The sequence below is a fragment of the Burkholderia sp. Bp9140 genome, assembly GCF_003853425.1.
Taxonomy (GTDB): domain Bacteria; phylum Pseudomonadota; class Gammaproteobacteria; order Burkholderiales; family Burkholderiaceae; genus Burkholderia.
Window position 1 is genome coordinate 56,135 of record NZ_QTPQ01000030.1, and the last position, 52,481, is coordinate 108,615.

42 protein-coding genes and 1 tRNA gene (1 of these 43 cut by a window edge) are annotated in these 52,481 nt (G+C 67.5%); 21 read left to right on the plus strand and 22 right to left on the minus strand.

All coding sequences use genetic code 11. From position 1 onward, the window contains the following. Positions 1-322, plus strand: the end of a protein-coding gene (locus tag DIE21_RS24135) for an 8-oxoguanine deaminase (protein ID WP_124500074.1). 1,091 nt of this gene lie to the left of the window's left edge; 322 of the gene's 1,413 nt are visible here — the last part of the coding sequence; its start codon lies beyond the left edge, outside the window; it ends in the stop codon at positions 320-322. A 135-nt stretch (positions 323-457) separates the two neighbouring features. On the opposite strand, the gene DIE21_RS24140 is transcribed toward DIE21_RS24135, so the two are convergent. Continuing rightward, the gene (locus DIE21_RS24140) at positions 458-1,387 is read right to left on the minus strand and encodes a LysR substrate-binding domain-containing protein (protein ID WP_006402708.1); all 930 of its coding nucleotides are present in this window, start codon (positions 1,385-1,387) and stop codon (positions 458-460) included. Between the two features lie 222 nt (positions 1,388-1,609). Continuing rightward, complete coding sequence (locus tag DIE21_RS24145; RefSeq protein WP_059503232.1) at positions 1,610-1,819, minus strand: dodecin; 210 nt, start codon at positions 1,817-1,819, stop codon at positions 1,610-1,612. A gap of 134 nt (positions 1,820-1,953) precedes the next feature. Between DIE21_RS24145 and DIE21_RS24150 the strand changes: the two genes are divergently transcribed. Then, positions 1,954-2,847 carry an NAD(P)-dependent oxidoreductase gene (locus DIE21_RS24150; RefSeq protein ID WP_124500075.1) on the plus strand — a complete coding sequence of 298 codons (894 nt, stop codon included), beginning with the start codon at positions 1,954-1,956 and terminating at the stop codon, positions 2,845-2,847. Between the two features lie 77 nt (positions 2,848-2,924). On the opposite strand, the gene DIE21_RS24155 is transcribed toward DIE21_RS24150, so the two are convergent. The 4 genes from DIE21_RS24155 to DIE21_RS24170 all read right to left on the minus strand — a co-directional run bounded on the left by DIE21_RS24155 (position 2,925) and on the right by DIE21_RS24170 (position 6,336). Beyond that, on the minus strand, positions 2,925-3,371 hold the full coding sequence (locus DIE21_RS24155; RefSeq protein ID WP_027784713.1) for a hypothetical protein: 447 nt from the start codon (positions 3,369-3,371) through the stop codon (positions 2,925-2,927). Positions 3,372-3,714: 343 nt separating this feature from the next. After that, entirely contained in the window at positions 3,715-4,146 is a 432-nt protein-coding gene (gene mscL, locus DIE21_RS24160; RefSeq protein ID WP_034207569.1) for a large conductance mechanosensitive channel protein MscL, read from the minus strand. A gap of 234 nt (positions 4,147-4,380) precedes the next feature. Beyond that, positions 4,381-5,577 carry a tetratricopeptide repeat protein gene (locus DIE21_RS24165; RefSeq protein WP_124500076.1) on the minus strand — a complete coding sequence of 399 codons (1,197 nt, stop codon included), beginning with the start codon at positions 5,575-5,577 and terminating at the stop codon, positions 4,381-4,383. A 78-nt stretch (positions 5,578-5,655) separates the two neighbouring features. Beyond that, positions 5,656-6,336 (minus strand): PspA/IM30 family protein, encoded by a 681-nt coding sequence (locus tag DIE21_RS24170; RefSeq protein ID WP_124500077.1) that lies wholly within the window; start codon positions 6,334-6,336, stop codon positions 5,656-5,658. A 439-nt stretch (positions 6,337-6,775) separates the two neighbouring features. On the opposite strand from DIE21_RS24170, the gene DIE21_RS24175 reads away from it, so the two are divergent. Beyond that, on the plus strand, positions 6,776-9,295 hold the full coding sequence (locus DIE21_RS24175) for a penicillin-binding protein 1A (RefSeq protein ID WP_124500078.1): 2,520 nt from the start codon (positions 6,776-6,778) through the stop codon (positions 9,293-9,295). A gap of 87 nt (positions 9,296-9,382) precedes the next feature. Here DIE21_RS24175 and DIE21_RS24180 read toward each other — a convergent pair whose 3' ends face one another. The 4 genes from DIE21_RS24180 to mfd all read right to left on the minus strand — a co-directional run bounded on the left by DIE21_RS24180 (position 9,383) and on the right by mfd (position 15,855). After that, entirely contained in the window at positions 9,383-9,811 is a 429-nt protein-coding gene (locus tag DIE21_RS24180) for a DUF3574 domain-containing protein (protein ID WP_124500079.1), read from the minus strand. A gap of 175 nt (positions 9,812-9,986) precedes the next feature. Further along, complete coding sequence (locus DIE21_RS24185; RefSeq protein WP_124500080.1) at positions 9,987-11,006, minus strand: threonine/serine dehydratase; 1,020 nt, start codon at positions 11,004-11,006, stop codon at positions 9,987-9,989. Between the two features lie 61 nt (positions 11,007-11,067). Continuing rightward, positions 11,068-12,288 (minus strand): acetylornithine deacetylase, encoded by a 1,221-nt coding sequence (gene argE, locus DIE21_RS24190; RefSeq protein WP_124500081.1) that lies wholly within the window; start codon positions 12,286-12,288, stop codon positions 11,068-11,070. A 96-nt stretch (positions 12,289-12,384) separates the two neighbouring features. Further along, on the minus strand, positions 12,385-15,855 hold the full coding sequence (gene mfd / locus DIE21_RS24195; protein WP_124500082.1) for a transcription-repair coupling factor: 3,471 nt from the start codon (positions 15,853-15,855) through the stop codon (positions 12,385-12,387). A gap of 108 nt (positions 15,856-15,963) precedes the next feature. On the opposite strand from mfd, the gene ispD reads away from it, so the two are divergent. Both ispD and ispF read left to right on the plus strand, forming a co-directional pair. After that, on the plus strand, positions 15,964-16,674 hold the full coding sequence (ispD, locus tag DIE21_RS24200; RefSeq protein ID WP_124500083.1) for a 2-C-methyl-D-erythritol 4-phosphate cytidylyltransferase: 711 nt from the start codon (positions 15,964-15,966) through the stop codon (positions 16,672-16,674). 29 nt (positions 16,675-16,703) lie between these two features. Continuing rightward, positions 16,704-17,189 (plus strand): 2-C-methyl-D-erythritol 2,4-cyclodiphosphate synthase, encoded by a 486-nt coding sequence (gene ispF, locus DIE21_RS24205; RefSeq protein WP_124500084.1) that lies wholly within the window; start codon positions 16,704-16,706, stop codon positions 17,187-17,189. A 158-nt stretch (positions 17,190-17,347) separates the two neighbouring features. On the opposite strand, the gene DIE21_RS24210 is transcribed toward ispF, so the two are convergent. From DIE21_RS24210 to ompR, 4 genes are all read right to left on the minus strand, one after another. Further along, positions 17,348-17,875: a carboxymuconolactone decarboxylase family protein gene (locus DIE21_RS24210; protein ID WP_006752031.1), complete on the minus strand. Its 528-nt coding sequence runs from the start codon at positions 17,873-17,875 to the stop codon at positions 17,348-17,350. 76 nt (positions 17,876-17,951) lie between these two features. Then, positions 17,952-18,500, minus strand: coding sequence for a peroxiredoxin (locus DIE21_RS24215; RefSeq protein ID WP_124500085.1), 549 nt, complete (start codon positions 18,498-18,500; stop codon positions 17,952-17,954). Between the two features lie 189 nt (positions 18,501-18,689). Further along, the gene (locus tag DIE21_RS24220; protein WP_124500086.1) at positions 18,690-20,051 is read right to left on the minus strand and encodes an ATP-binding protein; all 1,362 of its coding nucleotides are present in this window, start codon (positions 20,049-20,051) and stop codon (positions 18,690-18,692) included. A 40-nt stretch (positions 20,052-20,091) separates the two neighbouring features. Then, complete coding sequence (gene ompR, locus DIE21_RS24225) at positions 20,092-20,826, minus strand: two-component system response regulator OmpR (RefSeq protein WP_006478565.1); 735 nt, start codon at positions 20,824-20,826, stop codon at positions 20,092-20,094. Positions 20,827-21,084: 258 nt separating this feature from the next. Between ompR and DIE21_RS24235 the strand changes: the two genes are divergently transcribed. The 3 genes from DIE21_RS24235 (at position 21,085) to DIE21_RS24245 (ending at position 24,298) form a co-directional block, all read left to right on the plus strand. Next, complete coding sequence (locus DIE21_RS24235; protein ID WP_124500088.1) at positions 21,085-21,363, plus strand: hypothetical protein; 279 nt, start codon at positions 21,085-21,087, stop codon at positions 21,361-21,363. A 141-nt stretch (positions 21,364-21,504) separates the two neighbouring features. Continuing rightward, positions 21,505-23,007, plus strand: a complete 1,503-nt coding sequence (locus tag DIE21_RS24240) for a DUF1800 family protein (protein WP_124500089.1) — start codon at positions 21,505-21,507, stop codon at positions 23,005-23,007. A 67-nt stretch (positions 23,008-23,074) separates the two neighbouring features. Continuing rightward, positions 23,075-24,298, plus strand: a complete 1,224-nt coding sequence (locus DIE21_RS24245) for a DUF1501 domain-containing protein (RefSeq protein WP_124500090.1) — start codon at positions 23,075-23,077, stop codon at positions 24,296-24,298. Between the two features lie 25 nt (positions 24,299-24,323). Here the strand turns inward: DIE21_RS24245 and hpnD are convergent, their stop codons facing one another. Then, positions 24,324-25,157: a presqualene diphosphate synthase HpnD gene (hpnD, locus tag DIE21_RS24250; protein ID WP_124500091.1), complete on the minus strand. Its 834-nt coding sequence runs from the start codon at positions 25,155-25,157 to the stop codon at positions 24,324-24,326. Positions 25,158-25,393: 236 nt separating this feature from the next. On the opposite strand from hpnD, the gene DIE21_RS24255 reads away from it, so the two are divergent. Further along, positions 25,394-25,480: transfer RNA gene (locus DIE21_RS24255), tRNA-Leu, on the plus strand. Positions 25,481-25,737: 257 nt separating this feature from the next. On the opposite strand, the gene DIE21_RS24260 is transcribed toward DIE21_RS24255, so the two are convergent. Further along, positions 25,738-26,070: a hypothetical protein gene (locus DIE21_RS24260; protein WP_124500092.1), complete on the minus strand. Its 333-nt coding sequence runs from the start codon at positions 26,068-26,070 to the stop codon at positions 25,738-25,740. A 239-nt stretch (positions 26,071-26,309) separates the two neighbouring features. Between DIE21_RS24260 and bcsD the strand changes: the two genes are divergently transcribed. From bcsD to DIE21_RS24290, 6 genes are read left to right on the plus strand one after another with little or no spacing between them, the layout of a single operon-like run. Continuing rightward, positions 26,310-26,765, plus strand: coding sequence for a cellulose biosynthesis protein BcsD (gene bcsD, locus DIE21_RS24265; protein ID WP_124500112.1), 456 nt, complete (start codon positions 26,310-26,312; stop codon positions 26,763-26,765). Positions 26,766-26,810: 45 nt separating this feature from the next. After that, positions 26,811-27,230: a cellulose biosynthesis protein BcsP gene (gene bcsP / locus DIE21_RS24270; protein WP_124500093.1), complete on the plus strand. Its 420-nt coding sequence runs from the start codon at positions 26,811-26,813 to the stop codon at positions 27,228-27,230. Then, positions 27,227-28,006 carry a cellulose biosynthesis protein BcsQ gene (gene bcsQ / locus DIE21_RS24275; protein WP_124500094.1) on the plus strand — a complete coding sequence of 260 codons (780 nt, stop codon included), beginning with the start codon at positions 27,227-27,229 and terminating at the stop codon, positions 28,004-28,006. Before bcsP ends, bcsQ begins: the two co-directional genes overlap by 4 nt. Then, positions 28,003-30,180, plus strand: a complete 2,178-nt coding sequence (gene bcsA / locus DIE21_RS24280) for a UDP-forming cellulose synthase catalytic subunit (RefSeq protein ID WP_124500095.1) — start codon at positions 28,003-28,005, stop codon at positions 30,178-30,180. The genes bcsQ and bcsA overlap by 4 nt, the downstream gene beginning before the upstream one ends. 16 nt (positions 30,181-30,196) lie before the next feature. Continuing rightward, on the plus strand, positions 30,197-32,680 hold the full coding sequence (gene bcsB / locus DIE21_RS24285; protein WP_409364648.1) for a cellulose biosynthesis cyclic di-GMP-binding regulatory protein BcsB: 2,484 nt from the start codon (positions 30,197-30,199) through the stop codon (positions 32,678-32,680). Position 32,681: 1 nt separating this feature from the next. Then, positions 32,682-37,139, plus strand: coding sequence for a cellulose synthase subunit BcsC-related outer membrane protein (locus DIE21_RS24290; protein WP_124500096.1), 4,458 nt, complete (start codon positions 32,682-32,684; stop codon positions 37,137-37,139). Positions 37,140-37,482: 343 nt separating this feature from the next. Here the strand turns inward: DIE21_RS24290 and DIE21_RS24295 are convergent, their stop codons facing one another. The 4 genes from DIE21_RS24295 to DIE21_RS24310 form a co-directional block, all read right to left on the minus strand. After that, a complete protein-coding gene (locus DIE21_RS24295; RefSeq protein WP_124500097.1) occupies positions 37,483-37,713 on the minus strand; it encodes a hypothetical protein in 231 nt (76 codons plus the stop codon). A 101-nt stretch (positions 37,714-37,814) separates the two neighbouring features. Continuing rightward, positions 37,815-38,924: a class II histone deacetylase gene (locus tag DIE21_RS24300; protein WP_124500098.1), complete on the minus strand. Its 1,110-nt coding sequence runs from the start codon at positions 38,922-38,924 to the stop codon at positions 37,815-37,817. Between the two features lie 16 nt (positions 38,925-38,940). Then, positions 38,941-40,158, minus strand: a complete 1,218-nt coding sequence (locus DIE21_RS24305; protein WP_124500099.1) for an MFS transporter — start codon at positions 40,156-40,158, stop codon at positions 38,941-38,943. A gap of 22 nt (positions 40,159-40,180) precedes the next feature. Continuing rightward, entirely contained in the window at positions 40,181-41,227 is a 1,047-nt protein-coding gene (locus tag DIE21_RS24310; RefSeq protein ID WP_124500100.1) for a porin, read from the minus strand. 302 nt (positions 41,228-41,529) lie between these two features. Here DIE21_RS24310 and DIE21_RS24315 point away from each other — a divergent pair, with 302 nt between their 5' ends. Continuing rightward, entirely contained in the window at positions 41,530-42,675 is a 1,146-nt protein-coding gene (locus DIE21_RS24315; protein WP_124500101.1) for a LuxR C-terminal-related transcriptional regulator, read from the plus strand. A 101-nt stretch (positions 42,676-42,776) separates the two neighbouring features. Continuing rightward, positions 42,777-43,775, plus strand: coding sequence for a 2-dehydropantoate 2-reductase (locus DIE21_RS24320; RefSeq protein ID WP_124500102.1), 999 nt, complete (start codon positions 42,777-42,779; stop codon positions 43,773-43,775). Between the two features lie 252 nt (positions 43,776-44,027). On the opposite strand, the gene DIE21_RS24325 is transcribed toward DIE21_RS24320, so the two are convergent. Further along, the gene (locus DIE21_RS24325) at positions 44,028-44,477 is read right to left on the minus strand and encodes a MarR family winged helix-turn-helix transcriptional regulator (RefSeq protein WP_124500103.1); all 450 of its coding nucleotides are present in this window, start codon (positions 44,475-44,477) and stop codon (positions 44,028-44,030) included. Between the two features lie 62 nt (positions 44,478-44,539). Then, positions 44,540-45,709 carry a glycerate kinase gene (locus DIE21_RS24330; RefSeq protein WP_124500104.1) on the minus strand — a complete coding sequence of 390 codons (1,170 nt, stop codon included), beginning with the start codon at positions 45,707-45,709 and terminating at the stop codon, positions 44,540-44,542. Between the two features lie 375 nt (positions 45,710-46,084). Here DIE21_RS24330 and tig point away from each other — a divergent pair, with 375 nt between their 5' ends. From tig to lon, 4 genes are all read left to right on the plus strand, one after another. Next, positions 46,085-47,431 carry a trigger factor gene (tig, locus tag DIE21_RS24335; protein WP_124500105.1) on the plus strand — a complete coding sequence of 449 codons (1,347 nt, stop codon included), beginning with the start codon at positions 46,085-46,087 and terminating at the stop codon, positions 47,429-47,431. A 140-nt stretch (positions 47,432-47,571) separates the two neighbouring features. Beyond that, positions 47,572-48,225, plus strand: a complete 654-nt coding sequence (gene clpP / locus DIE21_RS24340; RefSeq protein ID WP_124500106.1) for an ATP-dependent Clp endopeptidase proteolytic subunit ClpP — start codon at positions 47,572-47,574, stop codon at positions 48,223-48,225. Between the two features lie 164 nt (positions 48,226-48,389). Next, positions 48,390-49,661 (plus strand): ATP-dependent Clp protease ATP-binding subunit ClpX, encoded by a 1,272-nt coding sequence (clpX, locus tag DIE21_RS24345; RefSeq protein ID WP_006754177.1) that lies wholly within the window; start codon positions 48,390-48,392, stop codon positions 49,659-49,661. A gap of 197 nt (positions 49,662-49,858) precedes the next feature. Then, positions 49,859-52,282, plus strand: coding sequence for an endopeptidase La (gene lon / locus DIE21_RS24350; RefSeq protein ID WP_124500107.1), 2,424 nt, complete (start codon positions 49,859-49,861; stop codon positions 52,280-52,282). Positions 52,283-52,481 lie beyond the last annotated feature (199 nt).

A 52,481-nucleotide genomic window follows, 5' to 3' on the forward strand; every position in this document is an offset into this window, starting at 1 on the left:
GCCCGATGCAATGACCGCGCGCGAAGCGCTCGAGATCGCGACGCTCGGCGGCGCGAAGGTGCTGAACCGCGACGATATCGGCGCGCTGAAGCCCGGCATGGCCGCGGACTTCGCCGCGTTCGACCTGCGCCAGCCGCTGTTCGCGGGCGCGCTGCACGATCCGGTCGCGGCGCTCGTGTTCTGTGCGCCGTCGCAGACGGCGTACACGGTGGTGAACGGGAAGGTGGTGGTGCGGGAAGGGCGGCTCGCGACGCTCGACCTGCCGCCCGTCATCGAGCGCCATAACGCGCTTGCGCAGGCCCTCGTGGAGGCGTCGCGCTGACGCACGGGCCTGGCGGGTCGCGCCGCGCGCCGCGGATCGGGCGCGCGGCGGTGGCCGCACCCGCCATACACCACCCGCCATACGCCGCGCCAGGCCGCACCGCAACGGCATGGCCGGCGCGCGCGTCGTGCGCGATTACGGCTCGATCAGCGTGCGGGTCGCTTCGGCGACGAGGCCGCGCAGCCAGCGCACTTCGTCGGAGTAGTGGCAGCGCTCGTGCCACAGCTGGTAGTACTGCATCGGCGGGAAGTCGAGCGGTGCCGGCACGACCGACAGCGGCAGGAACTTCGCGTAATGATCGGCGAACAGGCGCGTCGTCGTGAAGATCAGGTCGGACTTCACCAGCACGTACGGTGCGAGGTTGAAGTATGGCAGCGTGACGACCACGTGGCGCTTGAGCCGCTCGCGCGCGAGGTGCACGTCGATCGCGCCGCGCTGGCCGACCGAGTACGGCGTCGGCGCGAGATGCGGCGCGTTCAGGTACTGATCGAGCGTGAGCCCGCCGCGCTTCGCGAACGGATGCGTGTTGCTCATCAGGCAGACGATTTCGTCGACGAACAGGTTCGACAGGTGCAGCTGCTCGGGCGGCTCGGGCCAGTTGCCGACGACGATGTCGAGCTTGCCGTCTTCCAGCGCGAGCTCGTAGTCGAACGCGGGGCCGAGCGAGTGGAATTCGAGCGTCGCATTCGGTGCGGCCTGACGGAAGCGTTCGACGACGGTCGGCACGAACAGCACGTTCAGGTAGTCGGGGCAGCCGATCCGGTAGCAGCGGATCGACGTGGCCGGGTCGAAATTGTGCTGCTGGAACTTGATGCGCTCGATTTCGCGCAGCGCGTTCTGCACCGGCTCGAGCAGGCGCAGCCCGTATTCGGTCGGGACCATGCCGGACTTGCCGCGCACGAGCAGCGGGTCGCCGGTGATGTCGCGCAGGCGCCGCAGCGCGGCGCTGATCGCCGGTTGCGACTGGTTCAGTTTGACGGCCGCGCGCGTGACGCTGCGCTCCATCAACAAGGTGTGCAAGACGCGCAAGAGGTACGTGTCGATCGCCTCGCGTTGCTGACTCATGATATCTCCGTTTATATGTCCAGGCTGATCGAGGGGCGGGTGGGGTATATGGTTTTTAATATGAACCAAAGTCAGCGTCAAGAGATGGATACCCGCAGACGTCCGCCGGCCGGGCCTCGACAAGGGTCCGAACGGAGCGGAATGCAGGTGTGCGCGGCGCCGCGCGGACGCGCATTGCACGCGTCCGGTGGCCGGGGCGCCGCGCGTGGCGCGCGCGGCGCGTCAGTCGTCGATGCGCATGCCGACTTTCAGCGTGACCTGCCAGTGGATGACCTGGTCGCCTTCGATGTGGCCGCGCGTTTCGGTCACCTGGAACCAGTGCAGGTTATGCAGCGTCTTGCCGGCTTTCGAGATCGCGTTGCGGATGGCGTCGTCGCACGATTGCTGCGACGAGCCGGTCAGTTCGATCAGCTTGTAGACGTGGTCGCTCATGATGCGCTCCCTGGGATGTCGGTGTGTGCGGCCGGGCAAGCGGCGGGCCCGAAGCGGCGCCGCGCGTGTCCGGCTTCTTGAGTGATAGGTATGATGGGCGGCAAGTGCAACCCCAACTGGAGACGAGGAACATCGTGGAAGTCGGATTTTGCGGACCGGGATTGATGGGCGCGCCGATGATTCGGCATTTGCTGGCGGCGGGCCATCGGGTCAGCGTATGGAACCGGACGCGCGGCAAGGCCGAGGCGCTTGAAAAAGACGGCGCGCAGGTGGTCGACACGCCGCGTGAGCTGGCCGAGCGCGTCGACACGGTGTTCGTGTGCGTGCTCGACGGCCGCGCGGTCGGCGACGTCGCGTTCGGCGAGCACGGGCTCCTTGCCGGCGATGCGCATGCGCGCCGCTTGAAGCGCATCGTCGATCATTCGAGCATTGCGCCTGCCGCGACGCGCGACTACGCGGCGCGCGCGGCCGCGCTCGGCGTGGGCTGGATCGACGCGCCGGTGTCGGGCGGCGTGCCTGGCGCGCAGGCCGGCACGCTCGCGGTGATGGCGGGCGGCGGCGCGGCCGACCTCGACACGGTGCGGCCGCTGATCGACACCTACGCGTCGCGCATCACGCACATGGGCGCCGCAGGCGCGGGCCAGACCGCGAAGCTGTGCAACCAGGCGATCGTCACCGCGACGGTGACCGCGATCGCGGAAGCCGTCGGCCTGGCACAGGCGAGCGGCATCGACGCCGCGCGTCTGGCCGACGCGCTGGCGGGCGGGTGGGCCGATTCGGTGCTGCTGCAGACCTTCGTGCCGCGCATGACGTCAGGCGGCCATCCGCCGATCGGTGCGCTGAGCACGTTCCAGAAGGACGTCGATGCGATCGCCGACGCAGCGCGCGACACGGGCGCCGTGATGCCCGTATCGGCCACGGTGCAGCAGGTGCTGCGGCTGGGCGCCGCGCAGGGGCTCGCCGGTGCCGATTTCGCCGCGTTCATCGACATCGTCCGGCCCGGCAACGGGCGCGGGGCGGCACGGTGATCGCGCAGCGGCGGTGAAGCGGGAAGCCTGAATGGCCGATGGGCCGCCCGGAGGCGGCCCATCGTGTCGGTGTCGGTTCAGCCGAGTGAGCGCGGTGTCGTGTCGCCGGCGTTCTGGCGCCCGAGCCCGCCGCGCAGGCTCGCCTTCGTGCCTGCACCAAATTCGGGCAGGATGCGCGCGCGGGCACGACTCGCGAACACGAGGAAGCCGAAGCCGTTCGCCTCGTACCAGTATCCGCCGTTCTCGAGGCCGTCGAGCGGTTGTTCGAGCGCGTTGGCGATCGATTCGATGCAGCGCTTGCGCAGTTCGGCGATGGCCGGATAGGGCGGCTGTGCGCCGCGCACGCTGCACAGGAGCACGTCGAGGCCGGGCAGCACATGCGCGTAGAGGACAGGTTCGTCCTGCGCACGGGCGCGGGCAATCTTGGTGTCGAGCTGCGCGAACGGTTTCGAATGGCGCAATACCGCGAGGAAGGACTCCTGGCCATCCTGTTGCGCACGTCGACGTTTTTTCGGGAAGGACATAAACACTCGCCTCAAAAACAATTGCAAGAAATGCGGCACTTTCATGCGACCCACTCCCGGCTATGTACGCCGCATGTCGATCCTTTATAGCACACGAAAATGCTGCACTCGTGCGGTACGACGATCAATGTCTCCCGTCGACCCGCTTGCCACGATGATCGACACAGCCAGCGTCTTGGCGCCCGTACTGTCGTTTAGTCTCCATCATAGACCTGCTTTTCCCGCGCGTGCATTCGCGCGTCACAAAAAAGTGAGATAGGCATCGCGCGATGCGTGCACGATGCGTGCCCATGAAAAAAAGCCCGCACTTGGCGGGCCCGGCAGACGCGGCGTGGCGCGGTGCTCAGCGCTGCTTGAGCGAATCGCGGATCTCGCGCAGCAGCACGGTGTCTTCCGGCGTCGCGGCCGGCGCGGCCTCTTCCGGCTTGCGCAGCTTGTTGATGAATTTCACCATCAGGAAAATGATGAACGCGAGGATCACGAAGTTGATCGCCACGGTGATGAACGAGCCGTAGCCGAATGCGGCGACGCCTGCAGCCTGCAGGTCCTTGAACGAATCGGGATTACCCTTGAACGACGGGGGGATGGTGCCGAGCAGAACGAACTTGTTCGAGAAATCCAGACCACCGGTCAGCACGCCGATGACCGGCATGATGAGGTCTTTCACGACCGAGTCGACGATCTTCGAGAATGCGCCACCGATGATCACGCCGACGGCGAGATCCATCACGTTGCCTTTGACGGCGAACTCCTTGAATTCCTTGATTATGCTCATGAGCGGCTTTCTCCTGATTGGGGCGAGGGGAGGCGTGCCGCGACGCGCGGGGCTGCGAAACGTCGGAGGGGGTCGGAGGCACGCCGATGGCCGCATGATAGCGAACGTACCCCATTGCCGGTAGCCCATCTTGAAATGATTGACAAATCCGGCTGCCGGCGCGAGTGGAAATGAAAGCGGGCGCGGCGTGAAGGGCGGGCGTCGCGCGAAGTGTCGACGCCCGCGTGCGAATGCTCAGGTGTTGTCGTCGGTCCAGCCGTCGTCGTTGCTGCCGAGATCGACACCGCCGCCGTTGCCGTCGCTCCAGTTCGAATTGTCGCCACGACCGAAGTCGAAGCCCGGATCGTTGTTCTCCTGCCGCCGGCGCTGGTCGTCGACGATCACGTCGCGTTCGACCACGCGCTCGCGGCCGCCGGACATCGCTTCGCCGAGCAGCACGCCGGTCAGCAGCCCGCCCATTCCGCCGCCGAAACCGCCGCCTTGCTGGACCACGACGGGCGGCTGCTGTTGCGGATACGGTTGCGGCGGGTACGGCTGCTGCGGGTACGGTTGCTGCTGATACGGCTGGCCTTGCATGCCGGTCACGCGATCGGCTTCCTGCGCATACGCGGAGCCGCTGCCGTTCGCCGGCGCAGCGGGTCGCGCGCCCGGGTCGGGACGGCCTTCGACGCGCGCCTTCACGCTCGCATGCCGCTGTTCGAGTTCATCGATGCGATAGGGCGGCACCGGATTCTTGCCGTTCGACAGCGCTTCGACGAGCGCGCGCGCGTCGGTCTCGATGCCTTCGAGCTCGCCGGTGAGCGCGGTGGCGCCGGGCGCCGTCGACAGCTTCGCGTCGAGTTTCAGCGGACGGATGTCGTTCAGCACGTCGGTCGCGCGCTTCAACTGCGTGCGGCGTTCGTCGTCGGCGCGGCTGTCGTCGGCCGAGCGAGCGCGCCGCAGCGTCCAGCGCAGCACCAGTGCAATGATCGCGACGATCAGCCCGATGCCGATCCACATGCCGGTCGACGGACCGTGTTTCGCGACCGGCGCGACCGGCGCGGCCGGTGCGAGCGACGACTGCAACGAACCGCTCTGCGTGACCGACGGTGCGTTGCCGCTGACGCGCGCGGCGTCCGCGCGAATGCGCGATTCGGTCTGCGCGAAGCGCGACGCGTCGGTGAAGCGCAGTTGCGGATCGAGCGACTTCGCCTGTTGCAGTTGCGCGAGCGCGTCGGACGCGCGGCCTTCGCGGTCCAGCACCTGTGCGTACAGGTAGTGCGCATGCGCGTTGTTCGGATGGGCAGCGATGACTTGCGACAGCTGCGTGTCGGCGCGCTGCCAGTCGCGTTGTGCGATCGACTGCTCGACTTGCTGCAGCGACGGGACCGCAAATGCCGCGGACGACAGCAGCATCAGCGAGAAGCCGAGTGCGGCGAGAGATTTCTTCATGGTCGAACCGGGCGCGAGCGCCCGTCTCCTGACGATCGGTGCGCGCCGCGGGCCCGGCGGGCCGCGGCGCGGTTGCCGTTACTGCGCGGGCGTGTCGAGCTGCTTCTTCAGCGCGGCGAGGCGGTCCTCGACCGACGGGCCCTTGTTCAGCGCGGCGAGCTTGTCGTCGAGCGCCTTGCCGCTCGACGTGTCGGCCGAATTCAGGCGTGCGTCCGAGCGTGCGTTCTGCAGCGCGACCTTGTCCTCGAGCTTCTGGAAATCCTCGGACAGGTTCTTGCCGCCGATGCCGCCCAGCGCGCTTGCCGCGACGTCCTTCGCCTGCGCAATTTCCTGCTTCGCCTGCAGGATGTTCGAGCGTGCGTTCAGGTCGTTGCGGCGCTGGCGCATGTCGGCGATCTGCCCCTTCAGCTTGTCGACCGACGGTTCGAGCGTCGTCAGCTCGGCCGCGAGCGCGTCGCGCTCGGCTTCCGCGTTCGACTGTGCGGCGAGCGCCTCGCGTGCGAGCGCTTCGTCGCCGGTCTGCAGCGCGCGCTTCGCGCCGTCCTCGTACTTCTTCACCTTGTCGTCGGCCGCATCGCGCTTGCTGCGCTGGGTCGCGACTTGTGCCTCGATCTCGATCAGCGAATTCTCGGCACGGCCGATGCTGTCGTCGAGCTCCCGCACGATCTGCCGTGCGTCGCGCGACGGATCCTGTACCGAGTCGGCCGCATCGTTCAGCAGGCCCTTGATCGTGCGCGAAACAGAGTCGAAAAGCGACATGAAATCCTCCGTGGTTGAAAGGCGCCGCGTGAGCGCGGCAGTGCCCGTCGCGAATCGGTTCCGACCCGCGTGAGCCGGCGGATATTACACCGCCGGCCCCTTAAATACGGCTTAAGTGCCGGAGTTCAAGCGTCACGCGCGTCCAGCATTCGAACCTTTCGTGTTTGAAAGCCATGCGGCGGCACGCACCGGGCTGCGAGTCCATGATAGGCGGAGCATGCCGCCAATACGTTCCGCAATTCACGCTTGTGCGGGAATTTTTACAAAAAATCGCGAAGCCGATCGGTCGATTTCATTAAAATGCGCTGTCACGTCGCGGGAACGGATCGCCGCGCGGCGGGGTCTGTCGACGTGACAGTTGCCACGATGCACACACTCTGATTCATCCGCTTGCATTTCCGCATGCGTCCGAGGGCGCCACGCCGCCCGCCATTCCGACATGCCAATCATCAAACGACCGTCTTCTCCTTCCGACCGGAACGAACCCCACTACACGTTGCGCCGTTCGCCGTCGGGAGCCTATTACCCCGATGATGACGACCGCGGCGACGACCGCCGCGCGCAGCGCAGCGCAGGCGGGGGCGACGGCCGCCGCTCGTTCGGCTCGCGCGTCGCGCTGTGGTTCGTCGGGCTGTTCGCGACGCTCGCGATCGTCGGCGCGCTGATCGTCGGCTACGCACTCGTCGTGATGGCACCGCAACTGCCGTCGCTCGACGCGCTGACCAACTACCAGCCGAAGGTGCCGCTGCGCGTGTTCAGCGCCGATCACGTGCTGATCGGCGAGTTCGGCGAGGAGCGCCGCAGCCTCGTGCGCTTCCAGGACATTCCCGACGTGATGAAGAAGGCGGTGCTCGCGATCGAGGACTACCGCTTCTACGAACACGGCGGCGTCGATTTTCTCGGCATCCTGCGCGCGGGCGTCGCGGATCTGATGCACGGCGGCGCGCGCCAGGGCGCGAGCACGATCACGATGCAGGTCGCGCGCAACTTCTTCCTGTCGAGCGAGAAGACCTACACGCGCAAGATCTACGAGATGCTGCTCGCGTACAAGATCGAGAAGGCGCTGACGAAGGACCAGATTCTCGAGCTGTACATGAACCAGATCTACCTGGGCCAGCGCTCGTACGGCTTTGCCGCCGCTGCGCGCGTGTATTTCGGCAAGGACCTGAAGGACATCACGCTCGCGGAAGCCGCGATGCTCGCGGGGCTGCCGAAGGCGCCGTCCGCGTACAACCCGGTCGTCAATCCGAAGCGCGCGAAGGTCCGTCAGGAATACATCCTGAAGCGCATGCTCGAGATCGGCTACATCACGCAGCCGCAGTACGACCAGGCGGTGAAGGAGGAGATCCGCGTGCGCACGCCGGGCAACCAGTACGCGGTGCACGGCGAGTACGTCGCCGAGATGGTGCGGCAGATGATGTACCAGCAGTACAAGGACGAAACCTATACGCGCGGGCTGACCGTCACGACGACGATCAACTCGGCCGACCAGGAAGCGGCATACCAGGCGGTGCGCCGCGGCATTCTCGATTACGAGCGCCGCCACGGCTATCGCGGGCCGGAAGGCTCGATCAACCTGCCGGCGGCCGGCGACGAACGCGACGAGGCGATCGACGACGCGCTCGCCGATCACCCGGACAACGGCGACCTGCAGTCGGCGGTGGTGCTGTCGGCTTCGCCGAACGCGGTCGAGGTGCAGTTCGTCGGCGGCGCGACGACGACGATCGGCCCGGCCGGGCTGCGCTTCGTGTCGGCCGCGCTGAGCCCGCGCGCGAATGCGACGCTGCGCGTCAAGCCCGGCTCGATCGTGCGCGTGCTGAGGGACGGCAAGACGGGCTGGCAGGTCGTGCAGCTGCCGCAGGTCGAAGGCGCGCTCGTCGCGATCGCGCCGCAGGACGGCGCGATCCGCTCGCTCGTCGGCGGTTTCGACTTCAACAAGAGCAAGTTCAACCACGTGACGCAGGCGTGGCGCCAGCCGGGTTCGTCGTTCAAGCCGTTCATCTATTCCGCGTCGCTCGACAAGGGGCTCGGGCCGGCGACGATCATCAACGATGCGCCGCTGTACTTCCCGCCGAGCGTGCCGGGCGGCACCGCGTGGGAGCCGAAGGACGACGACCAGCCGGACGGCCCGATGTCGATGCGTACCGGCCTGCAGCGTTCGAAGAACCTCGTGTCGATCCGGATCCTCGCGTCGATCGGCACCCAGTATGCGCAGCAGTATGTGACGCAGCGCTTCGGCTTTGATCCGGCGAAGACACCGCCGTACCTGCCGATGGCGCTCGGTGCGGGGCTCGTGACCCCGCTGCAGCTCGCGACCGGCTATGCGGTGTTCGCGAACGGCGGCTACAAGGTCGATCCGTACCTGATCGCCGAAGTCGACGACGCGCGCGGCCAGCCGCTGCAGAAGTCGCAGCCGGTGGTGGCCGGCGGCACGGCGCCGCGCACGATCGAAGGCCGCAACGCGTACGTGATGAACAGCCTGCTGCACACGGTCGCGACGGCCGGCACGGGCGCGGGCACCAACGCGCTCGGCCGCGGCGACCTGCAGGGCAAGACGGGTACGACGAACGACGCGAAGGACGGCTGGTTCGCCGGCTACCAGCAGTCGCTCGTCGCGGTCGCGTGGATGGGCTTCGACCAGCCGAAGAGCCTCGGCAGCCGCGAATTCGGCGCGCAACTCGCGCTGCCGATCTGGGTGAACTACATGCGCACCGCGCTGAACGGCGTGCCCGAGCAGCAGATGCCGATGCCGGACGGCCTGACGACGGTCGACGGCGAGCTGTACTATGCCGATCGCACGCCGGGCAACGGCTTCGTCGGAAGCGTGGACATCAACCCGGCCGCGAATGCGATCAGCGCGAACGATGCACTCGGCTCGGCCGGCTCGGAGGGGCTCGCACCGCCGCCCGTCACGCAGCAGGAGAAGCGGCAGATCATGGACATGTTCGAGAACAAGTAAGCGATACGCGGATGTTTCGCATGCGACGGGCGCCTTCGGGCGCCCGTTCTTTTTGCGTGTCGTCGCGCGTGGGCCGCGCAGCGCGAATCAGAACGACGCGCAGGCCGGCACGAGGGTGATGCCGACCGAGTCCTGCCGGAAGCGCTCACGGTACGCATGCCGGATCGCGGCGAGCCGCGCGTGCGTGTCGGCGGTATCGTCGGCGACGATACGGACCACGAAGCTCGCTTCGCGGATGATCCGGCCGGTGGCGCGGTCGCGCCATTGGCCGTGGGTGTCCCAGTAGGTGAAGCCGTCCGGGAAGCGCGGCGTGACGACGTCGGCGAGGAAGGCCGAGCGTTCCGCATTCGTGACGGGGCCGCGTCCGGCGATATCACGCCCGAACAGCAGGTCGGCCTGCAGCATCCGGTGTGCGTCCGGCTGTGTGCAGGCCGCAGAAGCGTCGATGACGGGCGAGGGCGGTGCCGCGCAACCGGCGAGCAGGGCGATGGCGGCGGCGCCGATCACGTGCCGCATGCGACGCCGCCACGTCGCGGTACGTGCGCTCGGCGGCGGCATCTGCCTATTTCGCGTCCGGCGCCCTTCGCACACATAAAACGCTGCGCGCTCAACCACTTGCGTGTTTGTCCGGCGGGTTATCAACAGGGCTGTCAACATAAACTGGGGATAACCCTGAGTATCCTGCGTGGATTCAGTGATGCAGTGTCGCGTGCGCGAGATGCATGCCGAGCGTGGCGGGGTCGGTGTTCGTGCCGGACAGCAGCACGCCGACCCGCTTGCCCTGCAGCGTTTCGCGCAGCGGGCCGAGCAGCGCCGCGAGCGGCGCCGCGCAGGCCGGTTCGACCGACAGCTTCAGGTGCGAGAACAGGAACAGCATCGCCGCGCGCAGCGCGTCGTCGGACACCGTGACGATGCGCTCGAGGTGGCGCCGGCACAGCTGGTAGCTGTATTCCTCGGTGTGCGGCGCCATCAGCGAATCGGCGATCGTCTGCATCGCGCTCATCTTGATCGTGTGATTGGCCGCGAAGCTGCGGCTCATCGCGTCGGCGCCTTCCGGCTCGACGCCGTACACGCGCACACGCGGGTTCGCGAGCCGCAGCGCGGTCGCCATGCCGGCCGCGAGCCCGCCGCCGCCGATCGGCACGATCACCGCGTCGAGATCGGGCGTCTGCGTCGCCCATTCGTAGCCGAGCGTCGCGGTGCCGAGAATCGTGTGATAGCCGTTGAACGGATGGATGAAGAAGCGGCCTTCCTCGGCCTCGATCCGCCGCACGAGGTCGAACGCCTGCGACGCGCTGCCGGCGAGCACGACTTCCGCGCGGTACTGCTTGCACTGCGCGATGCGCGCGGGGCTCGCGGTATGGAACATCACGACCTTCGCGCTGCTGCCGAGCCGCATCGCCGCATACGCGACGGCCGCCGCATGATTGCCGGCCGACACACAGGTGACGCCGGCGTTCTTGCGCGCTTCATCGAGCGCCAGCAGGTGCGTGAACGCGCCGCGCGCCTTGAAGCTGCCGCTCGCCTGCAGCAGCTCGAACTTGAAGTTGACGTGCGTGCCCTCGAGGGACGGCAGGTCGGCGCGCTCGAACACAGGGGTGCGCGCGACCCACGGCGACAACGCGAAATGCTGCGCGGCGATTTCGTCGAGCGTCGGAATCGGCTCGCCGTCGATCGTCGTATGGGCAGTGCCCTGTTGTTCAGTCGACATGACGTGGCGGGTGGCGGGGGTGGGGGCCGGCCCGCACACGCAGGCCGGCGTGGCGGGGCAGTCAGTGTGCGTCGACCGACATGCTGCGGATGAACTTGCGCAGGAACTGCTCGCAGCCGGCGAGCTGCGCGAGCTCGACATACTCGTTCGGCTTGTGCGCCTGTTCGATGTTGCCGGGCCCGCAGACGATGCTCGGGATGCCCGCGCGTTCGAACAGGCCGGCTTCGGTGCCGTATGCGACCTTGCGCTTGTCCTGGTCGGCCGTCAGCGCGCGCACGAGCTGCGTGATCGCCGCCTGTTCGGTTGCGTCGAGGCCGGGCGCCGCGGCGATCTTCGAGAACTCGATCGCCGCGTTCGGATGTTCGCGACGCATCTGCGGCAGCAGCGTTTCCTGCGCATACGCTTCGATGCGCGTGAAGATCTGCTCGGGATCGAGCGTCGGCAGGTTGCGGAACTCGAAGTCGAACCGGCATTCGGCCGGCACCGTGTTGATCGCGTTGCCGCCCTGGATCGTGCTCGTCTGCGCGGTCGTGAACGGTACGTCATACAGCGCGTCGAACGGGCCTTCGGCGCGGAAGCGCTCGGCGATGTCGCGGATGTGGCAGATGAGGCGCGCCGCGTATTCGATCGCGTTCAGGCCCTTCGGGGTCAGCGACGAGTGCGCCGCGTGGCCGCGCACGCAGCAGCGGTACGCGTTGATGCCCTTGTGCGCGATGATCGGCCGCATGCTGGTCGGCTCGCCGACGATGCAGCCGGACGGCTGCACGCCGCGCTTGACGAGGTCGGCGATCATCAGCGGCGCGCCCGCGCAGCCGATTTCCTCGTCGTAGGACAGCGCGAAATGGATCGGCTTCGCGAGCCTGGCCGCCTGCATCTCGGGCAGCAGCGCGAGCGCGGTGCCGATGAAGCCCTTCATGTCGCAGGTGCCGCGGCCGTAAAGCCGGCCGTCGCGGATTTCCGGCGCGAACGGGTTGCTGTCCCACTGCTGGCCGTCGACCGGCACGACGTCGGTGTGCCCCGACAGCACGATGCCGCCGTTCGTCGAGCCGTCGTGCGCGGGCACGGTCGCGAACAGGTTGGCCCAGCCTTCGCGCGGATCGTGCGTGATCGTCGACGCGATGCCCTTCGCGGCAAGCGCGTCGCACACCGTTTCGATCAGGCCGAGGTTCGGCACGCGGCTTGTCGTGTCCATCGACACCAGCTGCTTGATCCAGGGCAGGCTGACGAGCGAAGCGTCGCCTTGGTCGGCGGCGGACGGCGCCGTCGCGTCGAGAGTGGACATGGCAAAACTCCGTCTGATGAATGGGAAAATCATACTCAAAAACGCGTCCGCCCGCCTTCTCCGGCCGCGATGCGGTGCAGCATCGCGGCCCTGCCGTCAGCGTGCGGCGCTCGCCGCGTCGGCGCGCGGCGCGAGCGCACGCAGCGTTTCCTTGATTGTCGACACGCGGATCGCGAGGTCGGGCGAGCGCGTCTCGATGCGCAGCTTGTCCTGGCCCGCGAGCTTGATGTGCCGATGCTTCTGCACCATCTCGATGATGCGCATCGGATCGATCGGCGGGTTCGGCTCGAATTGCAGCCCGATCGCGGCCTCGCTCGCATCGATCTTGACGATGCCGAGCGGTTTCGCGGCCAGCCGCAGCCGGTGCGTCTCGACGAGCGCGTGCGCCTGCGGCGGCAGCTTGCCGAAGCGGTCGATCAGCTCTTCGTGGATGCCGTCGATCGCGTCGCCGTGCTCGCAGTTCGCGAGACGCTTGTACAGCGACAGGCGCTCCTGCACGTCCGCGCAGTAGTCGGCCGGCAGGATCGCGGGCGCATGCAGGTTGATTTCCGTCGTCGCGGCGAGCGGGGCGGTGAGGTCGGGCTCCTTGCCGTTCTTCAGCGCCTTCACCGCGTCGTTCAGCATGTCGGTGTACAGCTGGAAGCCGATCTCGTGGATCTCGCCCGACTGCTTGTCGCCGAGCACCTCGCCGGTGCCGCGGATCTCGAGATCGTGCATCGCGAGATAGAAGCCCGAGCCGAGTTCCTCCATCTGCTGGATCGCCTCGAGCCGGCGCTGCGCCTGCTTGGTCAGCGACTGCGGATCGTGGACCAGCAGGTAGGCATACGCCTGGTGGTGCGAACGGCCGACGCGGCCGCGCAGCTGGTGAAGCTGCGCGAGGCCGAACTTGTCCGCGCGGTGCATGATGATCGTGTTCGCGCTCGGCACGTCGATGCCGGTCTCGATGATGGTCGTGCACAGCAGCACGTTCGCGCGCTGCGCGACGAAATCGCGCATCACGCGTTCGAGTTCGCGCTCGTGCATCTGGCCGTGCGCGATCACGATGCGCGCTTCGGGCACGAGTTCCTCGAGCATCGCCTTGCGGTTCTCGATCGTCTCGACCTCGTTGTGCAGGAAGTACACCTGGCCGCCGCGCTTCAGCTCGCGCAGCATCGCCTCGCGCATCACGCTTTCCTCCTCGCGGCGCACGAAGGTCTTGATCGCGAGCCGCTTCTGCGGCGCGGTTGCAATGACCGAGAAGTCGCGCAGCCCCTCGAGCGCCATCCCGAGCGTGCGCGGGATCGGCGTTGCGGTGAGCGTCAGCACGTCGACTTCCGCGCGCAGCGCCTTCAGCGCTTCCTTCTGGCGCACGCCGAAGCGGTGTTCCTCGTCGATGATCACCAGGCCGAGGCGCTTGAACTGCACGTCCGACGACAGCAGCTTGTGCGTGCCGATCACGATGTCGACGCTGCCTTCGTTGATCTGCGCGATCGCCGCGTTCACTTCCTTCGCGGTCTTGAAGCGCGACAGCTCGACGATGCGCACCGGCCAGTCCGCGAAGCGGTCGGCGAAGGTTTGCGTGTGCTGCTCGGCGAGCAGCGTGGTCGGCGACAGCAGCGCGACCTGCTTGCCGCCCAGCACCGCGATGAACGCGGCGCGCAGCGCGACCTCGGTCTTGCCGAAGCCGACGTCGCCGCACACGAGGCGGTCCATCGGCTTGCCGCTCGTCATGTCGCCGATCACGGCCGCGATCGCCGCGGCCTGGTCGGGCGTTTCCTCGAAGCCGAAGCTCTCCGCGAACTTCACGTAGTCGCGCGGGTCGAGCGAGAACGCATGGCCTTCGCGGGCCGCGCGGCGCGCATACAGGTTCAGCAGCTCGGCGGCCGTGTCGCGGATCTGCTGCGCGGCCTTGCGCTTCGCGCGCTCCCACTGGCCCGAGCCGAGCGCGTGCAGCGGGGCGCTGTCGGGGTCGGCGCCGCTATAGCGCGAGATCACGTGCAATTGCGCGACGGGCACGTAGAGCTTGCTGTCGCCCGCGTATTCGAGATGCAGGAATTCGGTCTCGCCTTCGCCGAGATCCATCGACACGAGACCCATGTAGCGGCCGATGCCGTGCTGCGCGTGGACGATCGGATCGCCGACCTTCAGCTCGGACAGGTCGCGCACCATCGCGTCGACGTTGCTCGCCTGTTCCTGGCGGCGGCGCCCCGCGCGGCGGCCGAGCGCGCCGTACAGCTCGGTCTCGGTGACGATCGCGTAGCCTTCGCCCGGCACCGCGAAGCCGCTCGCGAGCGGCGCGACGCCGAGTGCGAACGGCGCTTCGCTTTCGAGCCAGCCCGCGAAGTGGTCGTTCGACGCGGGGCGCAGGTGATGCTCGGCGAGCAGCTGCAGGATCGTTTCGCGGCGGCCGGCCGATTCGACCGTCAGCAGCACGCGCTTGCCCGACGATTCGACGAACGTGCGCAGCGCGGCGAGCGGATCGTCGGCATGGCGATCGACCGTGAGTTCGGGCAGGCCCGTGGCCCAGCCGCCGGCCGGCTGGGCGGGCAGCACGACGCGTGCGAACGGCTTCGCGAACGCGAAGAAATCCTCGTCGGACAGGAACAGGCGCTGCGGCTCGAGGATCGGCCGCTCACGGTCGTGCGCGAGGAACGCATGGCGCTGCTTCGTATCGGCCGTGAAGCGGCGGATCGATGTGTCGAGATCGCCGGCGAACACGAGGTGCGCGTCCTGCGGCAGGTAGTGGAACAGCGTGGCCGTCTCGTCGAAGAACAGCGGCAGGTAATACTCGATGCCGGCCGACGGCACGCCGTTGCCGATGTCCTTGTAGATCGGCGCGCGGCTCGGGTCGCCTTCGAAGGTCTCGCGCCAGCGGCTGCGGAAGGCCGTGCGCGCGGCTTCGTCGAACGGAAACTCGCGGCCGGGCAGGAGACGCACGTCGCGCACCGGGTAGAGGCTGCGCTGCGTATCGGGATCGAACGCGCGGATCGAGTCGACCTGGTCGTCGAACAGGTCGATCCGGTACGGCAGCGGCGAGCCCATCGGGTACAGGTCGATCAGCGAGCCGCGCACGCAGTATTCGCCGGGCCGCACCACCTGGCTCACGTGCTCGTAGCCGGCCAGCGTGAGCTGCGCCTTCAGCTTCGCCTCGTCGAGCCGCTCGCCCTGCGCGAACGCGAAGGTGTACGCGGCCATGAACGACGCGGGCGGCATCCGGTACAGCGCGGTGGTCGCGGGCACCAGCAGGATGTCGCAGCGGCCCTCGCCGAGGTCGTGCAGCGTCGCGAGGCGCTCGGAGACGAGATCCTGGTGCGGCGAGAACGTGTCGTACGGCAGCGTTTCCCAGTCCGGCAGCAGGCGCACGCGCGCATCGGGCGAGAAGTAGCGGAGTTCGTGCGACAGCCGCTGCGCGTCGACCGCGTTCGCGCAGATCACCGCAAGGAGCGGGACGGCGCCGCGGTTGTCGGCGAGATAGCGGGCGATGGCGAGTGCGTCGGCGGAGCCGTGCGCGCCGTCGAAGGCGAACCGCTGGCCCGGTTTGACGCGGGCGACGGGCGAGGCGAACGGGGTGGAAGCGTTGTCTGGCATAGGGACGGCAGGGGTGGCGGGCACGGGCGCGGCGCGGTGCGCCGGTCGAGACGAAAGACCTATTATAAAATCCGCTTCTCGATTTCATCTTTCCGGCGTTTCCCTTTCGTGACTCCCCGACTTTTCGCCCTGATTCCTTGCGCCGGCACGGGCAGCCGCTCCGGTTCGGCCGTGCCGAAGCAATACCGCACGCTGGCCGGCCGCGCGCTCCTGCATTACACGCTCGCCGCGTTCGATGCGTGCAGCGAATTCGCGCAGACGCTCGTCGTCCTCGCGCCCGACGACACGCACTTCGACGCGCGCCGCTTCGCGGGCCTGCGCTTCGCGGTGCGCCGCTGCGGCGGCGGCTCGCGGCAGGCGTCGGTGCTGAACGGGCTGCTGGAGCTGGCCGAATTCGGTGCGACCGACCAGGACTGGGTGCTCGTGCACGACGCCGCGCGCCCCGGCATCACGCCGGCGCTGATCCGCACGCTGGTCGCGACGCTGAAGGACGACCCGGTCGGCGGCATCGTCGCGCTGCCGGTGGCCGATACGCTCAAGCGCGTGCCGGCCGGCGGCGACGCGATCGCGCGCACCGAGTCGCGCGACGCGCTGTGGCAGGCGCAGACGCCGCAGATGTTCCGCATCGGCATGCTGCGCGACGCGATCCTGCGCGCGCAGCGCGAAGGGCACGACCTGACCGACGAGGCCAGCGCGATCGAATGGGCCGGCCACACGCCGCGCGTCGTGCAGGGCAGCCTGCGCAACTTCAAGGTCACGTACCCGGAAGATTTCGCGCTCGCGGAAGCAATTCTCGCGCGCCCCGCGCACGCTTCCTGACTTTCACCTCATCTCAAACCGGATTACGCATGGACTTCAGAATCGGACAAGGCTACGACGTGCACCAGCTCGTCCCGGGGCGCCCCCTCATCATCGGCGGCGTGACGATTCCGTACGAGCGCGGCCTGCTCGGCCACTCGGACGCGGACGTGCTGCTGCACGCGATCACCGACGCGCTGTTCGGCGCGGCGGCGCTCGGCGACATCGGCCGCCATTTCTCCGACACCGACGCGGCGTTCAAGGGTGCGGACAGCCGCGTGCTGCTGCGCGAGTGCGTCGCCCGCGTGAAGGCGGCCGGCTTCACGATCCAGAACGTCGACAGCACCGTGATCGCGCAGGCGCCGAAGCTCGCGCCGCATATCGACGGGATGCGCGCGAACATCGCGGCCGACCTCGGGCTGCCGCTCGAGCGCGTGAACGTGAAGGCGAAGACCAACGAGAAGCTCGGCTACCTCGGCCGCGGCGAGGGCATCGAGGCGCAGGCCGCCGCTCTGCTGGTGAAGCTGGGCGCGTGAGCGCCTGATGCCGCTGGTGCCGGGTTGACGCCGGTCCGAAGCGGCGCGCAGGTTGTGCCGCCGGAATGAAAAATGCCACGCGCTTGCGTGGCATTTTCATTTTGCGGCCCGGTTCGGCGCGCATGGCCGCCGCACCGTGCTGCGGCTTGCGCGACCGCTTATTCGCCTTCGGCGGCGATCACCTGCGCGGCGGCGTTGATCACCGACGCGATGCGGCCGACGTCGCGCAACTGCGTCGTCGTCATCCCTTGCTCGTTCTTCAGCAGCGCATAGTGCGACTTCACGCAGAAGTGGCACTTGCCGACGATCGACGCGGCGAGCGCGTACATCTCGAAGCGGCGCTTGTCGACGCCGCCGTGCGACGCGTACGCGCCCATCCGCAGCTCGGCGCGCTGCGTCTTCAGGTCGGCGTCGTCGGCCATCTCGACATACGGATACCAGGTGTTGTTCATCCCCATCAGCGCGGCCGCCGTCAGCACGGCATTCGTCTCTTCGGGCGACAGCACGCCGGCTTCGCGGATCGTCTTCACGAGCACGGTGCTTTTCGCCGCGACCGCCGCCGCCAGCGCGACGCCAACCGCATCGTTGCCTTCGAGCGACGAGCGCGAGATCGTGCCGTCGAGGTTCAGGCGAATGTCCTTCGCGTAGTCGGGGATACGCGCCTTAATCGAATCGATGAATTCCATTGATATCTCCTATGGGTTGGCCGTTAAAAAAGCCCGCAGGCAGGACGTGCGCCGCGGGCTTCGTGCATCGATGCGCTTACAGCGTTGCGCCGCCGACTGCACGGTTGCACGGGCACAGTTCGTCCGTTTGCAGGCCGTCCAGAATACGCAGGACTTCTTCCGGGCTGCGGCCGACGTTCAGGTTGTTCACCGAAACGTGCTGGATCGTGTTGTCCGGATCGACGATGAACGTCGCGCGCAGGGCCACGCCGGCTTCCTTGTCGCGCACGCCGAGCTGGTCGATCAGCTCGCCCTTGACGTCGCCGAACGAGTAGTGGTTCAGCTTGTTCAGGTCCTTGTGCTCACGGCGCCATGCGAGCTTCACGAATTCGTTGTCCGAGCTGCCGCCGAGCAGGATGGCGTCACGCTCTTCGAACTGCCCCGTCAGCTTCGCGAACTCGACGATTTCCGTCGGGCACACGAACGTGAAATCCTTCGGATAGAAGTAGATGATCTTCCACTTGCCCGGGAACGATGCTTCGGTGACGGTCTCGAACGCCGACTGGCCGTTTTCCTCGTGATTGTTGAAGCCCGGCTTCGCGGCTACGACGGTGAATGCTTCGAGTTTATCGCCCACGGTTTTCATGCGGATACTCCTGTGTGAGTTGGGAAGAAGACTGAGTCAAGCTACCTCGGTGCTGCAACGCTGATGTGACAGCATGCCGACGACTATAACACTATTAACAAGGCGCTTCAATAGATTTTAACTAACGATCCTCATAGTTTTTTTCAACCGGACCGATAGTGTGATGCGCAAGAAGCGTGCACGAACGCGTCACGCCGCCGCACGCGCCTTGCCGGCGCCAGGGAATTCGAGCGTGACTTCGAGGCCTGCTTCGGGGTTGCGGTTACGCAGGCGCAGCGCGCCGCGATAGCGGCCGACGAGGCGCAGCACGATCGCCATGCCGAGCCCCGTGCCGTCCGCCTTGGTGCGCGCCGTGTCGACGCGGTAGAACGGGCGCATCACGAGCGGCAGCTGGTCCTCGGGGATGCCGGGACCCTCGTCGCTCACCGACAGTTCGACGCGCGCGTGCGTCACGCGCGTCTCGAGCGTGATGCGCGATACGCCGTCCTGGCGGCTCTGGCCGTATTTGCGCGCGTTCTCGACGAGGTTGCCGATCACGCGGCGCATGTCGGTTTCGTCGGCTTCGATCACGGCGCTCGGCGCGAGCCGCGTGCGGATCTCGACGCCGTCCTCGCCGGACACGCGCGCGGCGACTTCCTGTGCGATCGACGACAGGTCGACCGGCTCCGGCTTGCGTTGCGACGGGCGCGCGTAATCGATGAAGGCCGCGATGATGCGGTCCATCTGCTCGATGTCGTCAACCATCGCATCCTTGGTCGCCTGGTCCGACGGGCTCATCTCGGTCTCGAGCCGCAGCCGCGCGAGCGGCGTGCGCAGGTCGTGCGAGATGCCCGCGAGCATCAGCGCGCGATCGGCCTCGAGCTGTTCGAGGTCGCGCACCATCTGGTTGAAGCTGCGGTTGGTATCGGCCGCGACGCCCATCCCGCGCTCGGGCAGCGGGTCGGGCGCCTGGCCGGAACCGACCTGGCGCGCGGCGAGCGCGAGCCGCGTGAACGGCCGGTTCACGAGGCTCGTGATGAACGCCGAGCCGAACAGCGACAGCGCGAGCGCGAACAGGCCCCAGCCAGCCCACTGCAGGCCGGTGACGTTGTCGAGCTGGTCGCGGTCGAGCGCGACCCAGTAATCGTCGTCGTCGATCTTGAAGCTGATCCACACGCCGGGGATGTCGTTGACCGACTGCGCGATCACGGTATCGTCGCCGAGACGGCTGCGGATGTCATGTTCGATCAGGCGGTTCAGCGATTCGTCGGGCTGCAGCTTGAATTTGTCGGTTTTCTCGCGCGGGTAGACGCGCACGCCCTCGTTGCTCTCGAGATCCTGCAGCAGCGCGCGCCGCAAATCGGGATCGGAATAGAGCAGGGCGGTGCGCGTGAGCTTCACGACCGCGACGAGCTGGAGCGCGACGCGTTGCGCGCGCGGCTCGCGCTCGATCACGCGAAAGCTCTGGAACCACGCGGCGAGACTGACCGAGATCAGCAGCGCGATCAGCAGGAAGGTGCGCCAGAACAGCCCGCCGAACGCGAGCTGCAGGAGGCGCCGGTCGATACGCATGGGGCGGGCCGTGGACGGGCGAAACCGGAAAGGAAAAAGATCAGGCAGCGCCGTCCGGAATGAACACGTAGCCGAGGCCCCAGACGGTCTGGATGAAGCGCGGGCTGCCCGGATCCGGTTCGATCAGCTTGCGCAGACGCGAGATCTGCACGTCGAGGCTGCGGTCGAACACTTCGTATTCACGACCGCGCGCGAGCTCCATCAGCTTCTCGCGCGACAGCGGCTGGCGCGGATGACGCGCGAACACCTTCAGCACCGAGAATTCGCCGGTCGTCAGCGGAATTTCCTGGCCCGACTTCGTCAGCGTGCGCGTCGCGAGGTTCAGCGAGAACTCGCCGAACTCGAACACCTCGGTGGTTTCCGACGGCGCGCCCGGCAGTTCGGCCGGCGCCTGGCGGCGCAGGACCGCGTGAATGCGCGCGACGAGCTCGCGCGGGTTGAACGGTTTCGGCAGGTAGTCGTCGGCGCCCATCTCGAGGCCGACGATGCGATCGACATCCTCGCCCTTCGCGGTGAGCATGATGATCGGCGTGCGGTCGTTGCTGCCGCGCAGGCGGCGGCAGATCGACAGGCCGTCTTCGCCCGGCAGCATCAGGTCGAGCACGAGCAGGTCGAAGCGCTCGCGCACCCAGAGCTTGTTCATCGCGGTCGCGTTCTCCGCGACGTAGACGTTGAAACCCTGCTCGCCGAGATAGCGGCGCAGCAGATCGCGCAGGCGCGGGTCGTCGTCGACGACGAGAATCTTGGAGGGGTTTTTCGTTTCCATGATCGGCATCTTATCGCGAATGGGAAATCACGCACGGTCGCGTATTTTCGCGCGTTACAGTCCGTTACAAAATTTACTCGTAGTGTCGCGCGGAGTAAAGGCAGGCTATAGAGATTCCTTTACTCGAAGCCGAAATTCGGTAGATACTCCCCTGCACTCCATCTTTCATCTTTGTACACCCGAATTCCGCAGGGTTTTTCAAGTACCAGAGGTAACCGGTTGCCGCGTGACGAAGGGAACAAATCGACCAGAGAAGCGAGGACGGTCATGCGATCTGCCCGGATTGCACTGATGCTGACGATCGCACTTGCCGGTCCATATGCGTCGAACTTCGCGTATGCGCAGCGCCCCGAGCAGGGCGCCTCGTCGCGCAAGCTGCAGCGCGGTAAAGCGCCGCAGTCCGACCGCGCCGCCGACATGGCGGTCCGTTCCGCCGTGCCTCCCGATCTCGAACAGCACCGCCGCGACGGGCACATGACGCCCGAGGAGCGCCACCTGTTGCGCCAGCACATCGAGGACGCCGTCCGCGAGCTGTACAAGCGCTGACGTGTGCCGTGTTCGCACTGCGCGGAACACGCCGCGCGGAAAAGATTCGTAGCACTTTTTCCGTCAACTTTCGGTCAACTTTTGCCTGCCGATTGCCGTTGAACCGGCATCCGCACCGCCGGTGCGTTCCGGGAGTCCACGATGAAAGCGAACGCTGCCGCCCCGGCATCGCCCGCGATGCAGGCGCCACTCGACGCCGACGATGCGCTGTTCTTCCTGAGCCGTACCGGCTTTTCTCCCGCACCGGCCGAGGTCGCCCGCATCGTCGGCATGACGCGTGCGCAAGTCGTCGCCGATACGCTCGGCAACGTGCGCCGCGAGCCCGTGACGGCGTGGCCCGACTGGCTCGCCGAGTTGCCGCCGACGCGCGCGCAGCGTCAGGCGCTGACGCCGGACATGCGGCGCGACGAGCAGCGCGAACGCAATCGCCGCTACGATGCGTTGCGCGCGGCGTGGGTCAACGAGATGGTCGCGACGCCGTCGCCGCTCACCGAGCGCATGACGCTGTTCTGGCACGGGCACTTCACGTCCGGGCAGGACAAGGTTCCGTACCCCCAGACGATGGCCGCGCAGAATGCGCTGTTTCGCCGCGAGGCGCTCGGCAACTTCGGCGCGCTGCTGCATGCGGTCGCGAAGGATCCTGCGATGCTCCAGTATCTCGACGGCGCCAGCAACCGCAAGGGGCGTCCGAACGAGAATTTCGCGCGCGAGGCGATGGAGCTGTTCACGCTCGGCGAAGGGCATTACACGCAACACGACGTGACCGAAGCCGCGCGCGCGATGACCGGCTGGAGCGTCGATCCCGATACGCTGCGCTTCGCGGTGCGGCCCGAATGGCACGACGCGGGCGACAAGACGATACTCGGCGAGACCGGCGCGTTCGACGGCGACGGGTTTCTCGACATCCTGCTGAAGCGGCCCGACACCGCGCGCTTCATCGCGGGCAGGCTGTGGCGCGAGTTCGTGGCCGATACGCCCGAGGTTGGCGCGCTCGATGTCGTGGCCGAACGGTTTCGCGCGAGCGGCTACGACATCCGCGCGGCGCTCGCCGCGCTATGGTCGACCGACGCGTTCTGGGACCCGCGCAATCGCGGTGTGCTCGTCAAGTCGCCGGCCGAGTTCGTCGTCGGGTCGGTGCGGCTGTTCGACGTCGCGTACGGCGATCCGCAGACGCTCGCGGACACCGTGCGCACGCTCGGGCAGAACCTGTTCTATCCGCCGAACGTGAAGGGCTGGCCGGGCGGCGCGATGTGGATCAACAGCACCACGCTGCTCGCGCGCAAGCAGTTCGTCGAGCAGTTGTTCCGCGCGACCGAGACGGCCGGCATGCGTGCACCCGCGCATGCGATGGCGGCGCCGTCGCCGAATGCCCGTGCGCATGCGATGCCGGTTGCGGACACCGCGTCCGGTGCGGGCTTGCCCGGCGCGAAGGGCAAGCCCGCGCGCGGCGGCCTGCGATTCGACCTCGAACGCTGGCTCGCGCAGTATCGTGCGCGGCCGCAGGCGATCGCCGGATTGTCGACCGAGCTTCAACTGCAGCACGCGGTGCTGCCGGTGTCGCCGGTCGCGGCGATCGATACGGACTCGACCGGCAGCGCGTATCTCGAGGCGCTGTTGATGGATCCGGCCTATCAACTGAAATGACTGAAACAACGACGAACAGGCGCGCTGCAGCGGTGGCCATGCCGCACGGCGAACCGAAGGATGCACGATGAACCGACGTGATTTTCTGACGCTGACGGGCGCCGCGGCCGCGGCGGGCGTGTCGTTGTGGCAGCCGCCCGTGCAGGCGGCGATAGCGATGGCCGCGGCGGAGCGGCGGCCGGAGGCCGGCTATGCGAACGTGTTGATCCTGGTCGAGCTGAAGGGCGGCAACGACGGCCTCAACACGGTGGTGCCGTATGCGGATCCGCTCTACTACCCGTTCCGCCGCAGCATCGGCATCAAGCGCGACCAGGTGCTGCAGCTCGATGCGCATACGGGGCTGCACCCGTCGCTCGCGCCGCTGATGCCGCTGTGGCGCGACGGGCAGGTCGCGATCGTGCAGGGCGTCGGCTATCCGCAGCCGAACCTGTCGCATTTCCGTTCGATCGAGATCTGGGATACCGCGTCACGCTCGGACCAGTACCTGCACGAAGGCTGGCTCACGCGCACGTTCGCGCAGGCGCCGGTGCCGCCCGGTTTCGCGGCAGACGGCGTCGTGCTCGGCAGCGCGGAGATGGGGCCGCTCGCGAACGGCGCGCGCGCGATCGCGCTCGTCAATCCCGCGCAGTTCATCCGCGCGGCGCGGCTGGCCGAGCCGTCGTCGCTGCGCGAACGGAATCCGGCGCTCGCGCACATCATCGACGTCGAGAACGACATCGTGAAGGCGGCCGACCGGCTGCGCCCGCGCGGCGGGATGCGCGAGTTCAGGACGGCCTTTCCGGCTGGTACGTTCGGGACGTCGGTGAAGACCGCGATGCAGGTGCTCGCGGCATGCGAAGCGTCGGGGCCCGGCGCGCAGGACGGCGTCGCGGTGCTGCGGCTCACGCTCAACGGGTTCGACACGCACCAGAACCAGCCGGGACAGCAGGCTGCGCTGCTCAAGCAGTTCGCGGAAGGGATGAGTGCGATGCGCGGCGCGCTGATCGAGCTCGGACGCTGGAACCAGACGCTCGTGATGACGTATGCGGAATTCGGGCGGCGCGTGCGCGAGAACCAGAGCAACGGCACCGATCACGGCACCGCCGCGCCGCATTTCGTGATGGGCGGCCGCGTGGCCGGCGGGTTGTACGGTGCGGCGCCCGCGCTCGGGCACCTGGATGGCAACGGCAACCTGCCGGTCGCGATCGACTTTCGCCAGCTTTATGCGACCGTGCTCGGGCCGTGGTGGGGGCTCGATGCGACACACGTGCTGCAGCAGCGCTTCGACACGCTGCCGCTGCTGAAGGCGTGATGTCGGACGCGCGTTGCGCTGCGGGTCAGCGGCGGCGGGCGGCGCGCCACGCGATCCACAGCTTGCGGATCGGCGTCAGCGCGATGCGCTGGTGCAGCACCTGGTAGCCGTCGCGCTCGATTTCGTCGAGCAGCGCGCCGGCCAGTGCGATCTGCGCACGCAGCGTGCGCTGCGCGCGGCGCTCGGGTCCGGGGATCGCCGCTTCGGCGGCGGCGAGCGCTTCGCGCGCGCGGGCCGTCTGAAACTGCAGCAGTTCGGTGAAGGCCGGGCTGTAGCGGCGGTTCAGCAGGTCGGCCGCGGTCACGTTGTAGCGTTGCAGTTCGTCGATCGGCAGATAGATGCGGCCGTGACGCGCATCGTTGCCGAGCTCCTGCACGAATTGCGCGAGCATCAGCGCGCGGCCGGCATCCGCGGCCCACGGCTGCGGGTCGGCCGGGTTCGCGGCGCTCGCGCGCGCGACCAGCGACGCGAAGGTGCCGCCGACCTGCGCGATGTAGCGCTGCAGGTTCGTGAAATCCAGGTAGCGCGCCTGTTCGAGATCCATCCCGTAACCGTTGACGAGCGTGCGCAGCGCGTCTTCTTCGGTCGCGATCGCCGGGTGATGCCGCGCGAGCGCCTTCGTGACCGGGTGCGACGGTTCGCCGGCGGCGAGCGCCGCGAGTTCCTTGTGCCACCACGCGAGCTTCGTATGTCCGACGGTCGGATCGCTGGTTTCCTTCACGGTTTCCTCGAGTTCGCGGCGCAGCGCGAACAGGGCGGTCAGGCGCGGTTCGGCCGCGAGCGGCGCCTGGCGCAGCGCATAGTAGACGCTGGAGCCCGCGGGGGCGGCCTTTTGCTGACAATAGTCGTCGAAGTTCACGGGTGGGATCGTGGCGGAGGCGGGTTCGGGAGCGCGCGCCGGCGCGTGGCCGGCACGTCGAGCGCGGCATTCTAGCACCGCTGTCCGGCGTGCGCCGGCGGGGCGAGACAATGCTGCGCAGATCGGGTAGAATCTCGCGCTCGCCTGATCGGGTGTGCCGGTTTTCGGGCCGGCATGAAGCCCCGGCGCGTGGAGCACGCATCTTGCGTGCCGCGCGGTCAGGCGACGGACAATACGCGTGAGTGGCGAAATTGGTAGACGCACCAGGTTTAGGTCCTGACGCCCGCAAGGGTGTGCCGGTTCGAGTCCGGCCTCACGCACCACCAAAGAAAAAGGTCACGTACCGCAAGGTGCGTGGCCTTTTTGCCTTTGGCAGAGACGATGCCGCGAGCGCCAATGTCGGAGCCGCCTCGGCCGGCGTGTCGCCGGCGTTCCCCGCGACTTGCTTTTTGACGCTCGCTTTCGGTGCAGCGCTCAGGTCGTCGACATACGCACTGAAGTCGCGGTCCTGGTCAAACCGTGCGGTTAGCCGCTGCTCCACCAGTTCACCACGCTAGAAGCTTTCACCGTACACCGAGAGCTAGAAGCTGCGGTACTGCTCGATGGCAGTGCGCGTGCTCTCGTTGAAGGGCAAGTTAACGCGTGCGGACGGGGCAACGACCGTGAGCTTCTTGAGAGCCGCCATGAGAAGGCTCAGGGCATTGAGTACGTTGTTTGCAGCGCACTCGTCGTTGCGTTGTATTGCGTATAGCGCCCCCGAAAAAACTGCCTCCCCCTTCACGGATTCCCGCTCACGGGCACGATTGGCGCTCGAACCGTCACCATTGGCGGAATCCACGAACTTCAACAGAATCTTCGCCCGGCCGCGCCGGATACGGCGCCTTGCCATCGTTTCATGCGTCACGTCGCGCACGAACGCGGCCTGATATCAGGTTGCCGGTTCGCTGACGATCGCGTTCGGCGACCGCCGGGGCCGCTCCCGCCAACTGTCGGTTATGTCCGATAGTTTGGCGTTTTTCGGCTAGGTATCGAACTCCATTCGACTCCCCGGATTCGATACGATGCGCAAAAACGCTGTTGCCAAGATGTCCGCACGCGAAACGCACGATGCGGTCACGGCGACACTTGTCTTTCACCGGGGATCCGTCGTCCATGCAGGGAATGTTGGAGCATCTTCTCGAGCGCCAGGTGTCGCACCAATGGCGCGGATTCCTGGAGGCACTGGCCGGCGAATTCACCGATCAGCTCGATCGAGACGAGTTGAGGCAGTTGATGGCACGCGTCGGCATGCGCTTTGCGGCTGCGCATCCGCTTGGCCCCTGCGCGTCGACGGACGATCTCACGGATGCATTGAACGCGCGCTGGCGCGACATGCAGTGGGGTTATGCCGAACTGTCCGACGAACACGAATTCCTGCGCATCGTCCATTACGCCGCGCCGTTGCGCGCGCTCGGCAATGACCATCTCGCGTGGTCCTCGGCCTTTTTGCAAGGCGCGTATCAGGGCTGGTTCGACAGCGTCGGCGCGACCGGTCTGCGCGTGGTGCAGGACATTGCGCCGCCGGACGACTCGCGAATCGAACTGCGCGTTGCGCGGGCACGGAACTGAGCGGCCCGGTCGACCGGAATTTCCGCGATAACAAATGGGCACGTTATGTCGACCTCACGGGATATCGAATCGTTGTTCAAGCGTTTTGGCGGTGATGCCGGACGCTATCAGGAAGTACGTGCCGAGGCGGATGCCGAAGCGGCGCGCGCGCGCTGGCCGTTGCTCGACGGCGTCGAACTGCGCGAGAGCGATCCGCATGGGCAACCGGACTCGGGGGCGCCGGACAACGGGCAGAGCCTGAGCAATATCGTGATGACGGACCCGCATTCGGCGCTTGCGCCGGATGCCGATAGACGAGATCACCCCCCGGGCCCGCTGAAGAAACTGGTCGGCAGACCGGCGGCATCGGACAGTGCGCGCACGCAAGGGCCGTCGGAGCCGCTGGTCCGGTTGTTCGAGCGGCTGCGAACCGGGGCGACGGGCGAGGGGCCCAAGAAGCCGTCGCTGTGGACGGGCCGTTCATGAAGATTGTCGCGATTGCCTCGGCAAAGGGCGGCGTCGGAAAGACGACGCTGGCGGCGAACCTCGCGGCCGTGATGGCGGCGTCGCGGCGGCGGCGCGTGAGCGTGGTGGATCTCGATCCGCAGAATGCGCTGAAGCTGCATTTCGGCGTGCCGCTCGAGATGACCGAAGGGCTCGCCGACGCCGCGCTGAACGGGCTGAGCTGGCCGGCCGCGGTCGTCGACGGGATCACGGTCATGCCGTTCGGCGTGGTAAGCGAAACGGATCAGCGTCGCTTCGAGCGACTGCTGGACCGCGATCCGTCGTGGCTCGCGCGCGGGCTCGCGGCGCTCGGGCTCGGCGACGACGACATCGTGATCCTCGATACGCCGCCGGGCACCTCGGTCTACATGCGTGCCGCGCTGACGGCCGCGCATTTCGTGCTCAATGTCGTGCTTGCCGATGCGGCATCGTACGCGTCGATCCCGCAGATGCGGCGGATGCTCGACGCCTATGCCGCGACTCGTGCGGATTTCGTGGGCGACGGCTATGTGGTCAATCAGGTCGATCAGTCTCGCGAACTGGGCCGCGATGTGCTGCGCGTGCTGTGCGACAGCCTCGGCGCGGCACGGTTCGGCGGCGTGATCCACGCGGATGAAGGGGTCGCGGAATCGCTCGCGTGCCGGACCACCGTGAATCGCTACGATCCGCGTTCGCAGGCGGCTGCCGATCTGAACGCGTGCGGCGCGTGGCTCGAGCGCGCGCTCGAGCGGCGTGACACTGCGCGGAGCGTCGCTTGAGCGCCCGCGGGGAGGCTGCGCAACCCTCGGCGGTCGATCGGTTCGTTGACGCGCTGCCCGGGAGCGGCTGGTTCGTCGTGCTGCCGGTGGCGGCATGCGCACTGCTGGCGCTGTACTTCGTATGTACCGTGCCGCTCGACAATATCGGGCAACTCGTGTTCGCCACCTGCTGCATCGCCTGTTCGCTGGTGGTCCGGCGCCTGGGCGGCCGCTACGCGACGCTCGTCATGATCGTGCTGTCGGTGGCGGCCACCGGCCGGTACATGTACTGGAGGCTGTCCGACACCCTGGTGTGGCTGCATCCGCTCGACGCGGTGTGGGGCACGCTGCTCGTGGCTGCCGAAGTCTATGCGGCGGCGGTGCTGCTCCTCGGCTACTTCCAGACCGCGTGGCCGCTCGGGCGCAAGCCGTTGCCGTTGCCTGCGTCGCGCGCGCATTGGCCGAGCGTCGACGTGTTCATTCCGACGTACAACGAACCGTTGAGCGTCGTCAAGCCGACCATCTATGCCGCGCTCGCGCTGGATTACCCGGCCGACAAGCTGTCGATCCACGTGCTGGACGACGGGCGTCGCCCGGAATTCCGTGCGTTTTGCGAATCGGTCGGCGTGCGCTGGACGACCCGCGATCACAATCGCCATGCGAAGGCCGGCAACCTCAACGAAGCGTTGAAGATCACCGACGGGGAATACGTCGCGATCTTCGATTGCGATCATGTGCCGACGCGATCGTTCCTGCAGATTGGTCTCGGCTGGTTCATTCGGGATCCCAAGCTATCCATGCTCCAGACGCCGCATCATTTCTTTTCGCCGGACCCGTTCGAGAGAAACCTCGGCATTTTCAGGGAGGTGCCGAACGAAGGCGAATTGTTCTATGGGCTGGTGCAGGACGGCAACGATCTCTGGAACGCGACGTTTTTCTGCGGGTCGTGCGCGCTGCTGCGCCGCTCGATGGTGGAGGAGATCGGCGGCATCGCGACGGAGACGGTGACCGAGGACGCGCACACCGCGCTCAAGCTGCATCGCCGCGGCTATACGACCGCCTATCTTGCGATACCGCAGGCGGCGGGGCTCGCCACCGAGAGCCTGACCGGACACATTGGCCAGCGGATCCGCTGGGCGCGCGGCATGACGCAGATATTCCGCATCGACAACCCGTTGTTCGGGCGCGGGCTGACGCTGGGCCAGCGGCTCTGCTACCTGAACGCGATGATGCATTTTTTCTACGGCATCCCGCGGCTCGTGTTCCTGACCGCGCCGTTGTCGTTCCTGTTCTTCGACGCGCACGTGATCCATGCTTCCGCGACGACGCTGGCACTCTATGCGCTGCCACACGTCGTACACGCGAACGTGACGAACTCGCGGATGCAGAGCCGGTTCCGGCATTCGTTCTGGGCCGAAGTGTACGAGGCCGTGCTGGCGTCGTACATCGCGTTGCCGACGTTGCTCGCGCTGGTCAATCCGCGGCTGGGCAAGTTCAACGTGACGGCCAAGGGCGGGAAAATCGACCGCGGCTACTTCGATTGGGCCGTGTCGAAACCGTACCTGATCCTGGTGATCCTGAACGTGATCGGCCTCGCGATAGGCGCCCTGAACCTGTCGCTCAACCGCCACGTCGGCAGCGAAGTCCAGACGACGGCGTTCAACCTGGCGTGGACGACCTACAACATCCTGATTCTGGGCCTCGCCGTCGCGGCGGCGAACGAACGCCGGCAGGTACGCATTTCTCATCGCGTCGCGGCACGCATTCCGGTCATGCTGCGCTTTGGGAACGGCCGGACACTGGCATGCGAAACGCGTGACTACTCGGAGGGCGGCATCGGCGTGGCAGTCCCCGACGATGCGCGCATTCCGGGCGGCGAAGCGGTGACGGTGTCGCTGTTTCGCGGTGCCGACGAGTACGCATTTCCCGCGACGATCGAATATGTCGAACCAGGACGTGCCGGCGTCCGGTTCGAGAGCCTGTCGCAACAGCAGGAGTTCGATCTCGTCAGTTCGACTTTTGCACGCGCGGACGCATGGATCGACTGGACGGACGGCCGCCGGCCCGATTCGCCGCCGCGTGCGTTCCTGCATCTCGCGAAGGTCGGCGTGCACGGCTTCTTTCGCGTAACCGCACGCCTGTATGCGGACATGCGCATGCTCGGGCGCGGCGGTCGAAACAACGACAAAAATTAACGTGATGGCGGAAAGAATGACGTGGGCGTCGCGACAGCGCGGCAGCACGCGCCGCGAGGCGTGCATTTCGCAGGGCGCGGTTGCCGCGGTTTCTGCTCGTGTCGGCTGGGATGCGCGCGTGCCGCGCAGGATGCTGTCAGTCCTGCTCTGGGCCATCGCGAGCGGCATCGCATCGGGCAACGGGGCATCGGCCACCGAGATGCAGGCGCCGGGCACGGTGCGGGCGGCGGATGGCGCGATGTCGTCGGGCGACGTGGCGCCGCCGTCGCCGGCCGTTCCCGTCGGGCTCGCCACGGCGCGGCCGACGCTGCTCGCCGAGCCGGTTCCGGCGGCCGACGCCGAGCGCCGCCGCTCCGGCGGGCTGCCGACCACGGCTGAACCCGGCGCGCGCGTGCCCGGCGGCCGGCGCCAGGCACTGACGTTCGCGGCTCTCGGGGCGCGCGATCCCCTGCAGTTGCGGGGCACGGACGGCCAGAACGGCATCGCGTTCTCGGTCCGTCGCGACGAGGTCGTCACGGGCGCGACGCTGCATCTGATCTACAGCTACTCGCCCGCGCTGCTGCCGGATCTGTCGCAGCTCAAGGTGCTCGTCAACGGCGAAGTGGCGGCGACGCTGCCGCTGCCGGCCGCTCAAGGCGGGATGACGGTTGCACGCGACGTGTTGATCGATCCGCGCTTCGTCACCGAATACAACCATCTCAATGTTCAGCTGATCGGTCATTACACGAACGGTTGCGAGAATCCAGCCAGCTCCTCGCTGTGGGCAACGGTGAGCAACGCGAGCCGGCTCGACCTGACCTATGCGGCGCTGCCCGAACGGCCGGAGCTTGGCGTCCTGCCCGCGCCGTTCTTCGATTCGCGGGACGTACGGCGGCTCGAACTGCCTTTCGTATTCGCCGCGCGACCGCCGCGGGAGACGCTGGAAGCGGCGGGCATCGTCGCTTCGTGGTTCGGCGCGCTGGCCGCGTATCGCGGCGCGCGGTTTCCGGCCCGGCCCGGCGGCCTGCCCGAATCGGGCAACGCAGTGGTGTTCGCGACGGCCGACGATCGTCTGGACGGCGTGACGGTGCCGGCAATCGACGGACCGACGCTGGCCATCGCCGAGCGGCAGGCGCCTGCCCAGGGTCAGCTCTTGCTGGTGCTCGGTCGAACGCCGGGCGAAGTGAAGGTTGCCGCGCTTGCGCTCGCGCTCGGCAGCAAGACGCTAGCGGGCACGCATGCCACGGTGAGCCGACCCGCGAACGTCGCGCCGCGCGTGCCGTACGACGCGCCGAACTGGCTGCCGTCGACCCGCCCGGTGCGGATCGGTGAGCTGCTCGAGGGACGTGCGCTCAGCGTGTCCGGATACGACGCGGGCGCCGTTCGGATCGACTTGCGCGTGGCCCCCGATCTGTTCACGTGGAATACGCGCGGCGCGCCGATCGACCTGCGTTATCGATACACGCCGACGCTGCGCGCGGACCGTTCGTCGCTCAACCTGAGCGTCGGCGACGCGTTCGTGAAGGCGCTGCCGATCCCGGCGGGGGAAACATCCCGCTGGAGCGTGAGTCGCTTCCTGCCATTCGTCGGTAGCGGTATCGACCGCGCGACGCTCCACGTGCCGCCGCTGCTGCTCACGCCGCGCACGCAATTGCAGCTGCACTTCTTCTACGAGATCCCGGATCTGGGCAAATGCACGGGGCGGCTGCTGCAGAACGTCGCGGGTTCGATCGATCCGGACTCGACGATCGATGTGTCGTCGTTTCCGCACTACAAGGCGCTGCCCGACCTCGCCGCGTTCGCAAACAGCGGTTTTCCGTTCACGCGGATGGCCGACCTGTCGGACACGGCCGTCGTGCTTCCGGCCGAGCCGACCCCGGACGTCTACGGCCTGTACCTGCTCGCGATGGGCCGCATGGGCGTGTCGACGGGCTATCCGGTCAGCGGTGTGACGGTGACGGACGCCGGCGGCGTCGGTGCGTTCGCGTCCAAGGACCTGCTGATTCTCGGTGCGCCCGATACCCAGCCTCTGCTGACCCGCTGGGCGGCGCGCATGCCGTTCGGCACGGATCAGGACCGCGGCATCTTCGGCCGCGCCGAGGCGGCGCAGTCGCCTGGCGCCGAGCGTGAGCGCGTGCGGGCCGGCCTCTCGATCGTCTCGGACGGCACGAGCGCGCTGATGGCCGGATTCGAGTCGCCGTTGCGCAAGACGCGCAGCGCCGTCGCGTTGATCAGCGCGACTGGGCATGCGGACGAGGTGCTCGGCCGCGCACTGCTCGACGACGACATGCTCACGTCGATCCAGGGCGCGATGGTCGTGATTCGCGATCGCACCGTCTCGGTAACGTCGGACGCAACGTCGTACCACGTCGGTGCGCTGCCGCCAATCACGTACCTGCGCTGGGTCCTGTCGGAGCGTCCGCTGCTGCTTGCGCTGTTCAGCGTGCTGGCAGCGTTTGTCGCGGCGGCGCTCTTCTATCGTTTGCTGCGTGGGCGTGCGGCGCGCCGGCTGAAGGAGTGACATGCGAAACCGACGGTTACGCGGGCTCGGCGCCGCCCGCGCGGGCGGTATCGCGAGTCTCCTGCTCGCGCTGGCCCTGCCGCACGCGGCTGCTGCCGGCAGCGACGCGCTGAAGGTGCTCGTCGAGCAGGGCCGATACTGGCAGGCGCACGGTCGAGGCGACCTCGCGGCACAGGCCTGGCAGAAGGTGCTGGGCGTCGATCCGGATCAGCCCGACGCGCTGTTCGGCATGGGCATGGTGCTCGCCGATCGCCACGATGTCGACGGCGCGCGCCGCTACCTGGAACAGTTGCGCCGTATCGCGCCCGGCTTTGCGCGGATCGACGAGCTTGGCCGACGCCTGGGCGACGCGAGCGTGCGGGACGGCGAGATCAGCGATGCCCGCCGCCTCGCGCAAACGGGGCAGAGCGCGCTGGCCGCGCGACAGTATCAGCACGCGCTGCAAGGCGCGCCGTCGTCGCCGGCACTGCAGCTCGAGTACTTCCAGGCGCTCGCGGCCACGCCGAGCGGATGGAATGAAGCGCGGCGCGGCCTGGAACGTCTCGCGCGCGACAACCCCGACGATCCGCGCTACGCGCTCGCGTATGCGCAACACCTGACCTATCGTGACGCGACGCGCCGCGACGGCATCGCGCGGCTCGAGCAGTTGTCCGCCGACGGGAAAGTCGGGAAAGAGGCGCGCCAGAGCTGGCGCCAGGCGCTGCTCTGGCTCGCGGCAAGGCCGTCGGATCAGGCGCGCTATCTCGCCTACCTGAAGCGGGTGCCCGACGATCCGCCGGTCAAGGCGCGCTACGACAGCATGGTGCGACAGGATCAAACCGGGCGCGAGGGCGATCAGCGAGGCGCGTCGAACGAAGCGCGCGGCCGCGCGATCGAGGACGGCTTCGCGGCACTCCAGCGCGGCGATCTCGACGCGGCGCGGGCCCGCTTCGACGGCGTGCTCGACACGTTGCCGAACGACAGCGACGCGCTGGGCGGTCGCGGCATCGTCGAACTGAAGCAGGAGCGCTTTGCGCAGGCGCGAAGCGATCTGGAGCGCGCGTCGCGAGGCGGGAATGCGGCGCGCTGGCGATCGGCGCTGGGCAGCGCGACATACTGGGCCTACACGAGCGAGGCACTGGGCGCGCAAAGCAACGGCGACTTCGCACAGGCGAAAGCGCTGTTCGAGCGCGCGATTCTTGCCGATCCGTCGAACGTCACCGCGCAGGTGCTGCTGGGCGACGCGCTGCTGGAGCATCGCGATGCGCGTGGCGCCGAGCAGGCGTACCGGATGGCGCTGCGGCGTCAGTCCGACAATCCGGACGCGATACGCGGCATGGTCGGCGCGCTGGCCGCGCAGGGGCGCGGCGACGAAGCATTGCAGTTCGCGACGCAACTGAGCGCCGAGCAGCAATCGAAGGCCGGCGGCCTCGACCGGCTGCGTCGCACGGCCGAGGCGGCGCAGGCGCGGCAGGCCGAAGCGCGCGGCGACCTGGGCGCGGCGCGCAGTCTGTTCGAGGATGCGCTCGCGGGCAGCCCGGACGATCCGTGGCTGCGGCTGGATCTGGCACGCGTGTACGTGCGGCAAGGCGCGCTCGCGTCGGCTCGCAGCGTGATGGACGGATTGCTGGCCGAGCGACCCGACATGCCCGACGCGCTCTATGCCGGCGCGCTGCTGGCCGAGCAGACGCAGGACTGGAGCATCGGGCTGCAGCGGCTCGAGCGCATCGCGCCCGCGCAACGCACGACGGCGATGACGACGTTGCAGCACCGCCTCTGGGTCGGCCAGCAGGTTGCACTCGCGACACGGATGGCGCGCGAGGGCCGCCGTGCGCAGGCGCTCGGCGTGCTGCACGATGCGGAGGGAATCGGTCAGGCGGTGCCGGCGCTCGCGGCGCAGCTGTCGGCGGGCTATGCGCAAGCCGGCGACACGTCGCGTGCGCTCTGGATCGTGCAGCGTGCGCTGGCCCGGGAACCGGGCAACGCCGACGTGCTGCTGCAATATGCGCGGATTCTGCTGACCGTGCGCGACGATGCGCTTCTGGGCGACGCGATGCGCCGGCTCGCCGCGATGCCGCTGTCGCCCGCGCAGCGCGGCGACTTCGAACGCCTGAACCTCGAAATCGTCGTGCGCCAGGCCGATGCGGTACGCCAGGCAGGCGACCTCGCCGGCGGCTACGCCGTCATCGCACCGTGGCTGGCCGCGATGCCCGACAGCCCGGAACTCCAGACCGCGCTTGCGCGGCTGTATACGTCGGCCGGCGACGCGCCGAACGCGCTGAAATGCTATCGGGTCGCCCTGGCCCGCCGGCCCGACGATACGGGATTGCTGGTCGCGGCGATCTATGCGGCGAGCGGCGCGAAGGCATGGCGCGACGGCGAAGCGTTCGCGGCCACCGCGCTGCGTATTGCGCCCGACGACGCAGGGCTGCTTGCCGCGACGGGCCGCCTGTATCGCGCGGAGGGGAATCTTTCGCTCGCCGCGCAGTATCTGCAGCGTGCGCTGCTGACCGCCAATACGCCGCCCCCGAGCAGCAAGCCGGCGCGGTCGAACGTTCCGCGCGGTTGGGAGGACGCGATGCGGCGCATCGGCGCGAACCCGCTGCCCGGTACCAATCCGTTCGAAGGCAAGACCGCCGTCGACGTCGTGCGTCCGTCGACCGGCTCCGGCGCCGCGGTACCGCCGCTGCCGGGCATGCCTTCCTGGTCCACCCCGTCTTCTTCTGCCCCGACCGTGCCCTATACGATGCCGCCCGCGCCGCCCGCGACCTACGTCACACCGTCCGCCATGCCGGAGGCGCACATGGTGCCGTCCGCCATGCCGCTGCAGCCAGTCGCGCGCGATCCCGGCGGTTACGGCCAGGAGAGCGCTGGCGCGGGCGAATCGGGTGGGCCTGCGATCGCGCGGCGCTATCGGCCCTATCGGGAGCCTGCCGCCGACGTACCGCCGGCGGGGACGTCCGCGGGATGCGTGTCGCAGGCCGATTCGAACGATGACTGCGCCGGCTACGTCGCCACGCCATGGCCGATGTCGCCGGCGTCGCGCGCTGCGGCGACGAGCGCGTCGCCGATGGCATCCACGCCCTCCGCCAGGGCGAGCCGGCCGTCGCGCGGCGGCGCGAAGGCTCCCTCCGCGCGGTCGTCCGCTCCTTCGCTGGCATACGGGCAGCCCGATGCGTCGCCTCGCTATATCCCGCAACCGCCGGCCGGCTATGCGCAAAGTGCGACCGCGGCCCGGTCGCCGCGGCCGGATGCGGGCGCGGACGCCGGCGGACAGATGCTCGATGTCGCGTCGGAGCTTGCCCAGGTGAACCGCGAGCAGGCCAGTACGGCGACCGGCGGCCTCGTGTTCCGAAACCGTACGGGCGAAGCAGGGCTGTCGGGCCTCACCGATATCGAGGCGCCGCTCGAAGGGCGTATCAAGGCGGGCAACGGCCACATCGTCGTGACCGCCACCCCCGTCATGCTCGACGGCGCCAACTCGGCCACCGATGTGCCGACCCTCGCCCGGTTCGGCGCGGGGCTCGCAGCGGCGCCCGGCGGCGGCTCGCCGGGTTCCCAGACGGCGAGCGGCGTCGGTCTCTCCGCAGGCTACGAAGGCAAGCAATTGAAGGTCGATATCGGCGCGACGCCGGTCGGGTTCCCTTACCAGGATATGGTTGGCGGCGTGCGCTACAACGGTGCCATAACCGATCGGGCCGCCTATTCGCTGGCCGTCACGCGCCGCGCGGTGACCGACAGCCTGCTGTCGTTCGCGGGCGCGCGCGATGCGGGTGCCGGCCTCAAATGGGGCGGCGTGACGCGCAGCGGCGCGCGCGGCGCGCTGAGCTGGGACGACGGCACCAGCGGCGCGTATGTCGCGGGCGCGTTCGACTACTACGACGGCCATCACGTGGAACGGAACTTCGCCGGCAAGGGGAGCGGCGGCGCCTATACGCGCCTGTTTCGCGACGCCGACCGGACGCTTACCGTGGGCATCAATGCGACGTGGATGCGCTTCGGCAAGAACCAGTCATATTTCACGTACGGCCAGGGTGGCTATTTCAGTCCGCAGCAGTATGTGATCCTGAACATACCGGTCGAGTATGCGGGGCGAACGGGTGCCTTTGCCTACGATCTGAACGGTTCGTTCGGTGTGCAGCATTACCGGCAGAACGCGGTGCCGTATTTCCCGCTCGATCCCGGCATGCAGGCGCAAGCGGCGGCGAACGCAGCCACCAGTCAAGCGGTGGGGCTCGACCCGGGGGCCGTGTATCCGGCACGCAGCAAGACCGGCATTGCCTATTCGCTCGCCGCGCGCGGCGAATACCAGGTCGCCCCGCAGCTTGCCGTCGGCGGGACTGCCTCGTTCGGCAACGCTTATCAGTATCGCGAGTGGACGGCGGCCGTCTATCTCCGTTACAGCTTCACGCCACAAGTCGGCGTGTCGCCGTTTCCGCCGCGCGCGTTCACGTCGCCGTATCTCGCGGAAGCCGACTGACCGGATTCGCATGGAGTCGTGGCGGTTCGATGCGATATGCAGTGCACGACGCCATCCTCGCGCATACGCATGCTGGCGGATCCGTTCAGAGGTTGGTCGGCCCGTCGTTGATGCGGAACAGTGCGACGCCGATACAGAAGCCGAACGTCGCGCGGAAAATGTCATTGTCGATGCCGAACATGGTCGCATCGCTGATCAGGCCGTGGCGCGCAAACCTCGGCCCTCGGCGAGGGGATGGGGCGGCTAATCGCTTACGTATCGTATGAGCAATACTTTTCAGATTCGCGGGTTGTCTAACCCGGGGTCGTGGCCCGACCGCGGCGCTTTGTCGTTTCAGACGCGTCTAATCCCAGAAACTCCGCACCGCGACCGCGACGATCACCGGCACCGAAAACACCAGCGGAATCGCGAAATACTGCGCTTCGCGATCGACGATCCAGCTATAGATCAACCACGCCGCGCCGATCGCGAACGTGATGAGGCCGACCAGCACGGCGGCGATATTCAGCGCCAGCTTCGACGGCTGGCGGCGCGCTTTCTCGTTGGTGTCGGGTTCGCGCGGAGAGGATTTCATCTGAAGAGGGGCCTGGCAGGTGTAAAAGCACAGGAGACCCCATCCGCACCGATCGCGCAAGGGCCTGCGCATGCCGGCCCGGTATTGTCGGTGAGCGCGCGTTACAACCCGAACGACGCCGCCAGTTCGTCGAGCAGTTCGCGCTGGAACGCGACGAACCGCTCGCCCGGCTGCTGCGCGAGCGCGAGGTCGAGCATCGGATCCGCGACATCGGTGCGCATGCCGGCCAGCTCCTCGACGATCGCGAGTCCGCAGAACGGCACGTACGCCTCCGAATAGCCGCCTTCATGGACGATCACGAGCCGCCCGCCGCAGTGGCGCTGCGCCGCTTCCTTCACCGCACGCGTCATGAACCGGTAGCTGTCGGTATGCAGCTGCATGCGCGCGAGCGGATCGACCGCGCTCGCGTCGAGGCCGCTCGCAACGACGATCAACTCGGGCCGGAACCGCTCCAGCGCCGGCAGCACGATGCGCGCGAAGGCATGGCGATACGCGTCGTCGCCGCTGCCCGCGAGCAACGGCACGTTCAGGTTCGCACCGACGCCCGCGCCTTCGCCGCGATCGCCGCTGCCGCTGTAGCCGGGCGGAAAGCAGCGGTCCTGATGCAGCGAGATCGTCAGCGTGTCCGGATCGTCGTAATAGATCGACTGCGTGCCGTTGCCGTGATGCACGTCCCAGTCGAGCACCGCGACGCGATCGATGCCGTGCTTCGCGCGCGCGGCCTCGATCGCGATCGGGATGTTCGCGAGCAGGCAGAAGCCCATCGGGCGATCGCGCAGGCAGTGATGGCCGGGCGGTCGCGACAGCGAGAACGCGTTGACCGCATGCTCGGCGACGACGGTGTCGACCGCCGCGATCGCGAGGCCTGCGGACAGCGCGGCGATTTCGTAGCTACCGTTGCCGAACGGCGCGAGATCGCCGAGGTCGCCGCCGTGCGCATCGCTGAGCGCGCGGAACGCGTCGAGATAGCTTGCCGGATGGATGCGCAGCAGATCGCCGGTGGTGGCCGGCGCGGCGCCGCGCATGTCGAGGTGGGCGGCAAGGCCCGACGCCTGCACGAGCGATAGGAAGCGGCGTTTCGAATCGGGCGATTCCGCGTAACCGGCGCTCGACGGCGGCTGGACCCAGCCGCCGACCGGGAAGAACAGCGCGTGCGTGCCGCCGGTGTGCCAGAAGGTGCGTTCGTCGGTGAAGAAGGCAGTGCGATTCATGGGTGGGCTTGACCTGTCACGGTTGGGAAGAAACGGAAGTCATGGAAGTCCGCGTGCGGCGGTCGATATGGCGCAGCGCGGCGAACGACGCGATCGCGACGGCGGTTGCGGCCGCGAACAGCGCATGCATCGTGCCGCCGGCATCGAGCAACAGTCCGGCGAGCAGGGGGCCGGCCGCGAGCCCCGCGCCGATGACGAAATTGAGCGTCGCGACGAGGCGCCCGGACGTATCGATCTGCGCGACGGTCGCGAGAATGAACGGGAGCACGAACGTCCACGCGAACTTGAACGCGAAGATCGCGGCGCTGTAGCCGCTCGCCCGCGGCAGCGCGGCGAGTGCGACGAGCGCCGCCGCGAGCAGCGCGTAACCGGCGGCCAGCATCGCCCGCCGTGCAAGCCGGCCGCCCGCGCACGATGCGAGCGCCGCGCCGGCAATCCCCATCACGCTCGCGATCGCGAGTACGTTGCCGGTCGACTGCGGATCGAGCCCGGCCGCCGCCGCCGCGCGGCTCGCGAACGTCCACACGCTGCCTATCGCGAGATAGAACGCCAGCACCGCGCCGATCGCGAGCGCGACGAAACGTCGTGACGCATCCGTCGCGGCGTCGCGCGCGGCCTGCGCCGACGCGGTCCGCGCACCGAGCGTCGCCGGAAAGCCGCGCGACAGCGGCGCGGCAAGCCCCGCGAGCAAGGCCAGCGCGACATACAGCGCACGCAGCCCGAACGCGGCGAACAGGTGAGGCAGCACGAACAGGCCGATCGCGCCGGCGATCAACTGGCCGACGACCCACAGCCCGTACACGCGATCGCTGTTCTCGCTGGTGGCCGCGCTCGTCATGCAGAGCACCATCAGCGAACCGCCGCCGAGCGCGGTGACGGCGCGCAGCGCGAGCAGCGGGACGAAGCCGGGCATCCACCACGCGGTCAGGAGATTGCCCACGCCGAACAGGGCGATCGCGCAGGCAGCGACGCGGCGCGCATCGACGCGGCCGAGCCACAGGTACGACGGCAGGGTCGCGACGCTGAACGCGCCGAGTTCGACGAAGAAGTACGTGCCGATCTGCGACGCGGACAGCCCGAGCTGCGTCGCCAGCTGACCGGCGACGGCCGGCGCGACGAGCAGCAGCAGCGGCGTGATGGCCGCGAACACGACGAGTGCGACGAGCGTCGAGCGTGCGAATGTCGACGCGCGGCCGTCGGACGGCAGCGCGGCATCGGAGCAAAGGGTTTTCATGGCGGGATCTCGCTGGACGGAATCAGAACAGGTGGTACATGCCGGCCATCGCGCCGAACTGCGATGCGCCGGCGAGCGGCGTCGGGTCGTATTCGTAGACGGTCTGCGAGCTCTGGCCGCTGTTGCGCGCATAACCGAGGTTCACGTAGGCGACGGTGCGTTTCGACAGCGCGTAGGTGGTGCTCGCGATGAACAGCGTCGGGTGGCCGATCGCCGGCGTGTGCGAATCGGTGTGGTAGACGCCCGCGTTCAGTCCGATTCCGCTCGACGTCAGGTAACGCGCGCCGCCCCAGACGATCGTGCGCGCTGCATCGAGCTCGCCGGTCAGGCGTTCGATGCCCGCATAGACGGTGAGCGGCAGGGTCGCGAAGGCATAACGCGCGGCGAGCGTGCCGAGTTCGCGGCGGCGCGCGGACGCGTCGTCCGCCGCGGATGCGTCGCCATGCGCCTGATGCAGCACCGCGCTGACCGACAGTCCGTTGCTCGTGTACTGGCCGCCGAGTTCGAGCACGCGTGCGGCGCGCGTATTGCCCGCGACACCGGCCGTCGCCGCGAGGGCCTCGACATCGAAGCCGGCGAACGTCGGCGACTGGTACTTGATCGAGTGGTCGATGAAGTTCGCCGTCATCGGCACGATCACGCCCTGGCCGCTGTACGACGCGTACCACAGCGGGTCGTAGAACAGCGTCTTGTCGAACAGCACGCTGAATTGCCGTCCGAGCGTGACGGTGCCGACCGGGCCTGCGACACCGACGTACGCGCCGCGGAAGAACGCATGGCCTGCGGCGGTCGCGGTGCCGTCGTTGAGGTTGAGGCCCTGTTCGAGCTTGAACAGCGCGCGCCAGCCGCCGCCGAGATCCTCGTTGCCCTTCAGTCCGACCTGCGACGGCAGGATCCCGTAGTTCTGCAACTGCACGGCCGCGTGCCGTCCGTCGGCATGCGTCAGGTATTGCACGCCGGCGTCGAGCGCGCCATACAGCGTGAGGGTCGATTGCGCGTGCGCGGCGAGACTGCACGCGGCGAGCGCCGCGGTGGCGGCGGCCGTGCGGATGAAGCGGGGTGTCATCACGTGGGGTTCTCCATACCGTGCTGCATCGTGTGTCGTTGGTGTTGTCGCGACGCAGTGTCCGCAGCGGGAAAGCCGGCGAACAGTCGTGCAGATGAACGGTGTGGAAAACCCGCGGTGCACGGCATGGATGTGCCGCGACGCCGCGGTGCGGCGTGCTGCGCAGCAGCAACGGGCGGCGTACCGTTCAAATGGATGGGGCTGCCGCGTGTTCCGGCAGCGGCGCCCGTCAAAAATGCCGGTCGCTATAATCGGCCGGTCTGCGTTGCGCGCATCAGCGGCCCGATCGGGCGGGGGAGCGGAAGGTGAGGATCACGACGGATATCGGGCAGGATCTCGACGCGCTGCGCGACGTGCCGGCCGCGATCGTGCTCGACGAATCCGCATGGCCGCCGCTGCCGTCCCGCCGCGCCGATTTCGACGGCGTGACGCGCGGCGACACAGCGCGGCGCGAACTCGGCCTGATGCTGCTCGACCTGTACGCGGTCGCCGCGCAGTCCGGCATCGGCGAATTCGAGTGCCGCTTCTTTTCGCTGCTGCAGGGGCTCATCCCGTTCGACGCCGCGTGGACCGGCGTCGCGACGCACGTGCCGACCGGCCCCGTGATGCACAACAGTTTCCTGTACCGCCTTCCGCATGCGTTCTTCAGCGACTGGAAACGCGTGCGCGACTGCGATCCGCTCGCGCAACGCACGCTGCTCGGCGCACACGGCCGCGCGGTGCGCTTGTCGGTCGTCGAGCCGGGGTTCGACGCGCGGTTTCGCGACTGGTGCGTGAAGTACGGGCTGGCACAGCTGATGTGCGTGTGTACGCTCGACCGCCGCTTCGGGCTGACGACCTTCATGTCGATCTACCGCCAGGGCCTGAATCGTCCGTTCAGCGACGACGACGCGAGCCGCTTCGAGGAAGTGATCCCGCATCTGGCGGCCGCGCTGACGATCAATCGCGCGGCACAGCTCACGCGCGAGCGTGGCGACGCGGTTGCGCCGGCGGCACGCGCGCTGTGCGACAACTTCGGCGTGCTGCATCACGCCGATCACGGCTTCGACGACGTGCTGCGGACCGAATGGCAGGCGTGGACGGGCCCGCGTGTGCCGCAGCCGCTGGTCGCGCATGTGCGGCGCCAGTCGGGGCAGCCGTTCATCGGCGACGCGTTGCGCATCCGGTGCGTGCCCGTCGCGGGGCTGTTCCAGATCGAGGCGCGGCCGCGCTCGCTGCTCGACCGGCTGAGTCCGCGCGAACTCGCGGCGATCCGCCATTACGGCGCCGGGCGTTCGCACAAGGAGGTCGCGCAGCAGATGGCGATCTCGCCGACGACCGTGCGTCACTACCTGCGCTGCGCGTACCGCAAGCTCGGCATGCACGACAAGAGCCAGATCGCCGGCGTGCTCGGTGCGACGGGCGGCCGGACCGACGACGAGCCGGTGGAGGCGGGCGGCGCGCCGCGCTGAATCGCGCGTGCGGACACCGGCATGCAGACACCCGCATGAATAGTTGTATCCGCAACCATTGAGCGTTATGCTCGTCAGCTCCCAGCAGACGGATTTCCATCATGAACGACACGAATTCAGGGTCGGTGCGCGCGGCGGTGGTCGGTGTCGGCGCGATCGGCGGATTGCTCGCGGCCGCGCTGTCGCGCGCCGGCATGACGGTGAGCGCATACGTGCGCGGAGCGACGCTCGATGCGCTGAACGCGCACGGCGTGCGCGTGGTCGACGAGGCGGGCGCCGTGTCGTCGGTCCCGGTGCGCGCGAGCGACGACGCGGCCGCGCTCGGCGTGCAGGACTACGTGGTGATCGCGTTGAAGGCGCAGGCGTTGCCGGCGCTGGCCGCGCGCATCGCGCCGCTGGTCGGGCCCGGCACCGTGATCGTCGCCGCGATGAACGGGCTGCCGTGGTGGTTCACGCACGGGCTCGCGGGCCCGCTCGACGGCGTGCCGCTCGACGCGGTCGACCCGGCCGGCGCGGTCTCGGCGGCGCTGCCGCCCGCGCAGGCGATCGGCTGCGTCGTGCATCTGTCGTCGAGCACCGATGCGCCGGGTATCGTGCGGCGCGGCCGCGGCAACCGCCTGATCATCGGCTCGCCCGATCCGAGCCTCGACGCGCCGACCGCGCGGTTCGCGGCGGCGCTTGCCGCGGGCGGCTTCGACGTCGAGTCGACACCGGCGATCCGCACCGAGATCTGGGCGAAACTGTGGGGCAACATGAACATGAATCCGTTGAGCGCGCTCACGGGTTCGACCGCCGAGCAGCTGCTCGACGATCCGTTCACGCGGGAACTCGCGTTGCGGATGATGGAGGAGGCGGCCGCGATCGGTGCGAAGCTCGGTCTCGATACGGGGATGAGCGGGCCGCAGCGGATCGCCGTGACGCGCAAGCTCGGCGCGTTCAAGACGTCGATGCTGCAGGATGTCGAGGCCGGACGGCCGCTCGAGACCGGGCCGATCCTCGGCGTGTTTCCGGAGCTGGGGCGCAAGCTCGACGTGCCGACGCCGTATTGCGACGCGGTGCTGGGGTTGCTGCGTCAGCGCGCGGCGAACAGCGGGCTATAGCGGAGTGGGATCGCCGCGGTGATTGCCTGGCGTGATGGAGGCCGGCGCGCAGTCGTTCGGTGCGTGCCCGGCAGGGAAGACCGGGCCGCCGCCCATGCGTTCGGGCGACTCGGGCGCCCTGCGGGATTCATCTGAATAAAGCGGCGGCCGCTGGATCGCTCGTGACGCTCGCACGGCCCGGTGCGGCAATTCCCGGGCATGTGCCGCACATTCGCGACGCGCGAGTGGCACGGATCGCGTCCGCCGCGCGACTCACTCGTCGCGTTCGACCGCGTGCGCGACCACCTTGTCGAGCAGCCGCTCGAACGTCTGGCGTTCACTGTCGGACAGGCACGCGAGCAAGCCTTCATTCCACTTGCGCACGACCGGCATGATCTTGCGATGCAGCGCACGGCCGTCGGCGGTCAGCGCGATCAGCACGATCCGGCCGTCCTCCTCGCTCGCGCTGCGCTCGAGCAGCCCCTGGCGCAGCAGCGCTTCCGCCGCGCGGCTCGCCTGGCTCTTGTCGAGATTGGTATGACGGGCGAGATCCATGATCGAAAACGGGCCGAACGCGCCGACGGCGGCGATCACGCGCGCCTCGGGCAGCGAAATGTCCAGCTTGTGCCGGTACACCTCGGCGATCCCGCGGTCGGATCGCTTCGTGAGCGCATGGAGGCGATAGGTCAGAAACTGATCGAGCCCGGCTTGACGGCCTTTCATGTCGAATCCTGAAGAAAAAGGGCGGGCCCGATTGTTCCTGTATCGCGCGCTCGGGTCAACGGTCAGTGTGCGCCGTACTTCAGCCGTGTCAACTGTTCGGCTTCGTTCGCGAGCAGGTTCGCCGCGTCGCGGATCGCGACGTCGAGCGTGATCGGCCCCGGCGCCGGCGAAAAGCAGCCGGAAAAATGTTCGGACAGGCGCGGCAGCGCGGCCGGGTCGACCGCGCCCGACAGCAGCGACGCGGGCACGCCCGCGGCCTGCGCATGACGGCAGGCGATGAACGGCGCCTTGCCGTGCAGCGTCTGCACGTCGGAGCGGCCTTCGCCGGTGATCAGCCAGTCGGCGCCGGCAAGTGCCGCGTCGAGCCCGATCTGCCGCGCGACGACTTCCGCGCCGGCTTCGAACTGCGCACCCAGCATGTGCAGCGCAAAACCGAGGCCGCCCGCGGCGCCGGCACCGGCCAGGTCGCGGGCGCGACCGGCGGAAGTCCCCGTGGGACGCCGGTCGAGCGCGGCCTCGAGCAGGTCGGCGAAGCGGTCGAGCGCGGCATCGAGGGTCGCAATCTGGTCAGGCGTCACGCCCTTTTGCGGACCGAATACCGCGGTCGCGCCATGCGCGCCCGTCAGCGGATTGTCGACGTCGGACATGCCGGTGAATTCCGCTTCCTTCAGGCGCGGATCGAGCCCCGACGCGTCGATCCGTGCGATGTCGGCGAGCCGCGCGGGGACGGGTTCGACCAGCTGGCCGGCCGCATCGAAGCATTGCAGGCCGAGGCCCGCGAGCAACCCCGCGCCCGCGTCGTTGGTGCTGCTGCCGCCGAGTGCGACGAAGAACCGGCGCACGCCGTCGTCGAGCAGCGCGCGGATCGCCTCGCCCATCCCGCGCGTGCTGCGCGCGTCGACCGGCACGCTCATGCCGACCGCGTCGGTGATCCCGACGATCTCGGCCGTCTCGACGATCGCGGTGCGCGCATCGATCACGCCGACCGCCGCGTCATGTGGCGCGAGCGACGCGCCGGCCACCCGCATGACACGCCGCGTGCCGCCGCCGGCGAGCATCGCATCGAGCGTGCCTTCGCCGCCGTCGGCCATCGGGCAGCAGCGCACGACCGCGTCGGGCCGGGCGCGGCGGATGCCGGTGGCGATCGCGTCCGCGACCTGCTCGGCGGAAAGCGAGCCTTTGAACGAATCGGGCGCGATGACGACGACAGGCGCGGACGGGTGTTGCGGCATGGTGTCTCCGGAAGGCGTGATTGGTGTGATGAATGATGGCGCGAGCGCGTCGCACCCTCAATCGGAGCTTACAGGATGGCGGGCCCGCGGTGGATACGGCGGACGGCATAGCGGCGATCCGCGTGCATGGCCGTGCACGGACAGCGGGTATGCACGTACGTCGTGCCGATCTGGCGGTGCGAGGAAAATTGTTTGCTAGAATAGTCGATTCTTCCGGCCAAAGCCGTGCTCCGAGCCGCTTGCGCTAGCCATCCGGCGCGTGCAGGGATGGCGTGGCGCTCCGGCGCGGCGTGTGCATGCGATGCACCTCTCGCCGCAGGCAGGCACGGCAAGGAAAACCCGATTCGCTCGAATAATTTTAGGACGATTGAAGCCATGGCTAACGTTGTTGAGAACCTCGGCAAGCTTGAACGCCGCGTGACGATTTCCCTGCCGAAGGACACCGTGCAGAAGGAAATCGACGCCCGTATCCAGAAACTCGCGAAGAACGTTCGCATGCCGGGTTTCCGCCCGGGCAAGGTGCCGCTGAAGATGGTCGCCCAGCAGTACGCGGGTCAGGTCGAGGCGGAAGTGCTGAGCGACAAGATCGGCCAGGAATTCTTCACGATCAGCCGCGCGGAAAACCTGCGCGTGGCTGGCCAGCCGAACTTCGAGCCGAAGCAGGAGCAGGCCGAGGATGCCTACGCGTTCGACGCGACGTTCGAGGTCTACCCGGAAGTGAAGATCGGCGATCTGGCGACGGCTGAAGTCGAGCGCTCGACGACGTCGATCGGCGATGCCGAAATCGACCGCACGCTGGACATCCTGCGCAAGCAGCGCGTGCACTTCCACGCTCGCGGCGAAGCCGGCGAGCACGGCGACGGCGGTGCGGACACCGCAGCCAAGAACGGCGACCGCGTGACGGTCGACTTCGTCGGCAAGATCGACGACGTCGCGTTCCAGGGCGGCACGGCCGAAGACTTCCCGTTCGTGCTCGGCGAAGGCCGCATGCTGCCGGAATTCGAAACGGCGGCGCTCGGCCTGAAGGCCGGCGAACAGCGCACGTTCGACCTGAAGTTCCCGGACGACTACCACGGCAAGGACGTGGCGGGCAAGACGGCGCAATTCACGGTCACGATGAAGAAGATCGAGTGGCCGCACCTGCCGGAAATCGACGGCGAATTCGCGAAGTCGCTCGGCATCGAAGACGGCGACCTGACGAAGATGCGCGGCGAGATCAAGGAAAACCTCGAGCGTGAAGCGAAGCGCCGCACGCAATCCATCGTCAAGAACCAGGTGATGGATGCGCTGCTGAAGATTTCCGAACTCGACGTGCCGAAGGCGCTGATCGAGCAGGACCAGCAACGCCTCGTCGAAATGGCTCGCCAGGATCTGGCGCAGCGCGGCGTGCCGAACGCGAAGGACGCACCGATCCCGGGCGAGATGTTCGCCGAGCAGGCAGAGCGTCGCGTGAAGCTGGGCCTCGTGCTGGCCGAGCTCGTGAAGTCGAACAGCCTGGAAGCGAAGCCGGAACAGATTCGTGCGGAAGTCGACGAGTTCGCGAAGAGCTACGAAGACCCGAAGGAAGTGGTCCGCTGGTATTATTCCAACCAGCAGCGCCTCGCCGAGATGGAAGCGTTCGTCGTTGAAAGCAACGTCGTCGACTTCGTGCTGGGCAAGGCAAAGGTGACGGACAAGGAAGTGAGCTTCGAGGCACTCGCGAGCGCATCGGCGCAAGCGTAAGTGTCGCTCTAGCGGCGTGCCGGCTGTCGGAGCGACGGCCCGCACGCCGTTTTTACGTCAAGCGCACGGTTGCCATTAATATGGCGATTGAGCGGGCGGCTTCCTTCCGTTCAATTTTCCATTCGAACAAGGTTCATTGAATGATCACTCGCGCTGAATTGCTGGACATGCTTGCTTCGAACGCGCCGCAGGGTTTCGAGGCGCAAGCGCTGGGGCTGGTGCCGATCGTCGTCGAAACGAGCGGCCGCGGCGAGCGTTCGTACGATATTTATTCGCGTCTCCTGAAGGAGCGCCTGGTGTTCATGGTCGGCGAAGTGAACGACCAGACCGCCAACCTCGTGGTCGCGCAATTGCTGTTCCTCGAGAGCGAGAATCCCGACAAGGACATCAACCTCTACATCAACAGCCCGGGCGGCTCGGTGTCGGCCGGCATGGCGATCTACGACACGATGCAGTTCATCAAGCCGGACGTGTCGACCCTTTGCATGGGCCTCGCGGCCAGCATGGGCGCGTTCCTGCTCGCGTCGGGCGCGAAGGGCAAGCGCTTCGCGCTGCCGAACTCGCGCGTGATGATTCACCAGCCGCTCGGCGGCGCTCGCGGCCAGGCATCCGACATCGAGATCCAGGCTCGCGAAATCCTCTACCTGAAGGAACGGCTGAACAACCTGCTCGCGCAGCACACGGGCCAGGACGTCGAGCGCATCGCGCGCGACACCGACCGTGATAATTTCATGTCGAGCGAGGACGCGAAGGCGTACGGGCTGATCGATCAGGTGCTGCTGAAGCGCCCGTGAGCTTAAGTGGGGTGCCGCCCCGATTCGCGCGGCACCCCCGCAACGTCCCGAGTGCCTTGAGCATCTGCGGCAAGCGCATCCAGCCGGCTCCGGTCGCGCCCTAGGCGCGGCGTCCGGAGCATTCGGCGTATCATGTCATTTACCTGTCCGGAGGCTCTACATTCATGGCGGACAAAAAAGGTTCGAACAGCGAGAAGCTGTTGTATTGCTCGTTCTGCGGGAAGAGCCAGCATGAGGTGAAGAAACTCATCGCCGGCCCGTCGGTATTCATCTGCGATGAGTGCATCGACCTCTGCAACGAGATCATTCGCGACGAGGCGGCTGCCGCCGGCGTCGAGGCCAGCCTGTCCCGGTCGGATCTGCCGAGCCCGCAGGAAATTCGCGACATCCTCGATCAGTACGTGATCGGCCAGGAGCGTGCGAAGAAGATCCTCGCGGTGGCGGTGTACAACCACTACAAGCGCCTGAAGCATCTCGACAAGAAGGACGACGTCGAGCTGTCGAAGAGCAACATCCTGCTGATCGGCCCGACGGGCTCCGGCAAGACGCTGCTCGCGCAGACCCTCGCGCGGTTGCTGAACGTGCCGTTCGTGATCGCCGATGCGACGACGCTGACCGAAGCCGGCTACGTCGGCGAGGACGTCGAGAACATCATCCAGAAGTTGTTGCAGAACTGCAACTATGAGGTCGACAAGGCGCAGCGCGGGATCGTCTACATCGACGAAATCGACAAGATCAGCCGCAAGTCGGACAACCCGTCGATCACGCGCGACGTGTCGGGCGAGGGCGTCCAGCAGGCGCTGCTGAAGCTCGTCGAGGGCACGATGGCGTCGGTGCCGCCGCAGGGCGGCCGCAAGCACCCGAACCAGGATTTCATCCAGGTCGACACGACCAACATCCTGTTCATCTGCGGCGGCGCGTTCGACGGTCTCGAGAAGGTGATCACCGATCGCACCGAAAAGACGGGCATCGGCTTCGGCGCGACGGTCAAGAGCAAGCAGGAGCGCGACGCGGGCGAAGTGCTGCGCGAGACGGAGCCGGAAGACTTGATCAAATTCGGTCTGATCCCCGAATTGATCGGCCGTCTGCCGGTGGTCGCGACGCTCGGCAAGCTCGATGAAGCCGCGCTGATGAAGATTCTCGTCGAGCCGAAGAACGCGCTCGTCAAGCAGTATCACAAGCTGTTCGCGATGGAGCGCGTCGAGCTGGAAATCCGGCCGGGCGCGTTGCAGGCAGTCGCCCGCAAGGCGATCCGCCGCAAGACCGGCGCGCGCGGTTTGCGTTCGATCATCGAACAGGCCTTGCTCGACGTGATGTACGAGCTGCCGGCGATGAAAGGGGTCAGCAAGGTCATCATCGACGAGAACGTGATCGATGGCGACGGCAAACCCCTGCTGATCTATGAGGACACGCCGAAGGTGGCGGGTTCGAACTGACCGGCTTGCCGACGATGTTCTGCGAAAAAGGCCGTTCATGAGACCGTGGGCGGCTTTTTTTCGTTTATCTTGTGGGTAACTCTGACTCGACACGCGGTGGTTACTTTCTTACCGAATATTTCCCGCACTTGAAGGCTTGCAATTCGTTGTGGCGGCCTCAATTACCGAACAATTGATTCCACTCATGGGGAAATGAAATGTCAGGCACCCAACTTCTCCCGCCGGAACGCATCACGCTCCCGCTGCTGCCGCTGCGGGACGTCGTCGTTTTCCCGCACATGGTGATTCCGCTCTTCGTGGGCCGGCCGAAATCGATCAAGGCCCTCGAAGCAGCGATGGAAGGCGGCAAGCACATCATGCTCGTCGCCCAGAAAACCGCGGCCAAGGACGAACCGACCGAAAAGGACATGTACGAGGTCGGTTGTATCGCCAACATCCTGCAGATGCTGAAGCTGCCGGACGGCACCGTGAAGGTGCTCGTCGAGGGCCTGCAGCGTGCGAAGGCGTTGTCGATCGAAGAGCAGGAGACGCAGTTCTCCTGCGAAGTGATGCCGCTCGAGCCCGATCACGCCGACAGCGCGGAAACGGAAGCGCTGCGCCGCGCGATCGTGTCGCAGTTCGACCAGTACGTGAAGCTGAACAAGAAGATCCCGCCGGAGATTCTCACGTCGCTGTCGGGCATCGATGAAGCCGGTCGCCTCGCGGACATGATCGCCGAGCGTCTGCCGCTGAAGCTCGACCAGAAGCAGCATATCCTCGAGATGTTCCCGGTCATCGAGCGCCTCGAGCACCTGCTCGCGCAGCTCGAAGCCGAGATCGACATCCTGCAGGTCGAAAAGCGCATCCGCGGGCGCGTGAAGCGCCAGATGGAAAAGAGCCAGCGCGAGTACTACCTGAACGAACAGGTCAAGGCGATCCAGAAGGAACTGGGCGAAGGCGAAGAGGGTGCGGATCTCGAGGAACTCGAGAAGCGCATCAACGCCGCGCGCATGCCGAAGGAAGCGAAGAAGAAGGCCGACGCCGAGCTCAAGAAGCTGAAGCTGATGTCGCCGATGTCGGCGGAAGCGACCGTCGTGCGCAACTACATCGACACGCTGATCGGCCTGCCGTGGCGCAAGAAGAGCAAGGTCAACAACGATCTGTCGAACGCCGAGCAGGTGCTCGACGAGGATCACTTCGGCCTCGAGAAGGTGAAGGAACGCATCCTCGAGTACCTCGCGGTGCAACAGCGCGTGGACAAGGTCAAGGCGCCGATCCTGTGCCTCGTCGGGCCTCCGGGCGTCGGCAAGACCTCGCTCGGCCAGTCGATCGCGCGTGCGACGAACCGCAAGTTCGTCCGGATGGCGCTCGGCGGCGTGCGTGACGAAGCCGAGATCCGCGGCCACCGCCGGACGTACATCGGCTCGATGCCGGGCAAGATCCTGCAAAGCCTCGCGAAGGTCGGCGTGCGCAATCCGCTCTTCCTGCTCGACGAAGTCGACAAGATGGGCATGGATTTCCGCGGCGATCCGTCGTCGGCGCTGCTCGAAGTGCTCGATCCGGAACAGAACCACACGTTCGCCGATCACTACATCGAGGTCGACTTCGACCTGTCGGACGTGATGTTCGTCGCGACGTCGAACTCGCTGAACATCCCGCCGCCGCTGCTCGACCGGATGGAAGTGATTCGTCTGTCGGGCTACACGGAAGACGAGAAGGTCAGCATCGCGCAGCGTTACCTGCTGCCGAAGCAGAAGAAGAACAACGGCCTGAAGGAAGGCGAGATCGAGGTCGCCGAGCAGGCGATCCGCGACATCATCCGCTACTACACGCGCGAAGCCGGTGTGCGTTCGCTCGAGCGGGAAGTGTCGAAGATCTGCCGCAAGGTCGTGAAGATGCTGCTGCTGAAGAAGGCATCGGGCGCGATCAAGGTCGATGGCGAGAACCTCGATACGTTCCTCGGCGTGCGCAAGTACGACTTCGGCCTCGCGGCGAAGGAAAACCAGGTCGGTCAGGTGACGGGCCTCGCGTGGACGGAAGTCGGCGGCGACCTGCTGACGATCGAAGCCGCGGTGATGCCGGGCAAGGGCAACGTGATCCGCACCGGTTCGCTCGGCGACGTGATGAAGGAGTCGGTCGAGGCTGCACGTTCGGTCGTGCGCTCGCGTTCGCGGCGTCTGGGCATCAAGGACGAAGCGTTCGAGAAGCAGGACATCCACATCCACGTGCCGGAAGGCGCGACGCCGAAGGACGGTCCGTCCGCCGGCGGTGCGATGACGACCGCGCTGGTGTCGGTGCTGACGGGGATCCCCGTGCGTGCCGATGTCGCGATGACGGGCGAGATCACGCTGCGTGGCGAAGTGCTGCCGATCGGCGGGCTGAAGGAAAAGCTGCTGGCTGCGCATCGCGGCGGCATCAAGCTCGTGCTGATCCCGGAAGAGAACGTGAAGGATCTCGCGGACATTCCGGACAACGTGAAGAACGCGATCGAGATCGTGCCGGTCCGCTGGATCGACAAGGTGCTCGAGCTCGCGCTCGAACGTACGCCGACTCCGCTGCCGCCTGAAGAAGAGGCGAAGGCTGCGGCACCGGTTGGCGAGGCGGCGAAGGATGCCGGCTCGACGGAAGTCGTCAAGCATTGAGAACCTGAACGCCGTCGCTGACGGTGGTTCACGAAACCCGCGGCGTGTCCGCGGGTTTTTTTATTGTGCGCCCAGCATGGGCGCATTCCTGCGGGTGTAAGTCCCGCCATGAGCTGGTCACGGCGAGTGAAGTGAAGCGCAACTGCATGAGGGTGACCGAGTGTGGGGAGGAAGCGTGGAGCGTAAATCGCGAGCCGAT

What these genes read in the sequence shown, in the direction of transcription:
- DIE21_RS24140 (WP_006402708.1), bottom strand. Translation starts at nt 1,387, where the DNA reads ATGAGTCAGCAACGCGAGGCGATCGACACGTACCTCTTGCGCGTCTTG.
- DIE21_RS24145 (WP_059503232.1), bottom strand. Translation starts at nt 1,819, where the DNA reads ATGAGCGACCACGTCTACAAGCTGATCGAACTGACCGGCTCGTCGCAG.
- DIE21_RS24155 (WP_027784713.1), bottom strand. Translation starts at nt 3,371, where the DNA reads ATGTCCTTCCCGAAAAAACGTCGACGTGCGCAACAGGATGGCCAGGAG.
- mscL (WP_034207569.1), bottom strand. Translation starts at nt 4,146, where the DNA reads ATGAGCATAATCAAGGAATTCAAGGAGTTCGCCGTCAAAGGCAACGTG.
- DIE21_RS24165 (WP_124500076.1), bottom strand. Translation starts at nt 5,577, where the DNA reads ATGAAGAAATCTCTCGCCGCACTCGGCTTCTCGCTGATGCTGCTGTCG.
- DIE21_RS24170 (WP_124500077.1), bottom strand. Translation starts at nt 6,336, where the DNA reads ATGTCGCTTTTCGACTCTGTTTCGCGCACGATCAAGGGCCTGCTGAAC.
- DIE21_RS24175 (WP_124500078.1), top strand. Translation starts at nt 6,776, where the DNA reads ATGCCAATCATCAAACGACCGTCTTCTCCTTCCGACCGGAACGAACCC.
- DIE21_RS24180 (WP_124500079.1), bottom strand. Translation starts at nt 9,811, where the DNA reads ATGCGGCACGTGATCGGCGCCGCCGCCATCGCCCTGCTCGCCGGTTGC.
- DIE21_RS24185 (WP_124500080.1), bottom strand. Translation starts at nt 11,006, where the DNA reads ATGTCGACTGAACAACAGGGCACTGCCCATACGACGATCGACGGCGAG.
- argE (WP_124500081.1), bottom strand. Translation starts at nt 12,288, where the DNA reads ATGTCCACTCTCGACGCGACGGCGCCGTCCGCCGCCGACCAAGGCGAC.
- mfd (WP_124500082.1), bottom strand. Translation starts at nt 15,855, where the DNA reads ATGCCAGACAACGCTTCCACCCCGTTCGCCTCGCCCGTCGCCCGCGTC.
- ispF (WP_124500084.1), top strand. Translation starts at nt 16,704, where the DNA reads ATGGACTTCAGAATCGGACAAGGCTACGACGTGCACCAGCTCGTCCCG.
- DIE21_RS24210 (WP_006752031.1), bottom strand. Translation starts at nt 17,875, where the DNA reads ATGGAATTCATCGATTCGATTAAGGCGCGTATCCCCGACTACGCGAAG.
- DIE21_RS24215 (WP_124500085.1), bottom strand. Translation starts at nt 18,500, where the DNA reads ATGAAAACCGTGGGCGATAAACTCGAAGCATTCACCGTCGTAGCCGCG.
- DIE21_RS24220 (WP_124500086.1), bottom strand. Translation starts at nt 20,051, where the DNA reads ATGCGTATCGACCGGCGCCTCCTGCAGCTCGCGTTCGGCGGGCTGTTC.
- ompR (WP_006478565.1), bottom strand. Translation starts at nt 20,826, where the DNA reads ATGCCGATCATGGAAACGAAAAACCCCTCCAAGATTCTCGTCGTCGAC.
- DIE21_RS24235 (WP_124500088.1), top strand. Translation starts at nt 21,085, where the DNA reads ATGCGATCTGCCCGGATTGCACTGATGCTGACGATCGCACTTGCCGGT.
- DIE21_RS24240 (WP_124500089.1), top strand. Translation starts at nt 21,505, where the DNA reads ATGAAAGCGAACGCTGCCGCCCCGGCATCGCCCGCGATGCAGGCGCCA.
- DIE21_RS24245 (WP_124500090.1), top strand. Translation starts at nt 23,075, where the DNA reads ATGAACCGACGTGATTTTCTGACGCTGACGGGCGCCGCGGCCGCGGCG.
- bcsD (WP_124500112.1), top strand. Translation starts at nt 26,310, where the DNA reads ATGCAGGGAATGTTGGAGCATCTTCTCGAGCGCCAGGTGTCGCACCAA.
- bcsP (WP_124500093.1), top strand. Translation starts at nt 26,811, where the DNA reads ATGTCGACCTCACGGGATATCGAATCGTTGTTCAAGCGTTTTGGCGGT.
- bcsQ (WP_124500094.1), top strand. Translation starts at nt 27,227, where the DNA reads ATGAAGATTGTCGCGATTGCCTCGGCAAAGGGCGGCGTCGGAAAGACG.
- bcsB (WP_409364648.1), top strand. Translation starts at nt 30,197, where the DNA reads ATGACGTGGGCGTCGCGACAGCGCGGCAGCACGCGCCGCGAGGCGTGC.
- DIE21_RS24290 (WP_124500096.1), top strand. Translation starts at nt 32,682, where the DNA reads ATGCGAAACCGACGGTTACGCGGGCTCGGCGCCGCCCGCGCGGGCGGT.
- DIE21_RS24295 (WP_124500097.1), bottom strand. Translation starts at nt 37,713, where the DNA reads ATGAAATCCTCTCCGCGCGAACCCGACACCAACGAGAAAGCGCGCCGC.
- DIE21_RS24300 (WP_124500098.1), bottom strand. Translation starts at nt 38,924, where the DNA reads ATGAATCGCACTGCCTTCTTCACCGACGAACGCACCTTCTGGCACACC.
- DIE21_RS24305 (WP_124500099.1), bottom strand. Translation starts at nt 40,158, where the DNA reads ATGAAAACCCTTTGCTCCGATGCCGCGCTGCCGTCCGACGGCCGCGCG.
- DIE21_RS24320 (WP_124500102.1), top strand. Translation starts at nt 42,777, where the DNA reads ATGAACGACACGAATTCAGGGTCGGTGCGCGCGGCGGTGGTCGGTGTC.
- DIE21_RS24325 (WP_124500103.1), bottom strand. Translation starts at nt 44,477, where the DNA reads ATGAAAGGCCGTCAAGCCGGGCTCGATCAGTTTCTGACCTATCGCCTC.
- DIE21_RS24330 (WP_124500104.1), bottom strand. Translation starts at nt 45,709, where the DNA reads ATGCCGCAACACCCGTCCGCGCCTGTCGTCGTCATCGCGCCCGATTCG.
- tig (WP_124500105.1), top strand. Translation starts at nt 46,085, where the DNA reads ATGGCTAACGTTGTTGAGAACCTCGGCAAGCTTGAACGCCGCGTGACG.
- clpP (WP_124500106.1), top strand. Translation starts at nt 47,572, where the DNA reads ATGATCACTCGCGCTGAATTGCTGGACATGCTTGCTTCGAACGCGCCG.
- clpX (WP_006754177.1), top strand. Translation starts at nt 48,390, where the DNA reads ATGGCGGACAAAAAAGGTTCGAACAGCGAGAAGCTGTTGTATTGCTCG.
- lon (WP_124500107.1), top strand. Translation starts at nt 49,859, where the DNA reads ATGTCAGGCACCCAACTTCTCCCGCCGGAACGCATCACGCTCCCGCTG.